The sequence below is a fragment of the Enterobacter sp. Y17 genome (assembly GCF_019730495.1).
Classification (GTDB): Bacteria; Pseudomonadota; Gammaproteobacteria; order Enterobacterales; family Enterobacteriaceae; genus Enterobacter; species Enterobacter asburiae_B.
Genome location: NZ_JAASKP010000001.1, coordinates 804,434 through 856,075, shown reverse-complemented (window position 1 = coordinate 856,075; position 51,642 = coordinate 804,434). Strand labels below are relative to the sequence as shown.

Sequence of the window (51,642 nt, the reverse complement as noted above, 5' to 3'; positions counted from 1 at the left end):
TCCCCCACCACCATCACTTTCAAATAACTCCAAACCTCCTTTTTGCACCAGGCATCATGTATTTCCGTAACGGGGAAACCTTCGCAGGCGCAGCCGCCACCTGGCGACAGAAGCCAGAAGCCTACATCGGCGGCAAACGACGCGTCACCGGCGAACTCTTCACAATCGACGTATTGCACTGGGCATGCTCCGCCAGGCCGTCCAGCAGCACATCCAGCTGCTCTATCGATCGCACCACCAGCCTAATCACAAAGCAATCTTCCCCGGTGACTTTGTCGCTCTCTATACACTCCGGCATCGCCTGAATGTATTTATCCACCTTATGCAACAACCCCGGCAAAGGACGCACGCGCACCAGCGCCTGCAGCGTATACCCCAGCGCCGCCAGATTCACCCGTGCGCCATACCCCTGAATCACACCGCGCTCTTCCAGCCTCTTCAGGCGTTCTGCCGTGCTGGGGGAAGTCAGACCGATGCGTCCGCTGAGCACCTTCAAAGACATGCGCGCATCTTCGACCAGACAGGCTAAAATTTGACGGTCGATATCATCGAGAAGGTATTCCATCGTTTTCACCTAATTTTAAAAAGTCATCACTGCATTTCACCTTATCTCATCCCTGTAAAACCCGACAGCGATTTTCGACAATAGTGACATACAATCAGGAGGTGGATGATGCGTGATTTCCATAAAGGCGTCTGGCAAATGAGCCTGGCGATGTTAATTTCCGGCTCTATCGGTGCGTTTGTTTTACTCAGCGGTCTGCCGGTGACGGAAGTGGTGTTCTGGCGCTGTCTTATCGGGGCAATAGCGCTTTTTATTTTTATCCGGGCAAGTCAAAAGCCCTTCAGCCCCCTCACCCGCACCACGCTGCTGCTGGCCATTCTCGGCGGCGTAGCGCTCGTGGTGAACTGGCTGCTGCTCTTCGCGGCCTATGAGCGGATCTCGATTGGTCTTTCGACCGTGGTCTATAACACCCAGCCGTTTATGCTGGTCCTGATGGGGATGTTTTTAGGTGAACGCGTTAGCCTGGTGAAATGGGGCTGGCTGTTCCTCGCCTTCGGCGGCGTGGTGATCTTGCTCTCCAGCGAGCTGACCGGCGCGCACGGCGGTGAATGGCTCGCCGGAATCGGCCTTGCGATGGCCGCGGCTTTCTTCTATGCGGTCACGGCCATTATTGCCCGCAAGCTCAGATCCGTTGCGCCGCAGCATATTGCCTTTATCCAGGTGCTGACGGGCGTCGTGATGCTTTTGCCCTTTGCCAGCATGCCGTCATTTTCCGGTGATTTTCCCTGGCCGATCCTGCTGACGCTGGGCATCGTCCATACCGGCATTATGTACCAGCTGCTCTACAGCGCGATCCAGAAGCTGCCTACGCCCATTACCGGCTCCCTGTCGTTTATCTATCCGGTGGTGGCGATCGTTGTCGATAATCTGGTGTTCGGACACTCGCTGAACCTGACGCAGCTGGCGGGCGGCGCGCTGATCCTGTTTGCTGCCGCGGGCAATAACCTGGGCTGGGGCGAAAAAAAACCCCGCGAGTGCGGGGTTGGTATCAAAACGGCGAATTAGCGACGGGCGCGCACAATCTGGTATTTGCGCGTCAGGTACTCCACCGGCGCGCTCCAGATATGCACCAGACGTGAGAACGGGAACAGCACAAACAGCGTCATCCCCAGCACCAGGTGAACGCGGAAGATAAACGCCACGCCGTCCAGGTGCGCGGAGGCTCCGCCGTGGAAGGTCACCACGGACTGCGCCCAGCCGACGAGCTTCATCATTTCGCTCCCGTCCATATGCTGCGCCGAGAACGGAATGGTCAGCAGGCCCAGCGCGCACTGCACCATCAGCAGGGAGAGGATCAGAATATCCGCTGCGGTCGTGGTCGCACGCACGCGCGGGCTGAACAGACGACGTTTCAGCAGCAGCAGGCCCCCCACCAGAGTCATCACGCCGCAGGCACCGCCGGCGATCATCGCCATCTTCTGCTTCACCTCGATCGGTAGCCACGCTTCATACATCCAGTGCGGCGTCAGCATCCCCAGGAAGTGACCGGCAAAAATCCCCAGAATACCGATGTGGAACAGGTTAGAGCCCACATGCATCCCTTTACGATCCAGCATCTGGCTGGAGGCCGCACGCCAGGTGTACTGGCCGTAGTCGTAACGCAGCCAGCTTCCCACCAGGAACACGGTACCCGCGATATACGGGTAAATGTCAAAGAAGAACATATTCAGGAAGTGCATTAGTGCCGTCCTCCGTTAGAGATATTCAAATATTGTGGGGCAACCGCGCCGGCAAAGCGACGCTGGTGAGCGGAGATTTCAGACTCGCCGCAGTTCTGGTCAGCAAAGAATTTCACCTGCTCTTCTTCCCAGACCGCATCCAGCGCCTGTGGGGTATCGTCGCGGGCTTCATCCGCAATTTTCTCCGCCACTTTTTCACTGTCGACCGCGGCGTTGGCCAGCTTCACCAGCAGATCGAACAGAACAGCATAGCGGCTCTCGCGCTGCTGAAGACGCGCGCCGAGCAGCGCCAGGATCGGCGCGATGTCCTGCAGACCGCCCAGCGCCTCTTCTTTCGGCAGCTGCGCCAGGTACTCCAGATACAGCGGCAGATGATCCGGCAGCTCGCGGCTGTCGAGCTGCAGGCCGTGCTGTTCATACTGGGCCATCAGGTCCACCATCGCCTGACCGCGGTCACGGGACTCACCGTGAACGTGTTCAAACAGCAGCAGCGAGGTCGCACGACCACGGTCAAACAGCTGGCTGTAGTCCGACTGGGCATCCAGAAGGTCGCGCGCCAGCAGATCGCGGAGGAAAACACCCAGCGTCTGGGCATCGTCTTTATCCAGGTTTTCAGATGACGCGAGTGCATCAAAGAGTTCCTGCTGATGCTGCGCAAGCGCAGCATCCGGGTACTCGAGCAGACGCGAAACAATGACGAGTTCAATCATTGGTGCGGCTCCGTTTTGCTGGTCACATCCATGGCATCGATGCGGCGGCTGTTGAACAGGTTGAATTTGCTGTCTGACCCGTGGCAACCGTCGCCAAAGGTAAAGCCACAGCCATTTTTTTCCGGGAAGGCTTCACGGGCCAGCTCGCGGTGGCTGCTCGGCACCACGAAACGGTCTTCGTAGTTGGCAATCGCCAGATAGCGGTACATCTCCTGCGCCTGCGCTTCGGTCAGACCGACCTCTTCCAGCGCGCGGGTATCGGTCACACCGTCTACGGTTTCCGCACGTTTGAAGTGACGCATCGCCAGCATACGCTTCAGCGCGAGCAGTACCGGCTGGGTGTCCCCGGCGGTCAACAGGTTCGCCAGGTACTGAACCGGAATACGCAGGCTTTCCACGTCCGGCAGGATGCCGTTGCTGCCCAGTTCGCCCGCGTCAGCCGCGGACTGAATCGGCGACAGCGGCGGCACGTACCAGACCATCGGCAGGGTGCGGTATTCCGGGTGCAGCGGCAGGGCCAGCTTCCAGTCCATCGCCATTTTGTACACCGGTGACTGCTGCGCCGCGTCAATCACGCTCTGCGGCACGCCGTCTTTCAGCGCCTGCTCAATCACCTTCGGATCGTTCGGATCGAGGAACACGTCCAGCTGACGCTGATACAGATCTTTCTCGTGCTCGGTGCTGGCGGCATTTTCAATCGCGTCCGCGTCATACAGCAGCACGCCGAGGTAGCGAATACGGCCTACGCAGCTTTCTGAGCAGACGGTCGGCATTCCGGCTTCGATACGCGGGTAGCAGAAGATGCACTTCTCAGATTTACCACTCTTCCAGTTGAAGTAAATTTTTTTGTACGGGCAGCCGGTGATGCACATACGCCAGCCGCGGCACTTGTCCTGGTCGATCAGCACGATGCCATCTTCTTCACGCTTGTAGATGGCGCCGCTTGGGCAGGTCGCCACGCACGCCGGGTTGAGGCAGTGCTCGCACAGGCGCGGCAGATACATCATGAAGGTATTTTCGAACTGGCCGTACATCGCCTTCTGCATGTTCTCGAAGTTCTGGTCTTTGGCGCGTTTCTCGAACTCGCCGCCCAGAATCTCCTCCCAGTTTGGACCGCTGGTGATCTTGTCCATGCGCTGACCGGTGATCAGCGAGCGCGGACGGGCGATCGGCTGGTGCTTGCTTTCCGGCGCGTTGTGCAGGTTCTGGTAGTCGTAGTCAAACGGCTCGTAGTAATCGTCGATGCCCGGCAGGTGCGGGTTAGCGAAGATTTTACCCAGCAGCATCGCGCGGTTACCCATGCGCGGCTGCAGCTTGCCGTTGATTTTACGGATCCAGCCGCCCTTCCATTTCTCCTGGTTTTCCCAGTCGGTCGGGAAGCCGGTGCCCGGCTTGCTTTCCACGTTGTTGAACCAGGCGTACTCCATACCTTCGCGGCTGGTCCAGACGTTTTTACAGGTGACCGAGCAGGTATGACAGCCGATGCATTTATCCAGATTCAGCACCATGCCGACTTGTGAACGAATTTTCATTTTACGCTCTCCTGTACCTGGTCATTACCTTCGCCGTCTAACCAGTTAATATTCTTCATCTTACGTACCACCACGAACTCATCGCGGTTCGATCCTACGGTGCCGTAGTAGTTAAAGCCGTAGGCCAGCTGCGCATAGCCACCGATCATGTGGGTCGGCTTCGGCGTAATACGAGTCACGGAGTTGTGGATCCCGCCGCGCTGCTCGGTAATTTCTGACCCCGGCAGGTTAACGATACGTTCCTGCGCGTGGTACATCATGGTCATCCCGGCCGGTACGCGCTGGCTCACGACCGCACGCGCCGTCAGGGCACCGTTGCTGTTGAACACTTCGATCCAGTCGTTATCTTCGATACCCAGATCTTTGGCGTCCGTTTCGCTCATCCAGACAATCGGACCGCCGCGCGACAGGGTCAGCATCAGCAGGTTGTCGCTGTAGGTGGAGTGGATACCCCACTTCTGGTGCGGCGTCAGGAAGTTCAGCGCCTTCTCTGGGTTACCGTTCGATTTCGCGCCCATCACCGCTTTCACGGAGCGGGTGTCGATTGGCGGACGGTAGACCAGCAGGCTTTCACCGAAGTCGCGCATCCACTGGTGATCCTGATACAGCGACTGACGGCCTGACAGGGTGCGCCATGGGATCAGCTCGTGAACGTTGGTGTAGCCCGCGTTATAGGACACGTGCTCATCTTCCAGACCAGACCAGGTCGGGCTGGAGATAATCTTGCGCGGCTGCGCCTGAATATCGCGGAAGCGGATTTTCTCTTCCTCTTTATTCGTCGCCAGGTGCGTATGGTCGCGACCGGTGAACTCGCTCAGTGCCGCCCAGGCTTTGACGGCAACGTGGCCGTTGGTTTCCGGGGCCAGGGTCAGGATCATCTCTGCCGCATCAATCGCCGTGTTTAGCATCGGCTGGCCTTTCGCCGGGCCGTCCGCTTTGGTGTAGTTGAGCTTGCGCAGCAGATCCATTTCGCTCTGGGTGTTCCAGGCGATCCCCTTCCCACCGTTACCGATTTTCTCCATCAGCGGGCCGATAGAGGTAAAGCGCTCGTAGGTTGCCGGATAGTCGCGTTCAACCGGAATAATGTGCGGCGCGGTTACGCCCGGGATCAGGTCGCATTCGCCTTTTTTCCAGTCCTTCACGTCCAGCGGCTGCGCCAGTTCGGCGGCCGAGTCGTGCTGGATTGGCAGCGTCACCACATCGGTCTCTTTGCCGAGGTGCCCAACGCAGACTTCGGAGAATTTCTTCGCAATGTCTTTGTAGATATCCCAGTCGCTTTTCGATTCCCACGCCGGGTCAACGGCCGCAGACAGCGGATGAATAAACGGATGCATATCCGAGGTATTCATGTCGTCTTTTTCGTACCAGGTCGCGGTTGGCAGCACGATGTCGGAGTACAGGCAGGTGCTGGACAGACGGAAGTCGAGCGTCACCACCAGATCCAGCTTGCCGTCGAGGCCGTTATCTTTCCACTCCACCTCTTCCGGCTTCACGCCGCCCTGCTTGCCGAGATCTTTCCCCTGGATACCGTTTTCGGTACCGAGCAGGTATTTCAGCATGTACTCGTGGCCTTTACCGGACGAGCCCAGCAGGTTGGAGCGCCAGATGAACAGGTTACGCGGATGGTTTTTACCGTTCTCCGGCTGTTCAGCCGCGAAGCGGATTGAGCCATCCTTCAGGGATTTCACGGTGTAATCCACTGGTGACATGCCCGCCTGCTTCGCCGCTTCCGCAATGCGCAGCGGGTTAGTGCCCAGCTGCGGCGCCGACGGCAGCCAGCCCATGCGCTCTGCGCGCACGTTGAAGTCAATCAGGTGGCCGCTGTAGCGGGATTTATCCGCCATCGGCGACAGCAGCTCCTGCGCGGTGACCGTCTCGTAGCGCCACTGGCTGGAGTGGTTATAGAAGTAGGAGGTGCTGTTCATATGGCGTGCCGGACGCTGCCAGTCGAGGGCAAACGCCAGCGGCTGCCAGCCGGTCTGCGGACGCAGTTTTTCCTGGCCGACGTAGTGTGCCCAGCCGCCGCCGCTCTGACCGACGCAGCCGCAGAAGATCAGCATGTTGATCAGACCGCGATAGTTCATATCGAGGTGATACCAGTGGTTCAGACCCGCGCCGACGATGATCATCGAACGACCGTGCGTTTTGTCCGCGTTTTCTGCAAACTCACGTGCGATACGGGTAATGTGCGCGCGAGGCACGCCGGTGATCTGTTCCGCCCAGGCCGGGGTGTAGGCCTTCACGTCGTCATAGCCGGTTGCGCAGTTTTCATCGCCCAGACCGCGCTCCAGACCGTAGTTCGCCATGGTCAGGTCATAAACGGTGGTGACCAGCGCGGTAGAACCGTCGGCCAGCTGCAGGCGCTTAACCGGCAGTTTGTGCATCAGAACGTTGTTCAGTTCAACCTTGTTGAAGTGCTCTGAACCTTCACCGCCGAAGTACGGGAACCCGACTTCAGCGATCTCGTCCTGGCTACCCAGCATGCTCAGGCGCAGCTCCGTCTCTTCGCCGTTGGTGCCGTTGCGTTGCTCAAGGTTCCACTTGCCCTTCTCGCCCCAGCGGAAGCCGATTGAGCCGTTTGGCGCCACCAGCTCGCCGTTGCTGTTATACGCAACGGTTTTCCACTCAGGGTTGTTTTCCTGGCCCAGCGAATCCACCAGATCGGCGGCGCGCAGCGTGCGGCCAGCGGCATAGTAGCCCTCCCGCTCTTCCAGCATGACCAGCATCGGCATGTCGGTGTAGCGGCGAACGTAGTCTGTGAAGTACTGGCTTGGCTTATCAAGATGGAATTCACGCAGCATGACGTGGCCCATCGCCATCGCCATCGCGGCGTCGGTACCCTGTTTCGGCGCCAGCCACAGATCGCAAAGCTTGGCGATTTCCGCGTAGTCAGGGGTGACCGCCACGGTTTTGGTGCCCTTGTAACGGACTTCGGTAAAGAAGTGCGCGTCCGGCGTACGGGTCTGAGGAACGTTAGAGCCCCAGGCGATGATGTAGCTGGAGTTGTACCAGTCCGCGGACTCCGGCACGTCGGTCTGCTCGCCCCAGGTCTGCGGAGACGCAGGCGGCAGGTCGCAGTACCAGTCGTAGAAGCTCAGGCAGGTACCGCCGATCAGCGACAGATAGCGCGCGCCGGAGGCGTAAGAGACCATCGACATCGCCGGAATTGGCGAGAAGCCCGCCACGCGGTCAGGACCGTAGGTTTTGACGGTGTAGACGTTGGAGGCGGCAATCAGCTCGTTTACCTCTTTCCATGAGGAGCGAACGAAACCACCGCGACCGCGAGCCTGCTTGAAGCTTTTTGCTTTGTCAGCGTCTTCGATGATGGACGCCCAGGCATCCACCGGATCGCTGTGCTGTACTTTCGCCTCACGCCACATTTTCATCAGGCGCTTGCGCATCAGCGGATATTTCAGACGGTTGGCGCTGTAGAGATACCAGGAGTAGCTGGCACCGCGCGGGCAGCCGCGCGGTTCGTGGTTTGGCATATCCGGGCGGGTGCGCGGATAGTCGGTCTGCTGCATTTCCCAGGTCACCAGACCGTTTTTAACGAAAATCTTCCAGCTGCATGAGCCGGTACAGTTCACGCCGTGGGTCGAACGGACGACTTTGTCATGCTGCCAGCGCTGGCGGTAACCGTCTTCCCAGTCCCGGTTGGTATCCAGAACCTGGCCGTGCCCATCGGCAAAAGTTTCACCCTTCTGTTTGAAGTAGCGAAACCGGTCCAAAAATTTGCTCATCGGGTATCTCCTGTGTGGAGCCTGTGGCTCTCTAAATCGACATTGCTGATTTGCAGCGAAGGTAACGCCCTGAAAGAGGGGGAGAATTGATAACGATCAAGACGAGGAGGGACTTTCAGGCGAGGGGTTACACCAAATACCACCAAAGCGGTATCTTCAAAAATTTCATATCATCATGAAATATAGAGTTATTTTTATTTTATCGTACAAAAAGCCAGTCAACATTTAACATCTCAGGTATTAAGGGGTAGAGCCACCTGCAAAGCGATGGCGATCACAGTGTCACCGCAGGCGTCTGCCGTAAAAGCCGTAAGTATGTTGTAACTATTATGCTGGCAAAAAAATCGCGGCCCGAAGGCCGCGTAAACGGATAATCACACTTACTTATTTTTCTTGGTATTTCGGCCATATACCAGCCACGTAATCACAACGCAGGCGATATAGAAGACGAGGAAGACTTTCATGGCGCCAGCCGGAGAGCCGGTCAGGTCCAGAGAGATACCGAACGCTTTCGGGATAAAGAAGCCGCCAATCGCGCCGATGGCAGAGATAAAGCCCAGCGCCGCGGCCGTATCCGTCGCCGCTTCGCGCATGGCCTGCTCTTCGCTCCCGCCCTGCGCCTTAACGCGATCCATCGTCAGCTTACGGAAGATCACGGAGATCATCTGGAAGGTAGACGCGCTCCCCAGCCCGGCCGTCAGGAACAGCACCATAAACACGCCGAAGAAGGCGATGAAGTTACCGCCCTGCCCGTCGACGGGCAGCGTCAGGAACAGCAGCGCGCAGAATACCGCCATCACGACGAAGTTAACCAGCGTCACGCGGGTACCGCCGAGACGGTCAGAGACCATGCCGCCCAGCGAACGCGCCAGGGCACCGATAAACGGTCCGAAGAAGGCAAAGTGCAGGATCTGAATCTCCGGGAACTGCGTTTTCGACAGCATCGCGAAGCCCGCAGAGAAGCCGATAAACGAACCGAAGGTGGCCAGATACAGCAGCGCCATCACCCAAAGGTGTCCACGCTTCAGCACCGGCAGCTGTTCGCTCAGCGACGCCTTCGACGCGGACAGGTCATTCATAAAGAACCAGGCTGCGAGGGTGAAGACCACCAGGAAAGGCACCCAGATCCAGGCGGCGTTCTGCAGATAGAGGGAGGAACCATCCGCCTGCTCAACGCCACCGCCGCCAAAGGCCGCGAAAATAGAAACAGAGATCGCCAGCGGGGCAATCAGCTGCATCACGCTGACGCCCATATTCCCCAGGCCGCCGTTAATGCCCAGCGCACCGCCCTGCTTCGCTTTCGGGAAGAAGAAGCTGATGTTCGCCATGCTGGAGGCGAAGTTCGCACCCGCAAAACCGCACAGCAGGGAAATAATCACGAACACGCTGAACGGCGTAGAGGTATCCTGCACCGCGAAGCCGAGCCAGACGCAGGGGACGATCATGATGCCCGTACTGAACGCCGTCCAGCGACGACCGCCAAACACCGGCACCATAAACGCGTAAGGCACACGCAGCAGCGCGCCTGACAGCGACGGCAGCGCGGTCAGCATGAACAGCTGATCAGTCGTAAACGTAAAACCCACTTTCGGCAGATTTACCGCCACCGCGCTAAACAACATCCATACGCAAAACGCTAATAACAAACACGGCACGGAAATCCACAGATTCCGGCTGGCTACACGATGGCCGCGCTGTTGCCAGAACGCCGGATCCTCTGGACGCCAATCTGTAATAACGGCACCATTTTCCCTTTCGGGAGCGGATGAGTGACTCATAGACACCTCTGATTCTCGAATGATGCTGCAAACATTAGGGCTTTAGGGCGGCGGTAAGTTGATATAAATCAAAGGAAAAGTGGGAGAATTTGCGGCGTAAAATAAGGCCTCACCCTTAGTGAGTAGGCTAATTCGGTAAAAAAGACGTGGTTTTTCACGGCACTGACGGTTCCAGACTACCCCCACCTCCTTCCCCCTACTCCGTTGGCAATTTAGGGGTAATCCTTTATTGGTATGGGTATACTCCAGGGTATGCACCAGAATAGCGCCATTCCTGCAAGCAGGCCACGTCAGGAGCACGCCACCTCTATGTTAAAAAGATGTTTATCTCCGCTGACGCTCGTGAATCAGCTCGCTCTGATTGTTTTGCTGTCCACCGCCATCGGCGTGACCGGCATGGCGATCTCCGGCTGGCTGGTACAGGGCGTACAGGGTAATGCGCATGCCATCAACGAGGCAGGCTCGCTACGCATGCAGAGTTATCGCCTGCTGGCGTCGGTTCCCCTGACGCAGGACGATCGGCCTCTGATTGATGAAATGGAGCGCACGGTCTTCAGCCCCGAACTGGAAAACGCCGCCATCCGCGCCGGTCAGCAATATCAGCTTAAAGCCCTTCAGGGCTACTGGCACACCCAGCTGGAGCCCGGGCTGAAACAGGCGCGCAGCACGAAAACCGTTGCGCAGGACGTGGCGGGGTTCGTCTCACGCATTGATGCGCTGGTCTCCTCTTTCGACCAAACCACCGAATTACGCATCGACCGGGTGGTGATGGTGCACCGCGCCATGGCGCTGTTTATGGGGCTGCTGCTGATCTTCACTATCGTCTGGCTCCGCGCGCGACTGCTAAACCCGTGGAAACAGCTGCTGGCAATGGCCCGCGCGGTCACCGCACGCGATTTTACCCAGCGCACGCACATCAGCGGGCGCAACGAGATGGCGATGCTCGGCCAGGCGCTCAACACCATGTCTGCAGAGCTCTCCGAGAGCTACGCGGTGCTGGAACAGCGCGTTCAGGAAAAAACGGCCGGACTGGAGCAGAAAAACGAGATCCTCTCCTTCCTGTGGCAGGCCAACCGTCGTCTGCACATGCAGGTGCCGCTATGCGAACGCCTCTCTCCGGTGCTGAACGGCCTGCAAAATCTAACCCTCCTTCACGACCTTGAGCTGCGCGTCTACGACGTGGAAGACGAAGATAACCATCAGGAATTTACCTGTCAGTCGGATATGTCCTGCGATGACAAAGGCTGCCATCTTTGCCCTCGCGGCCTGCCGCCGCTGACGTCCGGCGGCACCACCCTGAAGTGGCGCCTGACCGACAGCCACACCCAGTACGGTATTCTGCTGGCAACGCTGCCAGCCGGGCGTCACCTGAGCCACGACCAGCAGCAGCTGGTCGATACTCTGGTCGAACAGCTAACGGCCACGCTGGCGCTCGACAGGCATCAGGAAAAGCAGCAGCAGCTGATCGTCATGGAAGAGCGCGCGACCATCGCCCGCGAGCTTCACGACTCTATCGCCCAGTCGCTTTCCTGTATGAAAATGCAGGTGAGCTGCCTGCAGATGCAGGATGCGGAGATGCCCGAAAGCAACAAGCAGCTGCTCAGCCAGATCCGCAACGAGCTGAACACCTCCTGGATACAGCTTCGCGAGCTGCTGACCACCTTCCGTCTGCAGCTGACCGAGCCGGGCCTGCGTCCGGCGCTGGAGTCCAGCTGTCACGAATTTAGCGCCCGGCTGGGGTTCCCGGTGAAGCTGGACTACCAGCTGCCGCCGCGGTTTGTCCCCTCCCACCAGGCCATACATGTACTGCAGATCGCCCGTGAAGCGCTGAGCAACGTGCTCAAGCATTCCGGCGCGACGGCGGTAACGGTCACCGTCAGCCAGCACAGCAATCAGGTGAAGCTCACGGTTCACGACAACGGCCGCGGCGTGCCGGAAAATGCCGAACGCACTAACCACTATGGTTTAATTATTATGCGAGACCGCGCCCAAAGCCTGCGCGGTGATTGCCAGGTTCGCCGGAGAGAGACGGGTGGCACGGAAGTTGTGGTCACCTTTATTCCCGAGAAACCGCTTACAACTGCTCAAGGAGAAACCCATGACTAATCAGGAACCGGCATCCATCCTGTTGATCGACGACCATCCGATGCTGCGTACTGGCGTGAAACAGCTGGTCAGCATGGCGCCCGATATCACCGTGGTTGGCGAAGCCAGCAACGGTGAACAGGGCATTGAGCTTGCCGAATCCCTCGATCCCGATCTGATCCTGCTGGATCTGAATATGCCCGGCATGAACGGTCTGGAAACCCTCGACAAGCTGCGGGAAAAATCGCTTTCCGGGCGCATCGTCGTCTTTAGCGTGTCGAACCATGAAGAGGATGTGGTCACGGCGCTGAAGCGCGGGGCGGATGGTTATCTGCTCAAGGATATGGAGCCGGAAGACTTGCTTAAGGCGCTGCAGCAGGCCGCGGCGGGCGAGATGGTTCTCAGCGAAGCCTTAACGCCGGTGCTGGCCGCCAGCCTGCGCGCCAATCGCGCCACCTCTGACCGCGACGTCAGCCAGTTAACCCCGCGCGAGCGCGATATTCTCAAACTCATTGCCCAGGGGCTGCCGAACAAAATGATCGCCCGCCGCCTGGACATCACCGAAAGCACGGTCAAAGTGCACGTGAAGCATATGCTGAAGAAAATGAAGCTAAAATCCCGCGTTGAAGCCGCGGTGTGGGTGCATCAGGAACGCATTTTTTAAGGATTACTCCTCCGGCAGAAGCTTCCAGCGCGGGTCGTTGTCGGGCAATGCGACCAGCGGCTGCACGACGGTCAGCACGATCTCATTGGACGAGACGCGCTGGCCTTTCTCATCTTCTACCACCGCCGACAGGTGCCAGCGGTTTGTCGCCCCTTCACTGTCATCCCAGGCAGGCATAATTACACTCCAGCCGTCGCTGCTGTTGCTTTTGGCCGGCGACGTCAGGCTCAGCGCCTGCGTATCCCCCTGCCAGTGGATCTCACGAATGCCGTGCGCGCTGCGAACCTGAAGCTTCAGCATAACGGTCTCGCCCCCTTTCAGATCCCACGGCGGCGTCGCCAGCCAGACGGACAGCGTTTTACGCTGGCGGAACTCCATCACCGGCAGGCTATTGCGCTCCGGCGAGTCGTAGCGGCTTCCGCGCAGGGAGCGCGTGGCGGCGACTTCACCGGCGGAAAGCTGCTTCACCAGCGGCACGCCAAAGCGATAGTTGAGCTTCAGCCCGAGGTTATTCTGGCTCGCGCCACTTTCGCCCTGCTTGTGCGCGGCGGTCAGGGTGACCAGCGGAACGGGGGTATAGTTAAGCCCCAGATTCACCGCTACGGGATTGTGATAGCCGGTTCCGCTGTTGAAGAGGTCGACGTTATCGCCGAAGTATTGCTCGAAGCTCACGCTGGTATTGAGATGATGGAACCACGGCAGCCAGGCTTTAGCGGTGACGTCATAGCCGCGCGCCATGCGCTGCTCCTGGACGTCGGAGCGATCGCGCCAGCCGGCAAAGGGCTGATAATAGTTGGCTGACAGGCGCAGATTTTCCCCCCACGCTTCCGCGCCCAGCCCGGCACGCTGCAGGTTTTCGTCCAGCAGGTTATCGTAAAACGTGTTGTAACCCAGCAGCCATTTCCCGGCGACCCAGCGCTGGCCTATTCCGGCGTTACTGACCAGACCATCCGCCTGCTGGGTCAGGCCAAGCTGGCTCCAGCTCAGGTAACGGTTGTTATCGTTCCAGGGGATAAACCAGCTCCCGCTGCTGCCGTTAAATTTGCCGTCGTTATCCACCAGTAGGTTCACGCTGGCGTTCCCCCAGGGCGAAAGCCAGGATTCAATCTGCTGGTTCACTTCGCCGCTCACCGCGTCGCGCACCTGGCCAAACGCAAACTGACGCGCCTGCTCGCCCGTCGTCAGACCGTTGTCGGTCATGCTGGCTTCACCGAAGGCTTTCGCCATTTCGGCCAGGTGCTTCTCCCCCTCGCCCGTTGGCGCCGCCATGCCGAGGTCGGGCAAACTATCCCCGTTATTATCAAAGGGATTTTGCGCCTGATGGATAAAGGAATTCGGCGCACCGTGAACGGCTCCGGCCGTAACAAGGGAGAGTAAAAACAGCAAACGAATGCGGGACGATACAGCCATCAACGTCGTAAATAAGAACCTGTGTTAATGAACAAACTCCTATTATGTTAACGCGATAAGCCTTGAAATGCAGTCCTGACGGACATTTCAGGATTATCCTGAAACAGCCCTTTCAGCTCCGGCACGCAGGAGCCACAGTTCGTACCGCAGCGCAGCGTCGCCCCCAGCGCGGTGACGGAATCACACCCGCCGACGATCGCCTCCCGTATCGCATTCTCCCCGACGCTGAAACAGCTGCAGATGATGCGTCCCGGATCCGCCGCCTTCCCGACGCTCTGCCCGTTCAACAAGGCGTGGCGTTCTGCAAGAAGCACGGGTGGGGATTGAAAAGCGGCTTCAATCACCGCATGCGCCAGCGCCGGTAACGCGGAGCCCTCCCAGAAGCCCAGCATCAGCTGGCCTTCATGCCAGGCCAGCACGCTGCTGCGTTCGCCGGTTTGCGCAACCTGCAGCTGCCAGCCCCGGTCGCTGGCGTATTCCATTACCCACGGCAGCAGCGGTTGATCGCCCGCCACCGTCAGGCGTGAGGCTTTGCGCCACCAGTAAGCCGAAGAGGGCACTTCCGGCCATTCCCGGACATAGAGCTCACCCTGCCAGGCGGGCTGCCAGGGCAGGATCCTGACGGCGGTTTGTTTACTCTCCGGCTGGCCCGAAACCGGATCGCAGCGCCCTTCCACCAGCGCATTCACCTTTCCCTGGCGGGCAAACCCGGCGTTCCAGTGCATCGGGGCAAACGCCTCGCCTTCCCGTATCCCGTCGCTGATTCGCACTCTTGCCACCATCACGCCGCGCGGCGAGCTGATGCGCGCCAGCTGGCCGTCGCACAGGGAAAACCGAACGGCGTCTGCCGGGCTAACCTCAACAAACGGTTCGGCGATATGCTGCATCAGCCTCGCCACGTATCCCGTTCGGGTCATGGTATGCCACTGATCGCGGATGCGCCCCGAGTTGAGAATCAGCGGGTATAACGCGCTGACCGTCGCGCCGTGCGACAGAGGGTTAACGGGAACGATGTTTCGGCGCGGAAAACTCCCCGTCGGCCACTGATAAGGCTCAAGCTGATCCCACTCCTCGCGGGTTAGCGCAGCCAGTTCATGAAGACTCAATGCCCGCGCGCCGTCATTTTCAAAGGCCGTCAGCGCCGCATGTTCGCAAAAAATCTCGTGCGGATGTTGCCAGGCAAAGGCCTCGCCGTAGCCCAGCCGTTTCGCCATCTGCGCGACGATCCACCAGTCCGGCTTCGCCTCGCCCGGCGCGGGCAGAAACGCGCGCTGGCGCGAAATGCGGCGTTCCGAGTTTGTCACCGTCCCGTCCTTCTCCCCCCAGCCCAGCGCCGGAAAACGGATATGGGCGAACCGGCTGGTATCGGTATCCTTCATCACCTCAGAGATCATCACCAGCGGGCAGTTCGCCAGCGCCTGACACACCGCGTGGCTGTCCGGAAGCGACACGGCGGGGTTAGTGCCCATGATCCACACCGCCTTCACCTCGCCGCGGGCAATGGCGTCAAACAGCTCCACCGCCATCAGGCCCGGCGTCTGCGCCAGCCGTTCCGTTCCCCAGAAACGCGCCACCCGCGAGAGATCGTCCGGCTCAAAGTTCATGTGCGCCGCCAGCTGGTTCGCCAGCCCGCCCACTTCCCTTCCCCCCATCGCGTTTGGCTGTCCGGTCAGCGAAAACGGGCCGCAGCCCGGACGGTTGAACTTCCCGCTGGCAAGATGAACGTTAATGATGGCGTTACACTTGTCGCTGCCGCTGGCGGACTGGTTGATCCCCATGGTGTAGAGCGTGATGGCCCGGGGCGCCGTCATAAACCAGTCATAAAAGGTGCCTATATCCTGCGGCGAGAGGCCGCAAAACGCCGCCACGCGCTCAACGGGCCACTCATCCGTTCCCTGAATCACATTAAGCAGACCGACAAACAGCCCGGCGTCGCTGCCGGGGGCGAGCGCCAGATGCAGGTCAGCAATATCACAGGTGGCGGTTCTGCGGGGATCGATTACCACCACCTTGATCCGCGGGTTGTCGTGCTTCGCCTGCACCAGCCGCTGATAGAGCACCGGATGCGTCCAGGCCGCGTTCGAGCCAGCCAGCACCACCAGATCGCTGTTTTCCATATCCTCGTAGCCGCACGGCACCACGTCTTCGCCAAAGGCGCGCTTGTAGCCCACCACCGCCGAGGACATACAGAGCCGGGAGTTGGTATCGATGTTTGCCGCGCCGATAAACCCTTTCATCAGCTTGTTGGCGGCATAGTAATCCTCGGTCAACAGCTGGCCGGAGGCGTAAAACGCCACCGCCTGCGGCCCCCATTTATCGATAATCTCCCGCAGGCGCTCTCCTGCCGCGCTCAGCGCCTGCGCCCAGTCCACCTCAAGGCCGTCAACGACCGGGCGCAAAAGCCGCCCCTGTAAGCCCGTCGTTTCCCCCAGGGCCGATCCTTTCACGCACAGGCGGCCCAGGTTCGCAGGATGGGTTTCATCCCCATGAACGCTTACCGCTTCACCTTCCACGCGGGCGACCACGCCGCAGCCCACCCCGCAGTAGGGGCACGTTGTCCGGGTTTCCGTCATGAGGCCTCCGCACGCATTACCAGGGCGTCGCTGCCAACCCACACCTTGCCGTTTTCAATTTTCACCGGCCAGGCGCGCACCGCGGGTTCGCCGTTCTCTACCTGACAGCCGTCGCGCAGGCGAATGCGCTGCTTGTAGAGCGGTGATATCACCACCGGCTCGCCCGCCGCATCGCCAAGAATGCCGCGTGAAAGCACGTTCGCATCGCCGCCCGGCTCCCGATCGTCGAGGGCGTAAACGGTTTTACCAAAGCGGAAGAGCGCAATCGGCTTACGTCCAAGCCGCGCGCCGATGCCCGCCTGCTCGGGGATATCGTCGATGCCGCAAATTTCCTGCCAGCGCTTGCTTTCATCCGGCGCGGTCTCGTTCACCGTCGTGCGGAACAGCGCCAGGCGGCTGGGATCGCTGAGCGTGGTTTGCCATTCGCACTGGTAGGTTTCCACCACCCGGGCCATCTCCTGCTCCAGCTCGTGGGCGATGCCGAGGCTGTCGTTGAGGATCACCTCGCGCAGATAGTCGAGGCCGCCTTCCAGGTTGTCCATCCAGGTGCTGGTGCGCTGCAGGCGATCCGCCGTGCGGATGTAAAACATCAGGAAACGGTCGATGGTGCGAATTAACGTTTCGTCGTCCAGATCGCTGGCGAAGAGATCCGCGTGGCGCGGCTTCATCCCGCCGTTGCCGCACAGATAGAGGTTCCAGCCCTTATCGGTGGCAATCACCCCCACGTCTTTGCTCTGCGCCTCCGCGCACTCGCGGGTGCAGCCTGAGACCGCCATTTTGATTTTGTGCGGCGCGCGCAGGCCCTTGTAGCGGTGCTCCAGCCGGACCGCGAGGCCGGTGGAGTCCTGCACGCCGTAGCGGCACCAGGTCGAGCCGACGCAGGATTTCACCGTGCGCAGGGATTTACCGTAGGCGTGTCCGGTTTCAAACCCGGCCTCCACCAGCGCCTGCCAGATCGCCGGCAGCTGTTCGAGGGTGGCCCCAAACAGGTCGATACGCTGACCGCCGGTAATTTTGCTGTACAGGCTGTAGCGTTTCGCAATCTGCCCGATGGCAATCAGCCCGTCGGCAGTCACTTCCCCTGCGGGCATGCGCGGCACGATGGAGTATGTGCCGTCCTTCTGGATGTTGGCGAAGTAGCGGTCGTTGGTATCCTGCAGCGGCAGGTGCGCCGGTTTCAGCAGATACTCGTTCCAGCAGGAGGCGAGCACCGATCCCACCAGCGGCTTGCAGATCTCGCATCCGTGCCCCTGTCCGTAGCGGCTGATAAGCTGGTCAAAGGTGCGGATATGGTTGACGCGCACGAGGTGGTAAATCTCCTGGCGCGAGTACGGGAAGTGCTCGCAGATGTCCTTTTTCACCTCCACGCCCTGCTCCGCCAGCTGGAACTCCATCACCTGCTTCACCAGCGCGCTACATCCGCCGCAGCCGGTCGCCGCTTTGGTGCACTGCTTAACGGCGCCGATATCCGCCGCGCCCGCGCTCACCGCCCGGCAAATATCGCCTTTACTGACGTTATGACACGAACAGATCTGCGCGCTTTCCGGCAGCGCCGCCACGCCGAGCGCTTTTGGCGCGCTGCCTGACGACGCGGGTAAAATGAGCGTTTCCGGCTCTTTCGGCAGGCTGATGCCGTTAAGCATCATCTGCACCAGCGTGGCGTATTCGCTGGCATCGCCCACCAGCACGCCGCCGAGCAGCGTTTTGCCGTCGTGGCTGACCACGATTTTCTTGTAGATTTGCTGCGGGCCGTGCGTCCACTGGTAGCTCAGCGCCCCCGGGGTGCGCCCGTGGGCGTCGCCGAACGAGGCCACGTCCACGCCGAGCAGCTTGAGCTTAGTGCTCATATCCGCGCCGGTGAAGGTTTTATCCTCTCCCGCCAGCGCGGCGGCGGCCACCCGCGCCATCTGATAGCCGGGCGCGACCAGTCCGAAGATTTTCCCCTCCCACAGGGCGCATTCGCCGATGGCCAGCACGTCCGGATCGGAGGTCTGGCAGCCGTCGTCAATGCAGATCCCGCCGCGTTCGCCGATAGCCAGCCCGCTGCTGCGCGCCAGCGCGTCCTGCGGACGGATGCCCGCCGAAAAGACCACCATGTCCGTTTCCAGCTGTTCGCCATCGGCAAAGCGCAGCACCAGCCCGCCGTCCGCGGTGGCGATCTCCGTCGTGGCTTTACTGGTGTGAACGCCGACGCCCAGCGCCTCGATTTTCTTGCGCAGCATCGCCGCGCCGTCGTTGTCGAGCTGGACCGCCATCAGGTTGGGCGCAAACTCCACCACGTGGGTTTCCAGCCCGAGCTGCTTCAGGGCATTCGCCGCCTCCAGTCCGAGCAGGCCGCCGCCAATCACCACGCCGCGGCGCGAGCCCGCCGCATGTGCAGCAATGTTGTCCAGGTCGTCAAGGGTGCGGTAGACAAAACAGCCCGGCAAATCGTTGCCCGGCACGGGCGGAACGAACGGGTATGAGCCGGTCGCCAGCACCAGCTTGTCCCAGTGGGTCTCATGCCCGCTGGCGGTACGCACCACGCGCGCGTCGCGATCGATAGCGACGATCTGCTGCGACAGGCGCAGCTCAATGCCGCTGTCAGCAAAGAAATCCCCCTCCACCAGCGAGAGCGACGCCGCGCTGCGGCCGCCAAAATATTCCGACAAATGCACACGGTCGTAGGCGGCATAGCGCTCCTCGCCAAAGACAACGATCTGATACTGCTGATGCAGATTGCGCTTAACGCAGTCTTCGAGGAAATGATGGCCGACCATACCGTGCCCAACCACCACCAGAGTAGGTTTTGTCATAGCATTCTGTCCTGCAACCTGCGGTTGCGTAGTGAAACGATCGAACAGCCAGTCCGCGTGGGCGGGCGCAGCCGTTGCCAGTAAATCGGTAAACGTTGCCGCGCTGCGGCAGTCGCCCATCAGCAGCGCGCCAGCCAGCGCCCCCTGATGGATCAATAAACGACGATAGTGACGGGTCAGCGGATCCCATGCGCTCCAGACCACGTCGCCCTCCTGCTCCGCCGCACGGCCGAGGCTGAACAGCTCCACGCCCGTCACCTTGAGGCGCATCCCGCTGTCGGTCAGGGTAAACGGCGCGGTAGCGTCCCCGGCCAGCCGCGCGGCCAGGATTTCCGCCTGCGCCAGGCAGGGGGCGACCAGGCCAAACGTCTGCCCGTCAATTTCGCAGCACTCGCCAATGGCGTAGACGTTCGGTTCGGAGGTTTGCATCTGGTGATCCACCACGATGCCGCGCGCGCAGCGAATGCCGCTGGCCTGCGCCAGCGCGACGCTGGGCTGCACGCCGGTCGCCAGCACCACGCGAGCGGCGACGACGCGGCGCCCGTTGAGCAGCGTCACGCTATTCCCGCTCACCGCTGCGATGCCCGAGGCGAGCTCACAGCGCACGCCCCGCGCCGCCAGCGCCTCTTCCAGCAGCATTCCCGCCTGCCGATCCAGCTGCTGCTCCATCAGCCACGGACCGCGATGAACCAACGTGACGTTGTCACCTGAGCGCGCCAGCGCTGCCGCCGTCTCAACCCCGAGCACGCCGCCGCCCAGCACCACCGCCGGACCGGCGATCGTCCGAATGGCCCGGGTATCCTCCAGGGTGCGGAACGTGAACACATGCGGCGCATCGCAGCCGGGGATTGGCGGAATAAAGGGCGTTGATCCGGTGGCAAACACCAGCGCATCCCAGCCCAGCGTGCGGGCGGTGGTTTGCACTTCCCGCGCGTCCACGTTCACGGCGATCGCCTTTTCGCCCCGCAGCACCGTCACGCAGCGCGACTGGTACCAGTCGTCATCCTGCAGACAGATGTCTGCAGCCTGCTTTTCACCGCCCAGCACCGGCGAAAGCTGGATGCGGTTATAGGCATGCTCCGGCTCGTCACCGATGACGGTGATAGCGAAACGACCGGCAGCACGCCCGGTGAGCGAGGCAATCAGCCGCGTGGCCGCCATGCCATTTCCGATAATGACCAGTCGCATTAAAGCCCCCTCGTTACGCCGCTTTCGACTGCTTTTCATAGAGGAAATGGAGGATCTGCTGGCGCATGTGGTGATAGCGGCTGTCGTCGGCCAGCTGCACCCGGTTGCGCGGGCGCGGCAGGTCCACGTGCAGGATCTCCCCGACGGTGGCCGCCGGGCCGTTGGTCATCATCAGCACGCGATCGGAGAGCAGCACCGCCTCGTCCACGTCGTGGGTAATGAGCACGATGGTGGTGTTCAGCGCCTGCTGGATCTGCATCACCGAGTCCTGCAGATGCGCGCGCGTCAGGGCGTCGAGCGCGCCAAAGGGTTCATCCATCAGCAGGACTTTCGGCTTCATCGCCAGCGCGCGGGCAATGCCGACGCGCTGCTTCATGCCGCCGGAGATCTCCCCCGGGCGCTTGTGCAGGGCGTGCCCCATCTGCACGCGGTCGAGGTTGTGCTCGATCCACTCCCTGCGCTCCGCCTTGCTCATGCTGTGGCGAAACACGTGATCGACCGCCAGGGCCACGTTGTCGAAGCAGGTGAGCCACGGCAGCAGCGAATGATTCTGAAAGACCACGGCGCGCTCCGGACCCGGCCCGGCGATTTCACGGTTGTCGCAGATCAGCCCGCCTTCCGTCGGCAGGGTAATACCGGCGATGAGGTTCAGCAGCGTCGATTTGCCGCAGCCGGAGTGCCCGATCAGGCTGACGGTTTCGCCCTCGTGGATATCAAACGAGACGTTTTGCAGCGCCACAAACTCGCCGCTGGCGGTGGAAAAACGCTGGCTCACGGCCTGGACCTGAATTAATGGTTTCATGTTCGCTCCTTATTTTTCCTGCCAGCTAAAGCGACGGGCGATCAGCATCAGCCCCTGCTCCAGCAGCAGCCCGACCACGCCAATGATGACGATGGCGATGAGAATGTTTTCGACGTTGAGGTTGTTCCACTCGTTCCAGATCCAGAAGCCGATCCCTAAACCTCCGGTGAGCATCTCGGCGGCGACGATCACCAGCCAGGCGATGCCGATGGAGAGACGTACCCCGGTCAGCACCGCGGGCAGCACCGCCGGGAAGAGAATGCGGCGCATGATGGTCCACTCGGAAAGCTGCAGCACCCGGGCCACGTTGAGGTAGTCCTGCGGAATGCGGCGTACGCCTTCGGCGGTGTTGATCACCATCGGCCAGATGGAGCAGATGAAAATGGTCCAGCTCGACGCGGGCTCCGCTTTCTGGAACAGCAGCAGGCCGATGGGCAGCCAGGCCAGCGGGCTAACCGGGCGTAACAGCGCGATCAGCGGGCCGAACATGCGAGAGAAAAAGGTGAAGCGACCAATCAGGAAGCCGAGCGGGATCCCGGCGAGCGCGGCCAGGCCAAAGCCCACCGCCACGCGCTGTAATGAGGCGAGCACGTTCCAGCCGATGCCCATATCGTTAGGCCCGTCACGATAAAACGGATCGGCAAACAGGGTGATGGCGGAATCGAGCGTGCTGAGCGGCGTCGGGAAACCTTTGCTGTTAATCGCCGCCAGCTGCCAGAGCACCACCAGCAGTCCCAGACCGAGAAACGCCGGGATGATGCGCTGGAGGATCGCGTTAATCCGACGCGCAAACGTCGGCGTACGGCGGCGAACCTGCACCGGAGGCAGGACAATCACCTCCCCACTCTCCGGCGTCTCGTGTGAATTCGTTTTTTGCAGATGCTGCATAATCAGGCCCCTTTACGGTGAATGGCGAAACGGCTGGCGTATCCTTCCGGATCGGTACCGTTCCAGACGGTGCCGTCCATCAATGTGCTGCTGCGTAATGGTGAAGTCGGTGTGCTGATGCCCCCCACCGCCGTGGCGGCATCCTGCCAGACCGCGGTCTGGTTAATGCGCTGCGCGATGCCCGCGTAGTCCGGCGCGGATTTGAGCAAGCCCCAGCGGCGGAACTGGGTTAAGAACCACATGCCGTCGGAGAGATACGGGTAGCTGACGGCCCCCTCGTTGAAGAAGCGGATCGGGTGCGCGTCCTGCCAGCGCTGGCCCAGGCCGTTGTCGTAATCGCCGAGCATGCGTCCGGTGAGATACTGTTCCTTGCAGTTGAGCCACGCCCGGCGCGAGAGGATCTGCGCGGTCTCGCGTTTGTTTTCCGGGGAGGCTTCGATCCAGCGCGCCGCCTCCAGTACCGCGCTCACCAGCGCCCGCGCGGTGTGCGGGTTTTTCTCCACCCAGTCGCGGCGCGTACCGAGGATTTTTTCCGGATGATCGGCCCAGATAGACTGCGACGTGGCGGCGGTAAAACCGATGCGGTCGTTGATGGCCCGGGCGTTCCACGGCTCGCCGACGCAAAAGCCAACCATGTTGCCAATGCGCATGTTCATCACCATCTGCGGCGGCGGCACCACCACCGTGCGCACGTCGTCAAAGGGGTTAATGCCCGCGCTGGCCAGCCAGTAGTAGAGCCACATGGCGTGCGTCCCGGTCGGGAAGGTGTGCGCGAAGGTGTAGGTGCCGGGCGCCTGCTGCCCAATGAGCTTTTTCAGCCCGTCAAGGTCTCGTACGCCCTTCTCCGCCAGATCGCTGGAAAGCGTAATCGCCTGGCCGTTCTGATTGAGCGTCATCAGGTTCGCCATCTGCTGCGGCTTGCCGGCGATGCCCAGCTCCAGGCCGTACAGCAGGCCGTAGAGAATGTGCGCGGCATCGAGTTCGCCCGCCACCAGCTTGTCGCGCACCGCCGCCCAGCTCGCCTCTTTGGTGGGCACGATGGTAATACCGTATTTTTTATCAAAGCCTTTCAGCGCCGCGATAACCACCGGAGCGCAGTCGGTCAGCGGGATAAACCCGATGCGCACCGTTTCCTGCTCCGGTTTATCCGAGCCTGCCGCCCATGCGGCCTGCATGATACCCGGTAACAGCATTGCGCCACTCGCCAGCACGCTGGCCTGCAAAAAACGCCGTCTCGACAAATCCGCCATGACCAACCACTCCTGAAAAAAAACCAAAAAAAAGCGCCCACGATGCCGAAGCACCAGTGGACGCCTTTATCCCGAAGACGCATGCGCCGCCGTTGGCGCATCGTCAAAAATGGTTAATCCGATAATGCAAAGTGAATGCCAGGTTTTAACCCGCAATTTCCGGGGCGCTAACCGAACTCCCCTCGCCTGCACGCACCTTAATCAGGCACAAAATGCCCGCTGACCGTGCAGCTACTCCTTTGGTGTTACCTGCCATAAATTCTTCACCATCAGCAGCGCGCGGGCGATATCCACCATCCTTTGGTTCTTGTCCATCGCCATTTTGCGCAGCGCCGTCCAGGCCTGTTCCTCACTCATATTCTGGTGGGTCATCAGCACGCTTTTCGCTTTATCAATGACTTTGCGCTCTTCAAGCGTATCGCGCAGCGATGCAAGCTGGCGCGAGAGCTGTTCTATCTCGCGTGCCTGCTGGCGCACCAGGGTGAGCAACGGTTTTTCCGGATACTGTATCAGCGGGTCGTCCTGCTCATCGGCGGGAGGCACGTACTCATCGTTACGGTAAATACGCTCGTCCACCGCCGTCATCAGATCGGCGATGAGCGTCTCCTCCAGCGTGCGCAGATGCTCAAGGCGCGCGGTTTGCAGAGCAAACCAGGCCAGAGCGGTAAGGCCATCATCTGCGGCAGGCTGGCGGGTACAGGCCACGCGCCGGAGTTGCTCCGTTTCACGATCGGGCTGGCAGTGCAGGGAAAAGGTGGTCTGGACGTCAGCGGAGCTGTGCGAGAGAAAGATCTCAAAGCAGGCCTGCTGACCGTCGATGCGGTCAACCAGCCTCTGGCGAGTCACATCATCGAAAAAACCCTGCGTGAAGCCAATCGCCCCCAGGGCCCGTTCCTGTCCCGCCAGCTCTTTCCCCTGCATCAGGCTATAAAGGGCAACAAAACGCCCGGCGATTTGCGGATCGTCAATGCTGTCATTGAGCTGCGGCACGATACTGAGCAGATGGCGAAGCATGCGGGAGTAGTGTTCCATCGCCTGCGGCGCCGTTACCGTTTGCTGAATAACACCGTCGCGCAGCGCGGGAAGCATATCAAGGCTCTGAAGCGCGCCGCCGATGCGTTCACAGACCGTACTTCCCGGGATCGGCGACTGTTTTTCAAGAATGTCATAAAGTGCAGCGAGGTTTTCATCCACCATCGCCCGGCTGGCTTTGCATTCGAGGGCGTAAAGTTTGCCCTGTGAACAGAGCCAGACGTTGGACGCCCCACGCTCGCACTGTAACATGTGCACCAGTTGGCTAATGCCGTGCACAAGCACGCCAAGCTGTGCCAGCTTGCTGAACTGTTCCCGACGCATCATCCTTGCGCGCTCGAGCCATTCGGCAGCGCCTGGCGAAATGCCAGCCATTAATGTCATGCTTACTCTCCAGAACAGCGAAACTCGGGAAAGCTAAGCAATATTCGTGCCTTTATAAGAACAGGAGTCAACATGCAAAAGATTGTGATCGTCGCCAACGGTGCGGCTTACGGCAGCGAATCCCTTTTCAACAGCCTGCGCCTGGCGATTGCGCTGCGTGAAAAAGAGAGTGACCTGGCGTTACGACTCTTTTTAATGTCGGACGCGGTCACCGCGGGGCTGAAAGGTCAAAAACCGGCAGAGGGCTATAACATTCAGCAGATGCTGGAGATCCTCACCGCGCAAAACGTGCCGGTGAAGCTGTGCAAGACCTGCACCGACGGCCGCGGCATTACCGGTCTGCCGCTGATTGATGGCGTAGAGATTGGTACGCTGGTTGAGCTGGCCGAGTGGACGCTGTCCGCCGATAAAGTATTAACTTTTTAATAATAAACCCGTAAAAATATTATTTTCTTATGGACGCGGTTTCAGCATCAAGTTTACCTGCGGGGTTGCCGATAGGCATGGAAACAACACAGCAGGTATTTCACTTATGTTCAGATCGATTCGTGCACGCATCATCGTGGCGACGGCAGGCTGTCTGGTCGTCGCCCTTCTCCTTAATACCGTCATTAACTTCCAGGTCACGCGCCAGGATAACCAGCAGTCCCAGCGCGATATCCTGACCAGCACCAGCGCCAGCCATAACATGGCGATTGCCGACTGGGTAAAAAGCAAGATGACGGTGATCGCCTCCGCGCAGACCGTTGCGCTGAATGACGACCCGGTTCCGGTGTTTAAACAGCTTGCGCAGGCGGGTGGATTCACCAACGTCTATGTTGGCTACGCCAGCAAAACGGCGAAATTCTCTGAACCGGCGGGCGTTCCGGCGGACTATGACCCCACTATTCGCCCGTGGTATCAGCAGGTGGTCAGCACGGACGGTCCGGTTGTCACCGCGCCCTACGTTGACGCGGGGACCGGTAAACTGGTGGTAACCTTTGCGGTGCCGGTGAAAGAAAATGGCACGCTCAAAGCGGTCGTGGCGGGCGATGTGGCCATGGATAGCGTGGTGGCAAACGTGCGCGGGATCCATCCCACCCCGGCCAGCAGCGGGTTGCTTCTGAACAGCGACGGCAGCGTGATTGCCGCTAACGATCCGGCTCTGACGCTGAAACCGTTTGGTGAGACGATCAAGGGCATTGATTTTGCTGCGCTGAAAAGCGGTAATCTCGTCGACGGAACGCTGAACGACGCGGAAAAAACCTTCGTGGCGACAGCCGTGCCGGGCACAAACTGGCTGTTAGTCATCGCGCTCGACAGCGGTGACGCCACCTCCGGCATGCGTTCCCTGCTTAAAGCCTCGGGGATTTCGCTGGTGATCCTCGCACTCCTGAGCGCGGCGATTGTGCATTTCCTGATTGCCCGCCTGCTCAAGCGTTTGTCCGACATTCGCGACGCGATGCACAACATTGCTAACGGCACTAACGATCTGTCCCAGCGCCTGCCGGATAACGGCGAGGATGAGGTCGCGCAGATTGCCCAGGCCTTTAACGCCTTCAGCGATAAGCTGTCGGTGGTGATGGTGCAGCTCCGTGACGCCAGCGAATCGGTGAAAAACGCCGCGCAGGAGATTGCCGCAGGTAACCAGGATCTTTCCGGACGTACCGAGCAGGCGGCATCCAGCCTGCGCGAGACGGCCAGCGCCGTGGAGCAGATCACCGCCTCCGTGACGCAGTCGAATGAATCGGCGGCAGAAGCGAACGACCAGGCGAGCAAGGCCTCAGCGGCCGCGGCGCGCGGCGGCGAGGTGGTATCGCAGGCGATCAGCACCATGCAGTCCATTGAAGTCGCGTCGGCAAAAATTGGCGATATCACCAGCGTGATTGACGGCATTGCTTTCCAGACCAACATTCTGGCGCTGAACGCCTCCGTCGAGGCGGCGCGTGCGGGTGAGCAGGGGCGCGGGTTTGCCGTCGTAGCAGGTGAAGTGCGTAACCTGGCGAGCCGTAGCGCTCAGGCGGCGAAAGAGATCAAATCGCTGATTGATTCCACCACCGACAGCGTGGCAACCGGCTCCCGCTACGTGCATCTGGCGGGGGAAAGCATGGATGAGATCCGCTCCAGCATCGGCAGCGTCTCTGGCATCATGCGCGAAATCTCCATCGCCACCAGCGAGCAGATGAAAGGGATTCATGAGATCAACCACGCGGTGACCCATCTCGACAGAATGGTTCAGCAGAACGCCGAACTGGTGGTGGAATCCGCCGCTGCCGCGGGTGCCCTGCAGAGCCAGGCGGGCGACCTTGCTGAAACAGCCGGGCATTTCCGCATTTAATCTTCTTCCGGCGCGCGTTTAGCGGGTAAAACGCGCGCCAGCGTAAATTTTGAGGAATTTTGTCATTTTTGTTTAATCGTTATGCCATTTTTTGATCAAAATCAGCATCCCGCCCCCTCCCCTTTGGTGTTATGCCATGAGTGAATTGTGAACAACATCATGCTCGGATATGGCAGCAGGGAGAGCGTTGTTTAAGACTACGGGGTAAAAAATGGCACTGGTAAAAACAAGTTTGAAACTGTTTGGCGGGGATACGGTAGTGGTGCGTTGCTCAGAACGCTGTCGTATTCATCTGATGAGTTCGAAAGCACAAAAACAGTCCCAGGCGGATATTCTCACCGTACAGGACGATAAGGCCTGGCTTACCGTGCCGTATACCGGCACGTGGGATGTGCTGATCGATAGCCACAGCCAGTCGCTGGAGCATTCCGTCAGCTACGTGGCAGCATAAGTTTAAATGCCCGGCAAGCCGGGCGTATTGTCAGGCAAAACCCGGTCGCAGCGCGCTGTTGAGCGGGTTCCCTTCCAGCAGCGCCTTCAACTTCACCACCAGCTCATTCAGACAATCGTCCTTCATGCCGAGGCGGGTCAGCTCCTGATCGAGAGAGAACAGATACTGCGCGTTGGTGCCCAGAGGCCCGCTGGCGGCGGCAATCAACGGGGCAATCACCTGCGTGCGGGTATCCGCTTCATACAGCGGATGGCGCGGGTCCATAATAAACACCAGCGCGTTGACGGTGCGTCCGTCGTCCAGTTCCAGCTTGCACCAGCTCGGCATATAGCAGCCGGTGATCATCTCGCGCTTCCAGAGCAGCGTGAGCTCCTCTTCCAGCGTGGCATCCGGCAGGCGATACGCCACGCCCGTGGTGCGTCCGCCCTCTTTCAGTGCAAGCATGCGCCCGGGCTGGCACGCGCTGCCGCGTCCGGCCGTCAGGCGCAGACAAAATGCGCGATGCCAGCCAGGCAGCGTTCCCGTTGCCGATTCGACAAATTCCAGAGCCGGGTTCCACATCAGGGAGCCGTAGCCAAAAATCCATACCGGGCCATCATCCGGGCGGCAGGCAAGCGTGGCAGCGAGTGACGCCGCACGTTGTTCAGCTGACCAGAGAAGCGATTCCTCAATAGCACCAAATGCCGTCTTACAATCTGCCTTCATTAAGAAATCACGCGTTAACACTTTCCACCTCCGCCACTGCATGCTTCCTTGCGACATCTGTAATTCGCCTTCCCGGCATTTTACCCTAAATAATTCGAGTTGCAGGAAGGCGGCAAGAGAGCGAATCCCCAGGAGCTTACATAAGTAAGTGACTGGGGTGAACGAGCGCAGCCAACGCATCTGCAACTTGAAGTATGACGGGTATATGTGCTGGTCATTTTGCCAGCAGTCGAATAACGATAAGCAATTAGCGGACCAGTTGCAATACAACGGAAGTTCAACCGCCTGAAAAGTCAAAATGAAGGCAGCGAATCATTTCACGGCTATTTCTTTTTATGCCATTTATCGTCGTCTCCTTTCTCATATTCATGTTTTACTGCGGCCCAGGCGACTTTGTGGGCCGTCTCTTCACGGCTGGCATCATCCCGGCGATCGTCCTTGTCTTTGTACTGATCCCAGGCGCTGTTAAACGCCTCTTTGTAGATATCCTGCGCGTGGGCGGGCAGCACGTTTTGCACGTTATCCGGTAATTCGCGTTTCGCTTTATAGGGCATCAGTAACCTCTCGTTTGGTTAAAGAGTTAAGTGTGGACGACGATACGCCATGGTGCCACCCGGCAATAAATTATGAGTACATTACATTTTTAATTTATTGTTATTTAATGAGTAATCAACAAAGAATCTGCATTATACCCATCATCAATGAAAATAATGACAAAGGGTAAAATTAAGTAAAAAATAAAGGGTATTTAACAGAGATCTGTTAGTTTAATGACCTCAAAAATCTATCTATAATTACAAGCACCTGCATTGATGGAGAAGCACATGACAGCAACACACGAGGCGGTAAAGACCCGCCACAAGGAGACGTCGCTCATTTTCCCGGTTCTGGCACTGGCTGTGCTGCTCTTCTGGGGAAGCAGTCAGTCACTGCCAGTGGTGGTTGGTATCAATATTCTTGCCCTGGTCGGCATCTTAACCAGCGCATTTAGCGTTGTTCGCCATGCGGACGTCCTGGCCCACCGTCTGGGCGAGCCGTACGGATCGTTAATTCTCAGCCTTTCCGTTGTTATTCTCGAAGTCAGCCTGATTTCCGCGCTTATGGCGACCGGCGATGCCGCGCCGACGCTGATGCGCGACACGCTCTATTCGATCATTATGATTGTGACGGGCGGCCTGGTAGGCTTCTCTCTGCTGCTGGGCGGGCGCAAATTTGCGACCCAGTATATGAACCTGTTCGGCATTAAACAGTATCTTATCGCCCTCTTCCCGCTGGCGATTATCGTGCTGGTCTTCCCGATGGCGCTGCCGGGTGCAAACTTTTCCACCGGGCAGGCGCTGCTGGTTGCACTGATTTCCGCCGCCATGTACGGCGTGTTCCTGTTGATTCAGACCAAAACGCACCAGAGTCTGTTTGTATACGAGCATGAAGACGACGGTGACGATGATGACCCGCACCACGGCAAGCCGTCGGCCCACAGCAGCGCGTGGCATACGGTTTGGCTGATCGTGCATCTGATTGCGGTGATTGCCGTCACCAAGATGAACGCTAACCCGCTGGAGACGCTGTTAACCGAGCTGAACGCGCCGGTGGCGTTTACCGGCTTCCTGGTGGCGCTGCTGATCCTGTCGCCGGAAGGGCTGGGCGCGCTGAAAGCGGTGTTGAATAATCAGGTGCAGCGCGCAATGAACCTGTTCTTCGGCTCCGTACTGGCGACGATTTCACTTACCGTACCGGTGGTGACGCTGATTGCCTTTATGACGGGCAACGAGCTGCAGTTTGCGCTGGGCGCGCCTGAGATGATTGTGATGGTCGCCTCGTTACTGCTGTGCCAGATTTCGTTCTCAACCGGGCGTACCAACGTGCTGAACGGCGCGGCGCATATGGCCTTATTTATTGCGTATCTGATGACGATATTTGCATAATTTTATGCGGCGCGGCTGATGCCCTCATCCCAACCCTCTCCCACAGGGAGAGGGAGAACAAAAAACCCGCCGAAGCGGGTTTTTTTATTAGTTGCTGGTATCCAGCTCGTCGAAGCTCTTCACCAGATCGTCAATCGCTTTGATCTGCTTCAGGAACGGCTCCAGCTTGTCCAGCGGCAGCGCGGATGGGCCGTCGCATTTAGCGTTAGCCGGATCCGGGTGCGCTTCAATGAACAGGCCGGCCAGGCCGGTCGCCATGCCGGCGCGCGCCAGCTCGGTCACCTGAGCGCGACGGCCGCCGGACGCGGCGCCAAACGGGTCGCGGCACTGCAGGGCGTGGGTCACGTCGAAAATCACCGGAGACTGGCCGGAGACATTTTTCATTACGCTGAAGCCCAGCATGTCGACAACCAGGTTGTCGTAACCGAAGTTTGCGCCACGGTCACACAGGATCACCTTGTCGTTTCCGCCTTCGATAAACTTATCGACGATGTTACCCATCTGACCAGGGCTGACGAACTGTGGTTTTTTCACATTAATCACGGCACCGGTTTTCGCCATCGCCGCAACCAGGTCAGTCTGGCGCGCCAGGAACGCCGGAAGCTGAATCACGTCCACCACGTCTGCCACCGGCTGCGCCTGTGAGGCTTCATGCACGTCGGTGATCACTTTCACGCCAAAGGTCTGCTTCAGCTCCTGGAAAATTTTCATTCCCTCTTCCAGGCCCGGGCCACGGTAAGAGTTGATGGAGGAGCGGTTGGCTTTGTCAAAAGAGGCCTTAAACACGTACGGGATGCCCAGCTTCTGGGTCACGGTCACGTAGTGTTCGCAGATACGCATGGCGAGATCGCGGGATTCCAGCACGTTCATGCCGCCAAACAGTACGAACGGCAGGTCGTTTGCTACCTTGATATCACCAATGCTAACCACTTTTTGTTTCATAGGATCGCCTTATTCAGGTGTGAATCGGAATTAAGATTAATGCAGTGTAATTTGTTTGTGCGAGATCGCGTTGATCTGCGCACGAATCATTTCGCTAATGGGATCTTCCGGACACTGCTCAACGAAATAATTCAAATCATTCAGCGCCACGTGTTCACAGTCGAGCTGCGCGTAGATCAGCCCACGATCGCGAATTTCGTACGGGTCTTCCGGGTTGAACTGCAGCAGCACTTCGCTGGCGCGCAACGCCAGCTCCATCTGACGCTCTTCCATCAACGCGGACTTCAGCGTATCCAGCAGCTTGCGAATGACCTCGGCGTTATCCGCCTCGTCGAGATCTTCGTTGAAGAGCTCAGCCACCGGGCTGATATTGCCTTTCAGCCACACGTCCAGCGTATGTTCATCCAGCGTGTCGCCGTTGAAGGGATTAATGAGCCACATTTCGCCGTCCAGCCACTCCGCGCGCAGGATCATCTGCGTCGGGAAAATGACCGGGACCAGCGGAATATCCAGACGGTGCGCGACCCACAGCAAAATAGAGCCCAGCGCCACGGCGCTGCCCTGACGATTTTTTAAGACCTGGTCCAGCCATAACGCGTCAGACAGGCGATACACGCCCCGCGTGTCGCAGAAACCCCATTCGCCGTAGAAAAGCTCCAGCAGCTTCTCTAATTGCCAGTCTTGCGGGCGAGCCTGATTAATCTCTTCACGCGCCAGGCTGACCAGATTCTCCAGCTCATCGTAGACAAACTGCGACGTAAAATCGTCGCGAATCATCTCAGAAATCAGGATCATGCCATCGCAAAGCGGCACTTTATTAAATTCGAAATCGGCTAAGGACCTCATGACTTACCCCAGTAACGGTATTCTTGTGGTGGCGAGTTTAATGATGATGTACAGCACCACCAGACCCAGCAGAAAGGCGATAAACCCGACCTGCTGGCTGCGCGGACGACGACGCCCAAGCGCGATAAAACCCAAAACGATGTAGATGATAACGCCAAACAGCTTTTCAGTCAGCCATGCACCTTTATCAGTAAATGGCAGATAGCCGGTCTTCCACATGAGCCCGGCACCGGAAAGGAGCAATAGCGTGTCGATGCAGTGCGGCGCGATACGCACCCAGCGGGCATCCGTCAGTGGATTGTTGCTGTAGCGCCACCAGTAACGGACGATGAAAAAGCTGACGGTCAGCGCAACGGAAATGAGGTGGACGGTAATGAGCACGGTAAACAGGCTCATAGCCACTGCCCCAGCGTCAGGCGTTCGTTGCCGCCGTAGTCGCGGCAGGTTTCAACAGCGGCGTAGCCAGCTTGCGTAAACAGTGCCCGAACGGCCTCTGCCTGCGTCCAGCCATGTTCCACGAGCAGCCAGCCGCCGGAAAGCAAATGTTTCCGTGACGTTGTCACAATGTGATCGAGATCGGCTAATCCCGCGTTGCTAGCCACGAGCGCCGTCAGCGGTTCGAAGCGCACGTCTCCCTGCGAAAGGTGCGGGTCATGTTCGTCGATGTAGGGAGGATTGCTGACAACCATCGCAAATGAGCGATTCTCCAGCGCGGCAAACCAGCTGCTTTGCAGCACCGTCACGTTGCTAAGCCCGAGACGTTCCACGTTACGCTGCGCCAGCGCCACCGCATCGGGCATTACATCCACCGCCGTCACCGTGCAGTCGGGCCGCTCGGTAGCGAGCGCCAGCGCGATAGCCCCGGTGCCGGTACCGAGATCGAGAATGCTGCAGGCCGCCGCCGGTAAACGCGCCAGCCCCTGCTCCACCAGACACTCGGTGTCCGGACGCGGGATCAGCGTCGCCGCCGAGACGTACAACGGTAACGACCAGAACTCACGTTCACCGACCAGATGCGCCACCGGCTCGCCGGTTTTACGGCGGGCAAGCAGCGCGGCGAGCTGCGCTTCCTGTTCCGCGGTCAGTTCGGTTTCGCCAAAAGCCAGCAGATAGGTGCGGGCTTTACCCGTCACATGCTCAAGCAAAATTTCGGCGTCGCGTTTCGGGCTTTCGCTTTCTGAAAGCTCACCGGCCGCCTCACGTAACCAGCGCTGAAAATCCATTAGTCCTGCTCTGACAGCGCCGCCAGCTGGTCGGCCTGGTATTCCTGCACGATAGGCTCGATCAGCATATCCAGCTTCCCTTCCATCACCTCGTCCAGACGGTACAGCGTCAGGTTGATGCGGTGATCGGTTACGCGCCCCTGCGGGAAGTTGTAGGTGCGGTTACGGTCGCTGCGATCGCCGCTGCCCAGCAGGTTACGCCGCGTAGACGCTTCCGCCTGCTGGCGCTTCGCCATTTCGGCTGCGTGGATACGCGCGCCCAGCACGGACAACGCTTTGGCTTTGTTTTTGTGCTGCGAACGCTCGTCCTGACATTCGACGACGATGCCGGTCGGCAGGTGGGTAATACGGATAGCGGAATCGGTGGTGTTAACGTGCTGACCGCCCGCGCCAGAGGAGCGGAACGTATCAATACGCAGGTCCGCCGGATTGATGTCGGGCAGTTCAGCTTCCGGCAGCTCCGGCATCACCGCAACCGTACAGGCGGAGGTGTGAATGCGGCCCTGAGATTCGGTGGCCGGCACGCGCTGCACGCGGTGACCGCCGGATTCAAACTTGAGACGACCGTACACGCCGTCGCCGCTGATCTTGGCGATAACCTCTTTGTAGCCACCATGTTCGCCTTCGTTGGCGCTCATGATCTCCACGCGCCAGCGACGCGATTCGGCATAGCGGCTGTACATGCGGAACAGATCCCCGGCAAACAGCGCCGCTTCGTCACCGCCGGTACCGGCACGCACTTCCACAAACGCGTTACGCTCGTCGTCCGGATCTTTCGGCAGCAGAAGCACCTGAAGCTGCTGCTCCATCTCTTCAGAACGCGCTTTCGCATCCTGCAACTCTTCCTGCGCCATCTCGCGCATTTCAGGATCGTCGAGCATCATCTGCGCGGTTTCGATATCTTCCTGAACCTGTCGCCAGTCGGTAAAGCATTTAGAAACATCACTTAACTGCGCGTATTCACGCGAGAGCGCGCGAAAACGTTCCTGGTCCGCAATGGTCCCGGCATCCCCGAGCAGCGCCTGTACTTCTTCATGGCGCTCGTGCAGAGCTTCCAGTTTAGCGACGATAGAAGGCTTCATAGGCGTAAGTGCACCTTGTCTTAGAAAATGGGTATAGGGCGCTATTCCAGCCCGAGGCTGTTGCGCAGAATAGTCAGGCGTTCATCATCCCCGTCACGGGCAGCCTGCTGAAGAGATTTGGTTGGTGCATGGATCAGGCGGTTGGTCAGTTTCCACGCCAGATCCTGCATAATCGCATTTGCGTCGCCGCCCTGTTCAAGGGCTGCTAACGCTTTGGCAGTCAGGTCATCACGCACCTGCTCCGCCTGCCCGCGGTACTCGCGGATGGTCTCGCTGACGCTTTGCGCGCGCAGCCAGGCCATAAACTCACTGGTTTCCTGCTCAACGATGGTTTCCGCCTGAACCGCCGCCGCTTTACGCTGGGCAAGGTTGTGCGAAATGATGCTTTGCAGGTCATCCACGCTGTAAAGATAGGCGTTAGGCAGCTTTCCCACTTCCGGCTCAACATCGCGCGGGACGGCGATATCCACCAGCAGCATCGGCTGATTACGGCGGGACTTCAGCGCACGCTCCACCATCCCTTTTCCGATAATCGGCAGCGGGCTGGCGGTAGAGCTGATAATAATGTCCGCCTCTTTCAGGCGTTCATCGATGTCGCTCAGGGCAACCACCTCTGCACCCACTTCATCCGCCAGCACCTGCGCGCGTTCGCGGGTGCGGTTAGCGATAATCATCTTTTTCACTTTATGCTCGCGCAGATGGCGCGCCACAAGTTCGATGGTTTCGCCCGCCCCCACCAGCATCACGGTGACGGTAGAAAGGGATTCAAAGATTTGGCGTGCAAGGGTGCAGGCCGCGAAAGCAACAGAAACCGCACTGGCACCAATGTCGGTTTCTGTTCGCACACGCTTCGCCACGGAGAACGACTTCTGGAACATGCGCTCCAGCTCGCTGGCCTTCAGATGCCCTTTTTGCGAATCCGCAAAGGCTTTTTTCACCTGACCCAGAATTTGCGGCTCGCCCAGCACCAGCGAATCCAGCCCGCTGGCGACGCGCATCAGATGGCTGACGGCATCGTTGTCCTGATGCCAGTACAGGCTGTTGCGCAGCTCGTCTTCATTGAGGTTGTGGTAGTCGCATAGCCAGCGGATCAGCGCTTCGTGCAGGTTGTCCTGCTCTTCCACGCTTAAATACAGCTCGGTACGGTTGCACGTCGAGAGCACCACGCCACCCTGCACCATAGGCTGTGCAAGCAGGCTGTCCAGCGCCAGGTCAAGCGTATCCGGCGAAAACGTCACGCGTTCTCGCAGCGAAACCGGAGCCGTTTTGTGGTTGATGCCGAGTGCTAATAGGGTCATGTTGAGCGGGAGTAGTACCAGCGTTAATAAGGTTAGCAGAACGCATCATACAGGATGCGCGAGATCAATAAAAGGGACTGCCCCCTTTCGGAGTAATAGGTTACACAACCCTTTGAGATAATTTGAACGTAGACGGTAGCCCCCTTCGACGCTAGCATTAACAGTTATAACTGCAACGTATCTCAAGGATTTGTCCTCATTATGACCCGACTGATTCGCCTGCTGCCGCTGGCAGCACTGGTTCTGACCGCGTGTACCGTCACCCAACCAAAAGGCCCGGGCAAAAGCCCTGATTCACCGCAGTGGCGTCAGCACCAGCAGGACGTCCGTAATTTGAACCAGTACCAGACACGCGGCGCTTTCGCTTATCTCTCTGACGAACAAAAGGTTTATGCCCGCTTCTTCTGGCAGCAGACGGGGCAGGACAACTACCGCCTGCTGCTGCTGAACCCGCTGGGCAGCACCGAGCTGGAGCTTATCGCCAAACCGGGCGAAGCGCAGATCACCGATAACAAAGGCCAGCACTATACCGCGACCGATGCCGAAGAGATGATTGGCAAGCTGACCGGGATGCCTATCCCGCTCAACAGCCTGCGCCAGTGGATCCTTGGCCTGCCGGGCGAGGCAACTGACTACACCCTTGACGACCAGTACCGTCTGAGCCAGGTGAACTACACGCAGAACGGCAAAACCTGGAAAGTGGTGTACAGCGCCTATGACAGCAAGAGTAAACCGTCGCTGCCATCAAACATGGAGCTGACGCAGGGCAGCCAGCGTATCAAGCTGAAAATGGACAACTGGATCGTTAAATGATGACCCACTGGCCCTCTCCGGCAAAGCTGAACCTGTTTTTATACATTACCGGCCAGCGTGCTGACGGTTATCACACCCTGCAGACGCTGTTTCAGTTTATTGACTATGGCGACACGATCTCTATTGAACTGCGCCAGGACGGGCAGATTTGCCTGCTAACGCCGGTCGAAGGCGTGGCGCATGAGGACAACCTGATCGTGCGCGCCGCGCGTCTGCTGATGAAAGCCGCGGCGGAATCGGGCCGTCTGACCGCGGGAAGCGGTGCGGATATCCGTATCGAGAAACGCCTGCCGATGGGCGGCGGTCTGGGCGGTGGATCATCCAACGCCGCCACCGTGCTGGTTGCGCTGAACCACCTCTGGGGCTGCGGGCTGTCGAAGGACGAACTGGCAGCCCTGGGCCTGACGCTGGGGGCGGATGTCCCGGTGTTTGTGCGCGGTCATGCGGCCTTTGCTGAAGGTGTGGGTGAGATCCTCTCCCCGGCTGAACCGCCGGAGAAGTGGTATCTGGTTGCCCATCCTGGCGTGAGCATTCCGACCCCGGTCATCTTTAAAGATCCTGACCTGAAAAGGAATACCCCGGTTCGGTCAATAGAAACGTTATTAAATTGTGAATTCAGCAACGATTGCGAGGATATCGCAAGAAAACGTTTTCGCGAGGTTGATGCGGTGCTTTCCTGGCTGTTAGAATACGCGCCGTCGCGCCTGACTGGTACAGGAGCCTGTGTCTTTGCTGAATTTGACACCGAATCCGCCGCTCGTCAGGTGCTTGAGCAAGCGCCGGTTTGGCTGCATGGTTTTGTAGCACGCGGGATGAACACCTCCCCCCTACAGCAGACCATTCTGGCGCAGACTGAGTTTCGGTGACAACGTCACCCTGTTCCAGACGTTGCATCGCGCTCTTTAATACACCGCCTGGATAGCCTTCGCCTGGCCCGCACAGTTTGCGGCGAACGCTATCCACCACTGGACGCATGCCTGAGGTTCTTCTCGTGCCTGATATGAAGCTTTTTGCTGGTAACGCCACCCCGGAACTAGCACAACGTATTGCCAACCGCCTGTACACTTCCCTCGGCGACGCCGCCGTAGGTCGCTTTAGCGACGGCGAAGTCAGCGTACAAATTAACGAAAATGTACGCGGTGGTGATATTTTCATCATCCAGTCCACCTGTGCTCCAACGAACGACAACCTGATGGAACTGGTTGTTATGGTCGACGCCCTGCGTCGCGCTTCGGCAGGCCGTATCACTGCTGTAATCCCTTACTTCGGCTATGCCCGTCAGGACCGTCGCGTCCGTTCCGCACGTGTGCCAATCACCGCTAAAGTTGTCGCTGATTTCCTGTCCAGCGTCGGCGTTGACCGCGTACTGACCGTTGACCTGCACGCAGAGCAGATCCAGGGCTTCTTCGACGTTCCGGTTGATAACGTATTCGGCAGCCCAATTCTGCTGGAAGACATGCTGCAGCTGAACCTGGATAACCCAATCGTGGTTTCTCCGGACATCGGCGGCGTGGTACGTGCCCGTGCTATCGCTAAGCTGCTGAACGATACCGACATGGCGATCATCGACAAACGCCGTCCGCGCGCTAACGTTTCTCAGGTCATGCACATCATCGGTGACGTTGCTGGCCGTGACTGCGTGCTGGTTGACGACATGATCGATACCGGCGGTACGCTGTGTAAAGCAGCTGAAGCGCTGAAAGAGCGTGGTGCCAAGCGCGTGTTCGCTTACGCGACTCACCCGATCTTCTCCGGTAACGCGGTAAACAACCTGCGCAACTCCGTCATTGACGAAGTTGTGGTATGCGATACCATCCCACTGAGCGACGAGATCAAAGCACTGCCAAACGTGCGTACGTTGACCCTGTCCGGGATGCTGGCCGAAGCGATTCGTCGTATCAGCAACGAAGAATCCATCTCAGCAATGTTCGAACACTAATCGAACACGGCCGAAAAACCCGCTGCGGCGGGTTTTTTTGTCTCCGGGTTTTATTTGTATGATTAATGCCTCCTTCACCTGCCATTCACATGACAGATGATGCGCATACGGATGATAGATAATTGTGAAAAACGTAGCCTCCTCACATGTTCTGCCCTTTCGCGCCCTCATCGACGCCTGCTGGAAAGAGAAGTACACCTCGTCACGCTTTGTCCGTGACCTGATTGCAGGGATCACCGTCGGCATTATCGCCATCCCGCTGGCGATGGCGCTGGCGATTGGCAGCGGCGTTGCGCCGCAGTACGGTCTGTACACCTCGGCCGTTGCCGGGATAGTCATTGCCCTGACGGGCGGCTCGCGCTTCAGCGTCTCCGGCCCGACCGCCGCCTTCGTGGTGATCCTCTACCCGGTTTCACAGCAGTTTGGTCTGGCAGGCCTGCTGGTCGCCACTCTGATGTCCGGCGTCTTTTTGATTCTGTTTGGTCTGGCCCGCTTTGGTCGCCTGATTGAATATATTCCCCTTTCCGTGACGCTGGGATTCACATCGGGGATTGGTATCACCATCGGAACCATGCAGATCAAGGATTTCCTCGGCCTGCAGATGCCCCACGTACCGGAGCACTACCTGCAAAAAGTGGGGGCGCTGTTTATGGCGCTGCCGACGGCCAACCTGGGCGACGCCGCCATCGGGATTGTGACGCTGGGCACGCTGATCGTCTGGCCTCGCCTCGGTATTCGTCTGCCGGGCCATCTGCCCGCGCTGCTGTTGGGCTGCGCGGTGATGGCGATCGTCAATATGCTCGGTGGTCACGTCGCGACTATCGGCTCGCAGTTCCACTATGTTCTGGCGGACGGTTCACAGGGGAGCGGCATTCCGCAACTGCTACCGCAGCTGGTGCTACCGTGGGACATGCCCGGCTCTAGCTTTACCCTAAGCTGGGATTCCCTACGCGCCCTGCTTCCCGCCGCGTTCTCTATGGCAATGCTGGGGGCAATTGAATCCCTGCTCTGCGCCGTCGTTCTGGACGGCATGACCGGCACTAAGCACAAAGCCAACAGCGAACTGGTCGGTCAGGGATTAGGCAACCTCGTCGCGCCGTTCTTCGGCGGTATTACCGCAACGGCAGCCATCGCCCGTTCTGCGGCCAACGTGCGCGCGGGTGCAACCTCACCGGTTTCGGCGGTTATCCACTCCGTGCTGGTGATCCTCGCCCTGCTGATCCTCGCCCCGCTGCTATCCTGGCTACCGCTTTCCGCCATGGCCGCCCTGCTGCTGATGGTGGCCTGGAACATGAGCGAGGCGCACAAGGTGGTGAACCTGCTTCGTCGCGCGCCGAAAGACGACATCATCGTGATGCTGATCTGCATGTCGCTGACCGTGCTGTTCGATATGGTTATCGCCATCAGCGTCGGGATCGTGCTGGCTTCCCTGCTGTTTATGCGCCGCATCGCGCAGATGACGCGCCTTTCCCCGGTTAACGTCGAGGTGCCTGACGATGTGCTGGTGCTGCGCGTGATTGGCCCGCTGTTCTTCGCCGCGGCGGAAGGTCTGTTCAGCGATCTGGAGTCCCGCATCGCGGGCAAACGGGTTGTGGTGCTGAAATGGGATGCCGTACCGGTGCTCGATGCAGGCGGCCTGGATGCCTTCCAGCGCTTTGTGAAACGTCTGCCGGAAGGCTGCGAGCTGCGGGTGAGTAACCTGGAGTTTCAGCCGCTGCGCACCATGGCGCGCGCGGGCGTACAGCCGATCCCTGGCCGACTCTCCTTCTACCCTAACCGTGAAGCCGCGTTAGCGGATCTGTGAGTCTCATGATGCAGAGAAACGTCTCTGTATCATCACCCCGATCGCCTGCTGGAGCCATGCAAGCACGGCAGGCGTCATCCAGGTTCCTTTCATCAGGTGCGGCTCCTGCTGCATGGCAGTACGAAACTTTTGCTGAGTTTCCGGGTTCTTGCCCGCGTAAGACTGGAACAATGCCAGCCAGTTTTCAGCCAGCTTTTGCGCCTCCTCACAGGCAGGATCGATATTTTCCCGCTGCGCCTGATGCAGTTTTGCCACCAGCGGCGGCCACTCCATCATGCGGTCAAAGTAGTGTGCCCGGGTAAAGGCCATCTCTTCGGCAGTGAGATACTTCTCCCATATGCAGAGCTTAGACTCAGCAAACGCGCGCGTGATGTAATCCGTCATCTCCGGCGTGATGCCGGTCTGCGCCTGCATCTGCGGTTCAACGCTGTGCATCTCGTTCAGCCGGGTGAGAAACTCCGGCTTGCCCGCCGTGTCCTGCTCAAGGCGCTCCATCCAGCGCGTCGCCAGATCCATCGCCCGGGCGTCAGTAGCGGGTAAATGGTGCTCCAGCAGCGTGTTGGCCTCTGCAACCAGCCCTGACCAGATAGCCGCCAGCGCATCCTTCTGCACCGCAAACGGCAGCTGCTGTAACTCTTCTTTGCTAAACCAGCGATCGTACATATTCATTAACTCCAGAGTCTGTAGCCAGGATTCCAGATCCGGCGTCGCATCGTCGAGAAGCCCGGTTCGCAGCTCCACCAGCCGGTCGCGCAGCGTATGTATGCTGCGCAGCTGTTTATCCAGCAGCGTGATTTGCGCATCGAGTAACTCGGTTAACGACAGCGACTCCTGTTCCAGGAAATCCCTGATTTCAGCAAGTTCCAGCCCCGCTTTTGCCAGCGCCTGGATCATATGCAGACGCTGGACATCCGCCAGGTTGTAAAGCCGGTAACCTGCCGCGCTTCTGGCAGAAGGCAGCAACAACCCTGTTTGCTCATAGTGGTGCAATGTCCGCACGGTGATCCCGGCGCGTTTCGCCAGTTCACCCACCTGAATCAACATAACTGCTCCTTTTTCTTTGCCAGTGGCGCCACTCTGGAGCCTTACGTTACGTGAGGGTCAACCCTTGATGCAAAAAAAAACGACTCCCTCGGGAGCCGTTTCGGCGTTCTTTATCGTAGCACTAGCTGTGCTTATGCTGATCGCGACGACAGCGTTTGTCGTAGTGGCGCACCCACCAGTATTTATCGCAGACTTCCTCATGGCCGCTCACGCGCGCCCCTGCAAGCCACAATACCGCACCAACGAAGATGCTCAATATCGCGCCGTGCGCGAAGTATTGCGGGAGGTCAATCTGAGGTAACTGGTTTAAAATGGAATAACCCACGCCGGCTACCATCACGAACAGCCCCAATCCCATCAGTACGTTACCGAGTAACGAAGCGTTTTTGCGTTTCATGTGTCACCTCCGGAACTTTGGGTTGTCAGGGGAAAAGCCCCTAATCCTTGTGTGTAAAGTATAGACAACGCCCCTTTTATGAGTTGCGTGAATGATCACAATTACAGATAAGTCCCAAACAAAAGTTTACAAATAACACTTTGAACAGCTTGAAATTCTAATGGTTCAAATCAGAAATTATTCGTATTTCGCTGGGAAGATCGCAGAATTTTGTCAAGCGGCGCGACAGACAGTAAACTACGCGCCAGATCTGGAACCCATTAGGAATTGAATCGTGACGATTAAACTGATTGTCGGCCTCGCCAACCCCGGCGCAGAGTATGCGGCCACCCGCCACAACGCTGGGGCATGGTACGTCGATCTGCTGGCCGAGCGGTTACGTGCTCCCCTGCGTGAAGAACCTAAATTCTTCGGGTATACCTCACGTATCAACCTTGCTGGCGCGGATGTTCGTTTACTGGTGCCCACCACCTTTATGAACCTGAGTGGTAAAGCGGTGGCGGCAATGGCAACGTTTTATCGCATCAATCCGGATGAAATTCTGGTCGCACACGATGAGCTGGATCTCCCGCCCGGCGTGGCAAAATTCAAGCTGGGCGGCGGGCACGGCGGCCACAACGGCCTCAAAGACATCATCAGCAAGCTGGGCAATAACCCGAATTTCCACCGTTTGCGCGTTGGAATCGGCCATCCGGGCGATAAAAACAAAGTTGTCGGTTTCGTACTCGGTAAGCCCCCGGTTTCTGAGCAGAAACTGATTGACGAGGCGGTAGACGAAGCGGCGCGCTGCACTGAAATCTGGCTGAAAGATGGGTTAACCAAAGCGACAAACCGCTTACACGCTTTCAAAGCGCAATAATCCGCCCGATTCGGCTTTTTTACCGCGCGTCATGCGGGTTACGTGTATAATAGGCGTAGTTATTTACTTTTCATCAATCGGTTATCGTTAACGGATTGATTATCAAGATATTAAGGTGATTTAGAAATGGGATTCAAATGCGGTATCGTCGGTCTGCCAAACGTGGGCAAATCCACCCTGTTTAACGCGCTTACCAAAGCGGGTATCGAAGCGGCGAACTTCCCGTTCTGTACCATCGAACCTAACACCGGCGTTGTGCCAATGCCGGACCCGCGTCTGGACCAGCTCGCGGAAATCGTTAAGCCGCAGCGCATTCTGCCAACCACCATGGAATTCGTGGACATCGCGGGCCTGGTAAAAGGCGCATCCAAAGGTGAAGGCCTGGGTAACCAGTTCCTGACCAACATTCGTGAAACCGAAGCGATCGGCCACGTTGTGCGCTGCTTCGAGAACGACAACATCATCCACGTTAACAACAAAGTGGATCCGGCTGACGACATCGACGTCATCAACACCGAGCTGGCGCTCTCTGACCTCGACACCTGCGAACGCGCTATTCACCGCGTGCAGAAGAAAGCCAAAGGCGGCGACAAGGACGCGAAAGCGGAACTGGCTGCGCTGGAAAAATGTCTGCCACAGCTTGAAAATGCGGGCATGCTGCGCGCGCTGAAAAACCTGACTGAAGAAGACAAAGCGGCGATCAAATACCTGAGCTTCCTGACCCTGAAGCCAACCATGTACATCGCCAACGTTAACGAAGACGGTTTTGAGAACAACCCGTACCTCGACAAAGTGCGTGAAATCGCGGCGGCTGAAGGTTCTGTGGTTGTGGCGGTTTGCGCTGCCGTTGAATCCGACATCGCTGAGCTGGACGACGCCGACCGTGAAGAGTTCATGGCCGAGCTGGGTCTGGAAGAGCCGGGCCTGAACCGCGTAATTCGCGCAGGCTATGAGCTGCTGAACCTGCAGACCTACTTCACCGCTGGCGTGAAAGAAGTGCGTGCGTGGACCATTCCTGTAGGTGCGACTGCACCTCAGGCGGCCGGTAAAATCCACACCGACTTCGAGAAAGGCTTTATTCGTGCGCAGACTATCGCGTTTGAAGACTTTATCACCTACAAGGGTGAGCAAGGCGCGAAAGAAGCAGGCAAGATGCGTGCGGAAGGGAAAGACTACATCGTTAAAGATGGCGATGTGATGAACTTCTTGTTTAACGTTTGAGTTGTTTTGAATGAAAAAAATCCACGCTTTGGCGTGGATTTTTTTTCATAAATTACCGATTTCCGCCCTCTTTCGCAGATAGAACTCAAGGTATTTTTTAGGTCTATCCTGAAACGCACGCTCTTTGCCGTAGTTATAAGCATCGTTGAAATATTTATACGCTTCATCGAATTGATTCAACTCGTAACAGACCATGCCGAGGTCGATTGATGGTGCAGTGTCTATATTCGATCCACGTGTGCGCAACGTCGTCTCTCCCCATTTCTTCGCCTCATCGTAATCCTCAAGATCAAAGTAAGCGCTGTACATGCACGCAGCGATCCAGTTAGCAAATTCCGATTCAAACTTTGGCTCAGCAAGAGCTTGCCAGGCTTTTTGGTATTGTTCTAAAGCTTCGGCGTATTTTTGGTTGTCGTGAAACTCGTTTCCTTTTTCTACAAGAGATGTAACTCTTTTTTCATCGAATTTATAGCATACGTTTTTCATATATTTATTCATTATCATTCGAAAAGAGATCTCCTTGCCTATATAAAAGGGATATAAGCGATAAATGCCTTCAGAAGCAGGGAGGTCTCTAAAAGAAACTAACCAAAAAAGAAATATTTAAAAGCTTCTGCCTCAACATCCTTAAGCTTGCTTTTTAGCATTAAATCGATATCTTCCAGAAAGTCCTCTCTGAAATTAAAATCATCATCTGTAGCATCACCATCATATTTACTTTGTTCTATCTCAATGGCAGAACAAAAAGCATCCAAAAAGTCGGCTAACGAATTGGAGATAATGAAATTTCTTTTTTGAATACTACCATAAACAGGAGATGTAATATTTTGGGTATCACAAAAAAGAACATCTCCATTTCTTTCAGCAAAGATTATATATTCATCGCGCCAGGTCGTGTCATTTTGAACTCGCCAGCCTGATAACATTTCATTAAGCTCTTGGGACTCAACAATCTGTATAAAGAAAGTACCATCAAATGTTGGGTGGTCATTTAAAATCAAATGGCTATAAAAAAAACGAATTTCGCCATTTAAATTCACTGGAAAAGAAGTTTCATTTTCATCGTCTGTATAGTCTATCTCTCCCATATTTAAATCATTCATTTTGAATTTGCTAACAAAGTCTTGGACTGCATTTTGTATGTTCATCTTTCCCCCTATAATTGCTTACATCGTTGTCTGGATTTTAGTGTTCTTTCTCTATCGATTAAGCGCCCGCGCGTCGAGTTTTTAGTATTCCCTCTATGTCCTTGATCACCATGGACATGCTCATTGAACTTGTCGGGATGGTTATGATTTTTCAAGAAAACAATATTCCTCGGATCACCTTGCCATTTAGAACCAAGTGTACCATTACCTTCTACCGAGTTGATATGATGCCCAGTATAGCCTGCCCGTGACATCACGGAGGTAAGACTTTTGTTCGGAGTCTTCAATATTAAATCTCTCTCTTGCGCAGTCCAATTCCTGGTGCCAGCCCCGCCATCCTGCAATAAGGCTTTTTCTTGCACCCATGCCCTAGAGATAGCAGAGCTTCTAGCTCCGTTTTGAGCAGAAAGAGAATCGTGTGGGCGGTAGCGAATCAGATCTTCAGGAGTCAACCCCCACGGATCCACCCACCCCAGCGCATTCGGCGCATACTGGTAAAGGTTTATCCCCCCCGCCAGCCCTATCGGGTCCTGCTGCGTAAACCGCCCGCAGTCCGGGTCATAATACCGGAACAGATTGTAGTGCAGCCCTGTCTCACGGTCCAGGTATTGCCCCTGCATGCGCAGGTTCTGAGAATATCCTGATACCTGCGTCTCGCTTTCCCGCAGCAGCTTGCCCCAGGCGCTGTTCACCCCTTCCCAACGCACCTGCCCTTCGATATCCGTCATCCGCTCCGGCGTGCCGTTGGGCTGGCAGTGGAACCAGAAAATCTCCGGTGCATCCACGCCGTCAATACGCGCCAGCGGGTCGTAGCTGTCCTGATCGCTGTAGACGTAGGTGAGCGGCACATCCCCGTGTACCTCCTGCAGCAGGCGGAACCCTTCCCAGACAAACCGGGTGGTCACTGGCTTACCGGTTGGCTGTCCGCCCAGCATCTGGCGTCGCGTTTTGCTGATACGTCGCCCGAGCGGATCGTAGCGGAAGCTGACCTGCGTCTGCGGTTTGTTGCGGTCCCGCGGCTGGCTGATGACTTCCGTCAGGCGATGCTCACCGTCGTAGCGGTAGTGCCAGCGGGTCTGACCGTTATCTTTCTCCACGGTGCGGCCGTGGATGTCATAGCGCCAGCGAATGCCGTTCAGCTGCGTCAGGCGGTTGTGCGTGACCTTCTCAGCAGCCCCTTCCAGCGGGTTGCCGGCAGCGTCCCAGCGCCACTGCTCCTGTCCGGGCAGCGTGCCGTCCTGAACGAGCAGACGCCCGGCGCTGTCGTACTGCCAGCGGTACCAGCTGAACGGGTTATCGTCCCGCTCTTCCCGCACCAGGTTATTGCGGTAGTCGTAATCCCAGCGGCGGGACCAGCGGCGCGGCGACGGGCGCTGGGCGTTGCCGGTAAAGACGTCCCGGCGATGCAGTCGCCCAAGACGATCGTATTCGCTACGGGTGGTCAGCAGCCCCTGAGTGCGGCTGGTCTCCCGGTGGAGTTCGTCGCGGGTAAAGTCGGAGACCGACAGCTTATCAAGAGCAATGCTGAGCAGATGCCCGCTGCCGTAGTATAACTGCTTCAGCTCGCGGCCATCGGGCAGCGTGACGGAGGTGCGGTTGCCCAGCGCGTCATACTCCCACGCCAGCTCGCCGTGCTCGCCCTCCTCGCGCGTCACGCGACCGAGCGCGTCATACTCAAAGGCCAGCTCCTGCTCTGCCGCGGTGGTCCACGCGTCGGCTGCAAGCGCAGGATGCAGCCCAATCCGGCTTAACAGCCCGGACGACGTGTAGTGATAGCGTGTCTGCCCCTCCGGCGTGATGCGGGCGACCAGCTGGCCGCTCGCGCTCCAGGCGAAGGCATGGGTGATGGCCTCAGGATGACCGGCGGCAAACGTGCGTGCTATCGTGCGTCCGCACGCGTCATAGCGATACTGCGAGGCTACGCCATCGAGCCCCACCTCTTCCAGCAGCAGCGAGTCCGCGCCCCAGCGGAACTGATACGCTTCGCCGTTTTCGTTTTCCAGGGCAATCAGACGCCCGCGGCTGTCCCAGCGGCGACAGACCTCTTCACCCTGGGTATTACGCGTTGCGGTTAAGCGTCCTGCCTCATCGTATCTGAACTCACTTTCCTTACCGTCGGCGCCCGCATGCTTCACCGGCAGGCCACGTTCGTTCCATTTGAGCGATTCCGTCCAGCCTTCCGGGCGATCGAGCTGCACCGGACGCCCTGCGGCGTCGTAGCGATATCGCGTCTCTTCCCCGTCGGCGCCAGTCTCGGCCACCAACCAGCCCAGCGGGTGATAGCGGTAGCGGGTAATACGCCCGGAACAGTCCGTCGAACGAACGATCTGCCCGGCCTCGTTGTACTCCTGGTAGCGGCTGTTTCCGGCGGCATCGACCTCTTCAACGACCTGGCCGAACTCGTCCCGGCGTAGCTGCGTGGTCTGCCCCATCGGGTCCACCACGCGCTTAAGCCCGTGATGTTCGTCGTACCAGAACCGGGTGGCGCTGCCGTCGGCTTCGATAATGGCCGCAGGAAGCGCGCGGTGCTCCAGCCAGGCGGTGGTGCGGGTATTACCGTCGGCGTCGATCTCCTGAACCCGGTTGCCCATTTCGTCGTAGACGAAGGTAACGGCATTGCCGAGCGGATCGATGCGTCGCGTCAGAAGCTCGTTCTCGTTCCACTCGTAGCGCCAGTTTTCACCGCGCTCGTCAACGTAGCGGACAATCAGATTCTGCGCGTTCCAGTAGTGGCGGCGCGTCTGGCCGTCGTAGTGCTCGACGGTCGTCAGCCCGACGGCTAAATCGTAGCTAAAGCGGCAGCCGTCGCCGGTGCTGGTGCGGTTTTCCACCACGCGCCAGTGATCGAATTTTTTCCAGCGGTATTCGCTCTCCAGACCGCCCGGCATCCGGTGCCAGACCATCAGCCCGTGCTCGTTATAGCGGTACTCACGCGTCACCACGCCGGAGGCATCCGTCGCGCTCGCCAGCTGGCCGCGCGCGTCGTAGCCCCACTGCATCAGCGGCCATGTCTGGCTGCCGTCAAAATGGCTGGCAGCGGTAACACGCTGCGGGAAACGTTCATCGTCATAGCGCAGGGTGACGTCTATCGCCCGCGGCTCGTCGTGAAGGCCGACCAGCCTGCCGTGCTCGTCCCACTCCGTCAGCAGCGCGTTGCCGTATTCGTCGCTGAGGGAGGCCAGACGCAGGATAGATGGATTCGCCCGGGTCGGTTTATACAGACGCCACACCGCGCCGTCATCGTCGGCAATCGCCACGTCGCCGTTCTCATTGCGGCGGATGATAATGCCTTCGCTGATGCTGTAAAACGCGCGGTCGACCGGCGGCAGCTCGAAGCTCAGCTCGCGCCCGGTTTCGTCGAACCAGGTGGCGTTGTTGTCTTCCAGCGTGAGATAGCTATCAAAGGTCGTTGCCCAGCCCAGACCGAACAGCCCTTCCCGGGTGGTCAGGCTGTTGTAGCTGCGCTGCCAGCGAAGCGGAAAGCGCCCCGGCAGCGAGAAATCGAGTTCGTCGTCGTCATTCAGCACCTTCACGCCGGTGGCGGCGTGAACCGGGTGCGAGGAGCCAAACACGGCATTCACCGCCATATCGGCCAGCATCCCGCCGCCGGCCGCCGCCAGCGCGCAGGGCATGTTTTTCAGGATCTTACCCGGACGCCCGCGCAGCAGGGAGAGTGCAATCATCCCCAGCGCCAGACCCGGCGTTTTACCGCTTTTGATATCGCGGACCGTGAGCGTGTCGCCGCCGATGATCACGTTCGGGGAGACGTCGTCGGAAACGGTGCCTTCGCAGGTGGTGCGATCTTTCGCACGCACCGCGGGCTGCCCGTTGATGAAGACGCTTTTAGAGCCTTCCGCCAGATACTGCGGCCCGGAGTGCTTTTCGCACGCCACCTTGTCCTCTTCCAGCGGCGAGGTTCCCGCGGCGGCAGAGGCCACGCTCGGCTGCCACATTTCGCTGCCAAACTGACCGGCAGCGGATAGCAGCATGCCCGCGTAATCGGCAAAGCTGCCCGGCGACTGCGGCTCGGGGGACGGTGTATCGGCGGGCGTCAGCGTGCCTGCCGCGCGCGCGGCGGGGATTGCGTTGGTGAGAACGTTACTGGAACCGGTAGTGATTTTACCCGCAGGCGAAGGCGGGAAAAGCGCATTGCCTAATCCTTCCGCGGCGTTGCTGATATCGTCGGTGATCCCCGCCACGTTCGCCAGCACGCCGCCAATGATGCCGCTTAACAGACAGCTGGATCCAATTGCCGCCACGCCCGCTGCGGCAGCCCCTGCGCCCAGCAATGGCGCCGCTACGGTTGCAGCTGCGCCTACCGCCGCGCCGATCACCGCATAGGCGGCACCTTCCGCCACAATGCTGGTGATGTCAGCAAAAATGCTGGAGTGAATAATCTCGTCGCCCTTACGGGCCGCGTTGTTATCGCTCATGCCTTACACATTCCGGTTGTCGTTTAGCGTCAGACTCTGCTTAAGCGCGCTCCAGCGCACCTCGTCCTCTTCGGTGAATGCCCTGAGTGCCGAGAGGGTAAAAATCATCAATACCGGTTTGCCCGGCGTCTGCACGGCCAGCTGTTTTTGCCACAGGCGCTGCCCGTTACGGTCAAAGGTGGTTTCAACTTCCAGCCCGTTAATTTTTCCGTCAGGCCCGGCTTTTACCTTCCGGAATTCGCTCTGGGCAATTTCGCCCATCTGCGGACGCAGCACATCCCACTGGCGATGGAACTCTTGTTCATAGTCGCTGCCATCGGGGATAACGCCGCGGCTGACCACCACGGACAGCCCGCTTTCGTCATCGCGAATAATGTTCATGCTGTTATCCTGCCAGGCAGCAGGAAAAAGGGAAAACGAACCTTCCTGGAGGGTGTATTTCATAAGTGAACTCGGGATGATTAATATTGTGAAAAACAAAAAGGCCAATCCATGCTGGCCCTCTGGCTGGCTGTTTTATTATTTACGCCATTGACCTGACTGTTCGACTAAAACATGGCCGCCTTTGCTGACAACCAATTTCGCGGGTGCATAATCTTGATTAGTTGTTCGTTGCAAAATGCATCGCATTGAATCTGGCGGCCCACTGCTGAATATCGGCATTTATAACCGGGTTATTATCAGATGACCGATATTGTATAACGTCCGACTCCGGAACCACCCAGGCCGCAAAGATTTTGCCGTCAGGATCGATAACCAGCGCTGACGCGTTCTCCAGATAGAGATCTTTTAGCCAGCCTTCAACAAACAATCCGCCACCTGCGGTGGTATGCGGTTCACCGAAGACATCAAAGTTATCAATAAAGGTCTGGTAATGATTTCCCAGCAACGTCCTGAGACTGTCTGTTACTTCTCTGTCGTTAACGATGCGGCTAACCGTTTCGAGCTTATTGTATCGCGATAATTCAAGCGCCGATGATGCTTCAACGACGCCAGCCAATAAAGCCGCGCACAATACGGCTGCCAGATATTTTTTGGTCATAAATCACTCTGAAGAACCATTTTCGTAATTCATGGTTATTTTCACAACCTTACTGTCTTTAACCTCAAATGAGAGCAATTTCTTACCCAATTCATAGGAAATCCACTGTTCCCCGGAATCATTTTCAACCTGGCCACTACCATAAGCGTTATTCAGTTCATTTATTGTTGAACCAATATGGATCCCTCGGGCTGTTTTGCCATCCGCAGCAGTTAGCGTAATCTGCGACACAATATAATCATCAACACTTCTCTCGGCTTTATCCCACCAAAGATTGGAAGTGAATATTTCTAACCCAGACTTTTGATGCTGGAAGAATTTATAATTTATTCCGTCAAAAGGAACTTCCCCGACAAAATGGCCGTCAATCGGCAACTCAAATTTACGTGCAACGTCATTAGTCCACCTGTCGCCCAATGCGACAGACTGTTTGTTTATTTGTACAGAAAAGTCGGGATTTGCTAAAAGATTATGGGATGAATTTTCAACTTTTTTATTGATTTGAGCAGTCGTGGCATTACTGTTCAAGCTGCAGAGCACCAGAACCGAACATAAAACACTCAGAATTTTCTTACTCATAAGTTGATCCATTACTTAAACTTTGGAATATCATATGATAGGTTTGCCCCAGGGAAATTATCAAACATTTTCTTCATGTTTGATGTTTGGGCTACAGCCCAGTTAACATCAGTTGCATACTGATGTGTTCCTGGCGAAGCTGGGTTCCATCGCATCTTATAAAGATTGTTTTGGGCATAATCCGCATTATTGATGTATTTTTCGGAAATCCATTTCGCACCACCATCTATCGCTTTCTCTGGCGAAGTCCATCCCATTTTATATGCGTAATTGGATCCTGTTTTAACAGCATTGCCATCTAAAGCGCCAATACCGTACATATTATAAACTTTTACACCATTGACCTCGACACCTTTCGCCAGTTCACTCGCTCCGTTACCTGTTTCGAGAGCAGAATGTGAGGCCAGGTAAACTTCACTGACATTGTATTTCTTTGCTGCATCAAGATATGTTTTTTCTTGACCTTCAAGTACGCCTTTACCTTTCAGGAAGGAAGCCA

The 51,642-nt window shown here is 58.0% G+C and carries 43 protein-coding genes (1 of these 43 running past the window's edge); 13 read left to right on the top strand and 30 right to left on the bottom strand.

All coding sequences use genetic code 11. The features are described from left to right. Positions 1–121: 121 nt before the first annotated feature. Positions 122–565: an Lrp/AsnC family transcriptional regulator gene (locus HCH49_RS03875; RefSeq protein ID WP_063429616.1), complete on the bottom strand. Its 444-nt coding sequence runs from the start codon at positions 563–565 to the stop codon at positions 122–124. Between the two features lie 108 nt (positions 566–673). On the opposite strand from HCH49_RS03875, the gene HCH49_RS03870 reads away from it, so the two are divergent. After that, entirely contained in the window at positions 674–1,570 is an 897-nt protein-coding gene (locus HCH49_RS03870) for a DMT family transporter (protein ID WP_039263577.1), read from the top strand. Here HCH49_RS03870 and narI read toward each other — a convergent pair. The 5 genes from narI to HCH49_RS03845 form a co-directional block, all read right to left on the bottom strand. Then, complete coding sequence (gene narI, locus HCH49_RS03865; RefSeq protein ID WP_023312107.1) at positions 1,567–2,244, bottom strand: respiratory nitrate reductase subunit gamma; 678 nt, start codon at positions 2,242–2,244, stop codon at positions 1,567–1,569. The two genes, HCH49_RS03870 and narI, sit on opposite strands and share 4 nt — an antisense overlap. Further along, positions 2,244–2,954, bottom strand: a complete 711-nt coding sequence (gene narJ / locus HCH49_RS03860) for a nitrate reductase molybdenum cofactor assembly chaperone (RefSeq protein WP_033145763.1) — start codon at positions 2,952–2,954, stop codon at positions 2,244–2,246. Before narJ ends, narI begins: the two co-directional genes overlap by 1 nt. Next, on the bottom strand, positions 2,951–4,486 hold the full coding sequence (gene narH, locus HCH49_RS03855; RefSeq protein ID WP_023312109.1) for a nitrate reductase subunit beta: 1,536 nt from the start codon (positions 4,484–4,486) through the stop codon (positions 2,951–2,953). The genes narJ and narH overlap by 4 nt, the downstream gene beginning before the upstream one ends. Continuing rightward, the gene (locus HCH49_RS03850) at positions 4,483–8,226 is read right to left on the bottom strand and encodes a nitrate reductase subunit alpha (RefSeq protein ID WP_221702222.1); all 3,744 of its coding nucleotides are present in this window, start codon (positions 8,224–8,226) and stop codon (positions 4,483–4,485) included. The genes narH and HCH49_RS03850 overlap by 4 nt, the downstream gene beginning before the upstream one ends. A gap of 380 nt (positions 8,227–8,606) precedes the next feature. Continuing rightward, positions 8,607–10,004 (bottom strand): NarK family nitrate/nitrite MFS transporter, encoded by a 1,398-nt coding sequence (locus HCH49_RS03845; protein ID WP_033145765.1) that lies wholly within the window; start codon positions 10,002–10,004, stop codon positions 8,607–8,609. Between the two features lie 309 nt (positions 10,005–10,313). On the opposite strand from HCH49_RS03845, the gene narX reads away from it, so the two are divergent. Beyond that, positions 10,314–12,110, top strand: a complete 1,797-nt coding sequence (narX, locus tag HCH49_RS03840; RefSeq protein ID WP_221702221.1) for a nitrate/nitrite two-component system sensor histidine kinase NarX — start codon at positions 10,314–10,316, stop codon at positions 12,108–12,110. Further along, the gene (narL, locus tag HCH49_RS03835; RefSeq protein ID WP_008499531.1) at positions 12,103–12,753 is read left to right on the top strand and encodes a two-component system response regulator NarL; all 651 of its coding nucleotides are present in this window, start codon (positions 12,103–12,105) and stop codon (positions 12,751–12,753) included. Before narX ends, narL begins: the two co-directional genes overlap by 8 nt. 3 nt (positions 12,754–12,756) lie before the next feature. Here the strand turns inward: narL and HCH49_RS03830 are convergent, their stop codons facing one another. The 7 genes from HCH49_RS03830 to nasR form a co-directional block, all read right to left on the bottom strand. Continuing rightward, positions 12,757–14,163 (bottom strand): YchO/YchP family invasin, encoded by a 1,407-nt coding sequence (locus HCH49_RS03830; RefSeq protein ID WP_096149907.1) that lies wholly within the window; start codon positions 14,161–14,163, stop codon positions 12,757–12,759. Between the two features lie 47 nt (positions 14,164–14,210). After that, positions 14,211–16,736 carry a nitrate reductase gene (locus HCH49_RS03825; RefSeq protein ID WP_221702218.1) on the bottom strand — a complete coding sequence of 842 codons (2,526 nt, stop codon included), beginning with the start codon at positions 16,734–16,736 and terminating at the stop codon, positions 14,211–14,213. Beyond that, on the bottom strand, positions 16,733–20,719 hold the full coding sequence (nirB, locus tag HCH49_RS03820; RefSeq protein ID WP_221702217.1) for a nitrite reductase large subunit NirB: 3,987 nt from the start codon (positions 20,717–20,719) through the stop codon (positions 16,733–16,735). The genes HCH49_RS03825 and nirB overlap by 4 nt, the downstream gene beginning before the upstream one ends. Before the next feature lie 13 nt (positions 20,720–20,732). Continuing rightward, positions 20,733–21,521, bottom strand: coding sequence for an ABC transporter ATP-binding protein (locus HCH49_RS03815; protein WP_221702216.1), 789 nt, complete (start codon positions 21,519–21,521; stop codon positions 20,733–20,735). Positions 21,522–21,530: 9 nt separating this feature from the next. Next, the gene (ntrB, locus tag HCH49_RS03810; protein WP_033145770.1) at positions 21,531–22,409 is read right to left on the bottom strand and encodes a nitrate ABC transporter permease; all 879 of its coding nucleotides are present in this window, start codon (positions 22,407–22,409) and stop codon (positions 21,531–21,533) included. Positions 22,410–22,411: 2 nt separating this feature from the next. Beyond that, a complete protein-coding gene (locus HCH49_RS03805; protein WP_096149910.1) occupies positions 22,412–23,659 on the bottom strand; it encodes a CmpA/NrtA family ABC transporter substrate-binding protein in 1,248 nt (415 codons plus the stop codon). A 231-nt stretch (positions 23,660–23,890) separates the two neighbouring features. Next, positions 23,891–25,075, bottom strand: coding sequence for a nitrate regulatory protein NasR (gene nasR, locus HCH49_RS03800; protein WP_094934678.1), 1,185 nt, complete (start codon positions 25,073–25,075; stop codon positions 23,891–23,893). A gap of 72 nt (positions 25,076–25,147) precedes the next feature. Between nasR and HCH49_RS03795 the strand changes: the two genes are divergently transcribed. From HCH49_RS03795 to HCH49_RS03785, 3 genes are all read left to right on the top strand, one after another. After that, a complete protein-coding gene (locus HCH49_RS03795) occupies positions 25,148–25,501 on the top strand; it encodes a DsrE/DsrF/TusD sulfur relay family protein (RefSeq protein WP_008499522.1) in 354 nt (117 codons plus the stop codon). Between the two features lie 106 nt (positions 25,502–25,607). After that, complete coding sequence (locus tag HCH49_RS03790; RefSeq protein WP_221702215.1) at positions 25,608–27,392, top strand: methyl-accepting chemotaxis protein; 1,785 nt, start codon at positions 25,608–25,610, stop codon at positions 27,390–27,392. Between the two features lie 211 nt (positions 27,393–27,603). After that, the gene (locus tag HCH49_RS03785; RefSeq protein ID WP_010432930.1) at positions 27,604–27,843 is read left to right on the top strand and encodes a DUF1883 domain-containing protein; all 240 of its coding nucleotides are present in this window, start codon (positions 27,604–27,606) and stop codon (positions 27,841–27,843) included. A gap of 30 nt (positions 27,844–27,873) precedes the next feature. Here HCH49_RS03785 and HCH49_RS03780 read toward each other — a convergent pair whose 3' ends face one another. Continuing rightward, positions 27,874–28,569, bottom strand: a complete 696-nt coding sequence (locus HCH49_RS03780) for a gamma-glutamylcyclotransferase (RefSeq protein WP_221702214.1) — start codon at positions 28,567–28,569, stop codon at positions 27,874–27,876. A gap of 302 nt (positions 28,570–28,871) precedes the next feature. Beyond that, positions 28,872–29,102 carry a putative cation transport regulator ChaB gene (chaB, locus tag HCH49_RS03775; protein ID WP_023312121.1) on the bottom strand — a complete coding sequence of 77 codons (231 nt, stop codon included), beginning with the start codon at positions 29,100–29,102 and terminating at the stop codon, positions 28,872–28,874. Positions 29,103–29,372: 270 nt separating this feature from the next. On the opposite strand from chaB, the gene chaA reads away from it, so the two are divergent. Next, positions 29,373–30,473, top strand: coding sequence for a sodium-potassium/proton antiporter ChaA (gene chaA / locus HCH49_RS03770; protein ID WP_023312122.1), 1,101 nt, complete (start codon positions 29,373–29,375; stop codon positions 30,471–30,473). 87 nt (positions 30,474–30,560) lie between these two features. Here chaA and kdsA read toward each other — a convergent pair whose 3' ends face one another. Genes kdsA through hemA form a run of 6 tightly spaced genes read right to left on the bottom strand, consistent with a single transcriptional unit; the run spans position 30,561 to position 35,864 of the window. Then, positions 30,561–31,415 (bottom strand): 3-deoxy-8-phosphooctulonate synthase, encoded by an 855-nt coding sequence (kdsA, locus tag HCH49_RS03765; RefSeq protein ID WP_029741601.1) that lies wholly within the window; start codon positions 31,413–31,415, stop codon positions 30,561–30,563. Positions 31,416–31,451: 36 nt separating this feature from the next. Continuing rightward, positions 31,452–32,261, bottom strand: a complete 810-nt coding sequence (sirB1, locus tag HCH49_RS03760; protein ID WP_023312124.1) for an invasion regulator SirB1 — start codon at positions 32,259–32,261, stop codon at positions 31,452–31,454. Positions 32,262–32,264: 3 nt separating this feature from the next. After that, on the bottom strand, positions 32,265–32,657 hold the full coding sequence (gene sirB2 / locus HCH49_RS03755) for an invasion regulator SirB2 (RefSeq protein ID WP_058841347.1): 393 nt from the start codon (positions 32,655–32,657) through the stop codon (positions 32,265–32,267). Then, the gene (prmC, locus tag HCH49_RS03750) at positions 32,654–33,484 is read right to left on the bottom strand and encodes a peptide chain release factor N(5)-glutamine methyltransferase (protein ID WP_221702213.1); all 831 of its coding nucleotides are present in this window, start codon (positions 33,482–33,484) and stop codon (positions 32,654–32,656) included. The genes sirB2 and prmC overlap by 4 nt, the downstream gene beginning before the upstream one ends. Further along, on the bottom strand, positions 33,484–34,566 hold the full coding sequence (prfA, locus tag HCH49_RS03745; RefSeq protein ID WP_023335998.1) for a peptide chain release factor 1: 1,083 nt from the start codon (positions 34,564–34,566) through the stop codon (positions 33,484–33,486). The genes prmC and prfA overlap by 1 nt, the downstream gene beginning before the upstream one ends. Before the next feature lie 41 nt (positions 34,567–34,607). Next, the gene (gene hemA / locus HCH49_RS03740; protein ID WP_023335999.1) at positions 34,608–35,864 is read right to left on the bottom strand and encodes a glutamyl-tRNA reductase; all 1,257 of its coding nucleotides are present in this window, start codon (positions 35,862–35,864) and stop codon (positions 34,608–34,610) included. Between the two features lie 201 nt (positions 35,865–36,065). Here hemA and lolB point away from each other — a divergent pair, with 201 nt between their 5' ends. The 4 genes from lolB (at position 36,066) to dauA (ending at position 40,420) form a co-directional block, all read left to right on the top strand. Beyond that, on the top strand, positions 36,066–36,677 hold the full coding sequence (gene lolB, locus HCH49_RS03735) for a lipoprotein insertase outer membrane protein LolB (protein ID WP_023312128.1): 612 nt from the start codon (positions 36,066–36,068) through the stop codon (positions 36,675–36,677). Then, a complete protein-coding gene (ispE, locus tag HCH49_RS03730) occupies positions 36,674–37,543 on the top strand; it encodes a 4-(cytidine 5'-diphospho)-2-C-methyl-D-erythritol kinase (RefSeq protein WP_045888009.1) in 870 nt (289 codons plus the stop codon). Before lolB ends, ispE begins: the two co-directional genes overlap by 4 nt. 125 nt (positions 37,544–37,668) lie before the next feature. After that, positions 37,669–38,616 (top strand): ribose-phosphate diphosphokinase, encoded by a 948-nt coding sequence (gene prs / locus HCH49_RS03725; protein ID WP_003856663.1) that lies wholly within the window; start codon positions 37,669–37,671, stop codon positions 38,614–38,616. A gap of 124 nt (positions 38,617–38,740) precedes the next feature. Next, the gene (dauA, locus tag HCH49_RS03720) at positions 38,741–40,420 is read left to right on the top strand and encodes a C4-dicarboxylic acid transporter DauA (RefSeq protein ID WP_069302967.1); all 1,680 of its coding nucleotides are present in this window, start codon (positions 38,741–38,743) and stop codon (positions 40,418–40,420) included. Positions 40,421–40,423: 3 nt separating this feature from the next. Here dauA and HCH49_RS03715 read toward each other — a convergent pair whose 3' ends face one another. Together HCH49_RS03715 and ychH are read right to left on the bottom strand one after the other, a co-directional pair. After that, positions 40,424–41,464 carry a MerR family transcriptional regulator gene (locus HCH49_RS03715; RefSeq protein ID WP_221702212.1) on the bottom strand — a complete coding sequence of 347 codons (1,041 nt, stop codon included), beginning with the start codon at positions 41,462–41,464 and terminating at the stop codon, positions 40,424–40,426. Positions 41,465–41,585: 121 nt separating this feature from the next. Beyond that, on the bottom strand, positions 41,586–41,861 hold the full coding sequence (gene ychH, locus HCH49_RS03710; RefSeq protein ID WP_023312132.1) for a stress-induced protein YchH: 276 nt from the start codon (positions 41,859–41,861) through the stop codon (positions 41,586–41,588). Positions 41,862–42,135: 274 nt separating this feature from the next. Here ychH and pth point away from each other — a divergent pair, with 274 nt between their 5' ends. Together pth and ychF are read left to right on the top strand one after the other, a co-directional pair. Then, complete coding sequence (pth, locus tag HCH49_RS03705) at positions 42,136–42,720, top strand: aminoacyl-tRNA hydrolase (protein ID WP_023336005.1); 585 nt, start codon at positions 42,136–42,138, stop codon at positions 42,718–42,720. Positions 42,721–42,846: 126 nt separating this feature from the next. Further along, complete coding sequence (gene ychF / locus HCH49_RS03700) at positions 42,847–43,941, top strand: redox-regulated ATPase YchF (protein ID WP_010432886.1); 1,095 nt, start codon at positions 42,847–42,849, stop codon at positions 43,939–43,941. A gap of 45 nt (positions 43,942–43,986) precedes the next feature. Here ychF and HCH49_RS03695 read toward each other — a convergent pair whose 3' ends face one another. The 7 genes from HCH49_RS03695 to tssI form a co-directional block, all read right to left on the bottom strand. Beyond that, positions 43,987–44,445 carry a hypothetical protein gene (locus HCH49_RS03695; RefSeq protein ID WP_231113490.1) on the bottom strand — a complete coding sequence of 153 codons (459 nt, stop codon included), beginning with the start codon at positions 44,443–44,445 and terminating at the stop codon, positions 43,987–43,989. 80 nt (positions 44,446–44,525) lie between these two features. Further along, entirely contained in the window at positions 44,526–45,089 is a 564-nt protein-coding gene (locus HCH49_RS03690; RefSeq protein WP_064672672.1) for a hypothetical protein, read from the bottom strand. 8 nt (positions 45,090–45,097) lie between these two features. Beyond that, positions 45,098–49,522, bottom strand: coding sequence for an RHS repeat-associated core domain-containing protein (locus tag HCH49_RS03685; RefSeq protein ID WP_221702211.1), 4,425 nt, complete (start codon positions 49,520–49,522; stop codon positions 45,098–45,100). A gap of 3 nt (positions 49,523–49,525) precedes the next feature. Continuing rightward, entirely contained in the window at positions 49,526–49,966 is a 441-nt protein-coding gene (locus tag HCH49_RS03680) for a DcrB-related protein (protein ID WP_033145782.1), read from the bottom strand. A 157-nt stretch (positions 49,967–50,123) separates the two neighbouring features. Then, a complete protein-coding gene (locus tag HCH49_RS03675) occupies positions 50,124–50,564 on the bottom strand; it encodes a hypothetical protein (RefSeq protein ID WP_260454023.1) in 441 nt (146 codons plus the stop codon). Between the two features lie 3 nt (positions 50,565–50,567). Further along, positions 50,568–51,143 (bottom strand): hypothetical protein, encoded by a 576-nt coding sequence (locus HCH49_RS03670; protein WP_232056974.1) that lies wholly within the window; start codon positions 51,141–51,143, stop codon positions 50,568–50,570. 11 nt (positions 51,144–51,154) lie between these two features. Beyond that, positions 51,155–51,642, bottom strand: the 3' portion of a protein-coding gene (gene tssI / locus HCH49_RS03665; RefSeq protein ID WP_221702210.1) for a type VI secretion system tip protein TssI/VgrG. Its footprint extends 2,218 nt past the window's final position; the window shows 488 of its 2,706 coding nt (coding positions 2,219–2,706); the start codon falls outside the window, past its right edge; the stop codon is at positions 51,155–51,157.

Bases quoted from the DNA above. Each gene is read 5' to 3' on its own strand.
- HCH49_RS03795 (WP_008499522.1), top strand. From the start codon at position 25,148: ATGCAAAAGATTGTGATCGTCGCCAACGGTGCGGCTTACGGCAGCGAA.
- narJ (WP_033145763.1), bottom strand. From the start codon at position 2,954: ATGATTGAACTCGTCATTGTTTCGCGTCTGCTCGAGTACCCGGATGCT.
- HCH49_RS03690 (WP_064672672.1), bottom strand. From the start codon at position 45,089: ATGAACATACAAAATGCAGTCCAAGACTTTGTTAGCAAATTCAAAATG.
- HCH49_RS03815 (WP_221702216.1), bottom strand. From the start codon at position 21,521: ATGAAACCATTAATTCAGGTCCAGGCCGTGAGCCAGCGTTTTTCCACC.
- HCH49_RS03685 (WP_221702211.1), bottom strand. From the start codon at position 49,522: ATGAGCGATAACAACGCGGCCCGTAAGGGCGACGAGATTATTCACTCC.
- prmC (WP_221702213.1), bottom strand. From the start codon at position 33,484: ATGGATTTTCAGCGCTGGTTACGTGAGGCGGCCGGTGAGCTTTCAGAA.
- kdsA (WP_029741601.1), bottom strand. From the start codon at position 31,415: ATGAAACAAAAAGTGGTTAGCATTGGTGATATCAAGGTAGCAAACGAC.
- HCH49_RS03875 (WP_063429616.1), bottom strand. From the start codon at position 565: ATGGAATACCTTCTCGATGATATCGACCGTCAAATTTTAGCCTGTCTG.
- HCH49_RS03830 (WP_096149907.1), bottom strand. From the start codon at position 14,163: ATGGCTGTATCGTCCCGCATTCGTTTGCTGTTTTTACTCTCCCTTGTT.
- chaB (WP_023312121.1), bottom strand. From the start codon at position 29,102: ATGCCCTATAAAGCGAAACGCGAATTACCGGATAACGTGCAAAACGTG.
- ntrB (WP_033145770.1), bottom strand. From the start codon at position 22,409: ATGCAGCATCTGCAAAAAACGAATTCACACGAGACGCCGGAGAGTGGG.
- narH (WP_023312109.1), bottom strand. From the start codon at position 4,486: ATGAAAATTCGTTCACAAGTCGGCATGGTGCTGAATCTGGATAAATGC.
- sirB1 (WP_023312124.1), bottom strand. From the start codon at position 32,261: ATGAGGTCCTTAGCCGATTTCGAATTTAATAAAGTGCCGCTTTGCGAT.
- HCH49_RS03790 (WP_221702215.1), top strand. From the start codon at position 25,608: ATGTTCAGATCGATTCGTGCACGCATCATCGTGGCGACGGCAGGCTGT.
- HCH49_RS03715 (WP_221702212.1), bottom strand. From the start codon at position 41,464: ATGTTGATTCAGGTGGGTGAACTGGCGAAACGCGCCGGGATCACCGTG.
- HCH49_RS03825 (WP_221702218.1), bottom strand. From the start codon at position 16,736: ATGACGGAAACCCGGACAACGTGCCCCTACTGCGGGGTGGGCTGCGGC.
- HCH49_RS03670 (WP_232056974.1), bottom strand. From the start codon at position 51,143: ATGAGTAAGAAAATTCTGAGTGTTTTATGTTCGGTTCTGGTGCTCTGC.
- HCH49_RS03845 (WP_033145765.1), bottom strand. From the start codon at position 10,004: ATGAGTCACTCATCCGCTCCCGAAAGGGAAAATGGTGCCGTTATTACA.
- ispE (WP_045888009.1), top strand. From the start codon at position 36,674: ATGATGACCCACTGGCCCTCTCCGGCAAAGCTGAACCTGTTTTTATAC.
- HCH49_RS03675 (WP_260454023.1), bottom strand. From the start codon at position 50,564: ATGACCAAAAAATATCTGGCAGCCGTATTGTGCGCGGCTTTATTGGCT.
- ychH (WP_023312132.1), bottom strand. From the start codon at position 41,861: ATGAAACGCAAAAACGCTTCGTTACTCGGTAACGTACTGATGGGATTG.
- narL (WP_008499531.1), top strand. From the start codon at position 12,103: ATGACTAATCAGGAACCGGCATCCATCCTGTTGATCGACGACCATCCG.
- HCH49_RS03695 (WP_231113490.1), bottom strand. From the start codon at position 44,445: ATGATAATGAATAAATATATGAAAAACGTATGCTATAAATTCGATGAA.
- prfA (WP_023335998.1), bottom strand. From the start codon at position 34,566: ATGAAGCCTTCTATCGTCGCTAAACTGGAAGCTCTGCACGAGCGCCAT.
- chaA (WP_023312122.1), top strand. From the start codon at position 29,373: ATGACAGCAACACACGAGGCGGTAAAGACCCGCCACAAGGAGACGTCG.
- nasR (WP_094934678.1), bottom strand. From the start codon at position 25,075: ATGACATTAATGGCTGGCATTTCGCCAGGCGCTGCCGAATGGCTCGAG.
- lolB (WP_023312128.1), top strand. From the start codon at position 36,066: ATGACCCGACTGATTCGCCTGCTGCCGCTGGCAGCACTGGTTCTGACC.
- HCH49_RS03785 (WP_010432930.1), top strand. From the start codon at position 27,604: ATGGCACTGGTAAAAACAAGTTTGAAACTGTTTGGCGGGGATACGGTA.
- HCH49_RS03870 (WP_039263577.1), top strand. From the start codon at position 674: ATGCGTGATTTCCATAAAGGCGTCTGGCAAATGAGCCTGGCGATGTTA.
- narI (WP_023312107.1), bottom strand. From the start codon at position 2,244: ATGCACTTCCTGAATATGTTCTTCTTTGACATTTACCCGTATATCGCG.
- HCH49_RS03850 (WP_221702222.1), bottom strand. From the start codon at position 8,226: ATGAGCAAATTTTTGGACCGGTTTCGCTACTTCAAACAGAAGGGTGAA.
- nirB (WP_221702217.1), bottom strand. From the start codon at position 20,719: ATGCGACTGGTCATTATCGGAAATGGCATGGCGGCCACGCGGCTGATT.
- ychF (WP_010432886.1), top strand. From the start codon at position 42,847: ATGGGATTCAAATGCGGTATCGTCGGTCTGCCAAACGTGGGCAAATCC.
- hemA (WP_023335999.1), bottom strand. From the start codon at position 35,864: ATGACCCTATTAGCACTCGGCATCAACCACAAAACGGCTCCGGTTTCG.
- HCH49_RS03680 (WP_033145782.1), bottom strand. From the start codon at position 49,966: ATGAAATACACCCTCCAGGAAGGTTCGTTTTCCCTTTTTCCTGCTGCC.
- sirB2 (WP_058841347.1), bottom strand. From the start codon at position 32,657: ATGAGCCTGTTTACCGTGCTCATTACCGTCCACCTCATTTCCGTTGCG.
- narX (WP_221702221.1), top strand. From the start codon at position 10,314: ATGTTAAAAAGATGTTTATCTCCGCTGACGCTCGTGAATCAGCTCGCT.
- HCH49_RS03805 (WP_096149910.1), bottom strand. From the start codon at position 23,659: ATGGCGGATTTGTCGAGACGGCGTTTTTTGCAGGCCAGCGTGCTGGCG.